50 protein-coding genes, 1 pseudogene and 1 riboswitch (1 of these 52 cut by a window edge) are annotated in these 56,996 nt (G+C 61.0%); of the genes and pseudogenes, 14 read left to right on the top strand and 37 right to left on the bottom strand.

All coding sequences use genetic code 11. The features are described from left to right. Positions 1 to 962: the 3' portion of a hypothetical protein gene (locus KQ659_RS19515; RefSeq protein ID WP_216690565.1), read on the top strand. Its footprint begins 55 nt before the window's first position; the window shows 962 of its 1,017 coding nt (coding positions 56-1,017); the start codon falls outside the window, past its left edge; its stop codon occupies positions 960 to 962. Positions 963 to 1,069: 107 nt separating this feature from the next. Beyond that, positions 1,070 to 2,074, top strand: a complete 1,005-nt coding sequence (locus KQ659_RS19510) for a DUF3089 domain-containing protein (protein WP_216690566.1) — start codon at positions 1,070 to 1,072, stop codon at positions 2,072 to 2,074. 472 nt (positions 2,075 to 2,546) lie between these two features. On the opposite strand, the gene tsf is transcribed toward KQ659_RS19510, so the two are convergent. The 4 genes from tsf to rplM form a co-directional block, all read right to left on the bottom strand. After that, positions 2,547 to 3,383, bottom strand: coding sequence for a translation elongation factor Ts (gene tsf / locus KQ659_RS19505; protein WP_216679559.1), 837 nt, complete (start codon positions 3,381 to 3,383; stop codon positions 2,547 to 2,549). Positions 3,384 to 3,536: 153 nt separating this feature from the next. Continuing rightward, on the bottom strand, positions 3,537 to 4,304 hold the full coding sequence (gene rpsB, locus KQ659_RS19500) for a 30S ribosomal protein S2 (protein ID WP_216679560.1): 768 nt from the start codon (positions 4,302 to 4,304) through the stop codon (positions 3,537 to 3,539). 18 nt (positions 4,305 to 4,322) lie between these two features. Further along, positions 4,323 to 4,709: a 30S ribosomal protein S9 gene (rpsI, locus tag KQ659_RS19495; RefSeq protein ID WP_035563789.1), complete on the bottom strand. Its 387-nt coding sequence runs from the start codon at positions 4,707 to 4,709 to the stop codon at positions 4,323 to 4,325. A 108-nt stretch (positions 4,710 to 4,817) separates the two neighbouring features. Then, the gene (rplM, locus tag KQ659_RS19490; protein ID WP_168672487.1) at positions 4,818 to 5,270 is read right to left on the bottom strand and encodes a 50S ribosomal protein L13; all 453 of its coding nucleotides are present in this window, start codon (positions 5,268 to 5,270) and stop codon (positions 4,818 to 4,820) included. Positions 5,271 to 5,538: 268 nt separating this feature from the next. On the opposite strand from rplM, the gene KQ659_RS19485 reads away from it, so the two are divergent. Then, positions 5,539 to 7,005 (top strand): hypothetical protein, encoded by a 1,467-nt coding sequence (locus KQ659_RS19485; RefSeq protein ID WP_216690567.1) that lies wholly within the window; start codon positions 5,539 to 5,541, stop codon positions 7,003 to 7,005. Positions 7,006 to 7,162: 157 nt separating this feature from the next. Here the strand turns inward: KQ659_RS19485 and KQ659_RS19480 are convergent, their stop codons facing one another. The 5 genes from KQ659_RS19480 to recA all read right to left on the bottom strand — a co-directional run bounded on the left by KQ659_RS19480 (position 7,163) and on the right by recA (position 12,008). After that, positions 7,163 to 7,876, bottom strand: coding sequence for an RluA family pseudouridine synthase (locus tag KQ659_RS19480; protein WP_168672485.1), 714 nt, complete (start codon positions 7,874 to 7,876; stop codon positions 7,163 to 7,165). A 146-nt stretch (positions 7,877 to 8,022) separates the two neighbouring features. Next, positions 8,023 to 9,078 (bottom strand): sensor histidine kinase, encoded by a 1,056-nt coding sequence (locus KQ659_RS19475; RefSeq protein WP_216679562.1) that lies wholly within the window; start codon positions 9,076 to 9,078, stop codon positions 8,023 to 8,025. A gap of 108 nt (positions 9,079 to 9,186) precedes the next feature. Further along, on the bottom strand, positions 9,187 to 9,882 hold the full coding sequence (locus tag KQ659_RS19470; protein WP_216679563.1) for a response regulator transcription factor: 696 nt from the start codon (positions 9,880 to 9,882) through the stop codon (positions 9,187 to 9,189). A gap of 128 nt (positions 9,883 to 10,010) precedes the next feature. Continuing rightward, positions 10,011 to 10,829 (bottom strand): DUF3108 domain-containing protein, encoded by an 819-nt coding sequence (locus KQ659_RS19465; RefSeq protein ID WP_216679564.1) that lies wholly within the window; start codon positions 10,827 to 10,829, stop codon positions 10,011 to 10,013. Positions 10,830 to 10,976: 147 nt separating this feature from the next. After that, positions 10,977 to 12,008, bottom strand: coding sequence for a recombinase RecA (gene recA, locus KQ659_RS19460; protein ID WP_216690813.1), 1,032 nt, complete (start codon positions 12,006 to 12,008; stop codon positions 10,977 to 10,979). A 391-nt stretch (positions 12,009 to 12,399) separates the two neighbouring features. Here recA and KQ659_RS19455 point away from each other — a divergent pair, with 391 nt between their 5' ends. Beyond that, entirely contained in the window at positions 12,400 to 13,470 is a 1,071-nt protein-coding gene (locus KQ659_RS19455) for a hypothetical protein (RefSeq protein WP_216679565.1), read from the top strand. A 57-nt stretch (positions 13,471 to 13,527) separates the two neighbouring features. Here the strand turns inward: KQ659_RS19455 and KQ659_RS19450 are convergent, their stop codons facing one another. The 10 genes from KQ659_RS19450 to KQ659_RS19405 form a co-directional block, all read right to left on the bottom strand. Continuing rightward, complete coding sequence (locus KQ659_RS19450) at positions 13,528 to 14,079, bottom strand: GNAT family N-acetyltransferase (RefSeq protein WP_216679566.1); 552 nt, start codon at positions 14,077 to 14,079, stop codon at positions 13,528 to 13,530. A 68-nt stretch (positions 14,080 to 14,147) separates the two neighbouring features. After that, positions 14,148 to 14,573 carry a hypothetical protein gene (locus KQ659_RS19445; protein ID WP_216685787.1) on the bottom strand — a complete coding sequence of 142 codons (426 nt, stop codon included), beginning with the start codon at positions 14,571 to 14,573 and terminating at the stop codon, positions 14,148 to 14,150. Positions 14,574 to 14,668: 95 nt separating this feature from the next. Next, entirely contained in the window at positions 14,669 to 15,634 is a 966-nt protein-coding gene (locus tag KQ659_RS19440) for an AAA family ATPase (RefSeq protein WP_216679568.1), read from the bottom strand. 169 nt (positions 15,635 to 15,803) lie between these two features. Continuing rightward, complete coding sequence (locus KQ659_RS19435; protein ID WP_216679569.1) at positions 15,804 to 17,195, bottom strand: peptidylprolyl isomerase; 1,392 nt, start codon at positions 17,193 to 17,195, stop codon at positions 15,804 to 15,806. 253 nt (positions 17,196 to 17,448) lie between these two features. Beyond that, positions 17,449 to 19,764, bottom strand: a complete 2,316-nt coding sequence (locus KQ659_RS19430; protein ID WP_216685788.1) for a peptidylprolyl isomerase — start codon at positions 19,762 to 19,764, stop codon at positions 17,449 to 17,451. 184 nt (positions 19,765 to 19,948) lie between these two features. Beyond that, entirely contained in the window at positions 19,949 to 20,362 is a 414-nt protein-coding gene (locus KQ659_RS19425; RefSeq protein ID WP_216679571.1) for an ATP-binding protein, read from the bottom strand. Positions 20,363 to 20,453: 91 nt separating this feature from the next. Beyond that, a complete protein-coding gene (locus KQ659_RS19420; RefSeq protein ID WP_168672474.1) occupies positions 20,454 to 20,783 on the bottom strand; it encodes an STAS domain-containing protein in 330 nt (109 codons plus the stop codon). Positions 20,784 to 20,798: 15 nt separating this feature from the next. After that, the gene (locus tag KQ659_RS21950; protein WP_216690568.1) at positions 20,799 to 22,295 is read right to left on the bottom strand and encodes a PP2C family protein-serine/threonine phosphatase; all 1,497 of its coding nucleotides are present in this window, start codon (positions 22,293 to 22,295) and stop codon (positions 20,799 to 20,801) included. Positions 22,296 to 22,494: 199 nt separating this feature from the next. Further along, positions 22,495 to 23,973, bottom strand: coding sequence for an IMP dehydrogenase (guaB, locus tag KQ659_RS19410; protein WP_216679573.1), 1,479 nt, complete (start codon positions 23,971 to 23,973; stop codon positions 22,495 to 22,497). An 89-nt stretch (positions 23,974 to 24,062) separates the two neighbouring features. After that, on the bottom strand, positions 24,063 to 25,469 hold the full coding sequence (locus tag KQ659_RS19405) for an alpha/beta hydrolase-fold protein (protein WP_216690569.1): 1,407 nt from the start codon (positions 25,467 to 25,469) through the stop codon (positions 24,063 to 24,065). Between the two features lie 140 nt (positions 25,470 to 25,609). Between KQ659_RS19405 and KQ659_RS19400 the strand changes: the two genes are divergently transcribed. Beyond that, complete coding sequence (locus KQ659_RS19400) at positions 25,610 to 26,461, top strand: oxidoreductase (RefSeq protein WP_216679575.1); 852 nt, start codon at positions 25,610 to 25,612, stop codon at positions 26,459 to 26,461. A gap of 162 nt (positions 26,462 to 26,623) precedes the next feature. Further along, complete coding sequence (locus tag KQ659_RS19395) at positions 26,624 to 27,463, top strand: FRG domain-containing protein (protein ID WP_216690570.1); 840 nt, start codon at positions 26,624 to 26,626, stop codon at positions 27,461 to 27,463. A 9-nt stretch (positions 27,464 to 27,472) separates the two neighbouring features. Here the strand turns inward: KQ659_RS19395 and KQ659_RS19390 are convergent. The 3 genes and pseudogenes from KQ659_RS19390 to KQ659_RS19380 all read right to left on the bottom strand — a co-directional run. Beyond that, a pseudogene (locus tag KQ659_RS19390) lies at positions 27,473 to 27,841 on the bottom strand (fatty acid desaturase); the annotation flags it as partial. 15 nt (positions 27,842 to 27,856) lie between these two features. After that, positions 27,857 to 28,300, bottom strand: coding sequence for a hypothetical protein (locus KQ659_RS19385; protein ID WP_216690572.1), 444 nt, complete (start codon positions 28,298 to 28,300; stop codon positions 27,857 to 27,859). Between the two features lie 181 nt (positions 28,301 to 28,481). Beyond that, positions 28,482 to 29,210 (bottom strand): DUF2490 domain-containing protein, encoded by a 729-nt coding sequence (locus KQ659_RS19380; RefSeq protein WP_216690573.1) that lies wholly within the window; start codon positions 29,208 to 29,210, stop codon positions 28,482 to 28,484. 522 nt (positions 29,211 to 29,732) lie between these two features. Here KQ659_RS19380 and KQ659_RS19375 point away from each other — a divergent pair. Further along, positions 29,733 to 31,364 (top strand): GMC family oxidoreductase, encoded by a 1,632-nt coding sequence (locus KQ659_RS19375; protein ID WP_216679578.1) that lies wholly within the window; start codon positions 29,733 to 29,735, stop codon positions 31,362 to 31,364. Positions 31,365 to 31,461: 97 nt separating this feature from the next. Here KQ659_RS19375 and hrpB read toward each other — a convergent pair whose 3' ends face one another. The 3 genes from hrpB to KQ659_RS19360 form a co-directional block, all read right to left on the bottom strand. Further along, on the bottom strand, positions 31,462 to 34,152 hold the full coding sequence (gene hrpB / locus KQ659_RS19370) for an ATP-dependent helicase HrpB (protein ID WP_226930062.1): 2,691 nt from the start codon (positions 34,150 to 34,152) through the stop codon (positions 31,462 to 31,464). 9 nt (positions 34,153 to 34,161) lie between these two features. Next, positions 34,162 to 34,950, bottom strand: coding sequence for a YqjF family protein (locus tag KQ659_RS19365; RefSeq protein WP_216690574.1), 789 nt, complete (start codon positions 34,948 to 34,950; stop codon positions 34,162 to 34,164). A gap of 62 nt (positions 34,951 to 35,012) precedes the next feature. Further along, positions 35,013 to 35,345, bottom strand: a complete 333-nt coding sequence (locus KQ659_RS19360) for a rhodanese-like domain-containing protein (protein ID WP_216679580.1) — start codon at positions 35,343 to 35,345, stop codon at positions 35,013 to 35,015. A gap of 73 nt (positions 35,346 to 35,418) precedes the next feature. Between KQ659_RS19360 and pnuC the strand changes: the two genes are divergently transcribed. Both pnuC and KQ659_RS19350 read left to right on the top strand, forming a co-directional pair. Beyond that, on the top strand, positions 35,419 to 36,066 hold the full coding sequence (gene pnuC, locus KQ659_RS19355; protein ID WP_216679581.1) for a nicotinamide riboside transporter PnuC: 648 nt from the start codon (positions 35,419 to 35,421) through the stop codon (positions 36,064 to 36,066). 133 nt (positions 36,067 to 36,199) lie between these two features. Then, the gene (locus KQ659_RS19350; protein ID WP_216690575.1) at positions 36,200 to 37,645 is read left to right on the top strand and encodes an aldose epimerase family protein; all 1,446 of its coding nucleotides are present in this window, start codon (positions 36,200 to 36,202) and stop codon (positions 37,643 to 37,645) included. Between the two features lie 67 nt (positions 37,646 to 37,712). Here KQ659_RS19350 and KQ659_RS19345 read toward each other — a convergent pair whose 3' ends face one another. From KQ659_RS19345 to KQ659_RS19335, 3 genes are all read right to left on the bottom strand, one after another. Continuing rightward, positions 37,713 to 38,726, bottom strand: coding sequence for a Brp/Blh family beta-carotene 15,15'-dioxygenase (locus KQ659_RS19345; RefSeq protein ID WP_216679583.1), 1,014 nt, complete (start codon positions 38,724 to 38,726; stop codon positions 37,713 to 37,715). Between the two features lie 146 nt (positions 38,727 to 38,872). Further along, positions 38,873 to 39,646 (bottom strand): bacteriorhodopsin, encoded by a 774-nt coding sequence (locus tag KQ659_RS19340; protein WP_216679584.1) that lies wholly within the window; start codon positions 39,644 to 39,646, stop codon positions 38,873 to 38,875. Positions 39,647 to 39,913: 267 nt separating this feature from the next. Further along, the gene (locus tag KQ659_RS19335; protein WP_216690831.1) at positions 39,914 to 40,138 is read right to left on the bottom strand and encodes a hypothetical protein; all 225 of its coding nucleotides are present in this window, start codon (positions 40,136 to 40,138) and stop codon (positions 39,914 to 39,916) included. 162 nt (positions 40,139 to 40,300) lie between these two features. Beyond that, positions 40,301 to 40,404: riboswitch (TPP riboswitch) on the top strand. Positions 40,405 to 40,464: 60 nt separating this feature from the next. Between KQ659_RS19335 and KQ659_RS19330 the strand changes: the two genes are divergently transcribed. Beyond that, positions 40,465 to 42,978: a TonB-dependent receptor gene (locus KQ659_RS19330; protein ID WP_216690576.1), complete on the top strand. Its 2,514-nt coding sequence runs from the start codon at positions 40,465 to 40,467 to the stop codon at positions 42,976 to 42,978. 97 nt (positions 42,979 to 43,075) lie between these two features. On the opposite strand, the gene KQ659_RS19325 is transcribed toward KQ659_RS19330, so the two are convergent. Next, positions 43,076 to 44,140 (bottom strand): NAD(P)-dependent alcohol dehydrogenase, encoded by a 1,065-nt coding sequence (locus tag KQ659_RS19325; protein ID WP_226930061.1) that lies wholly within the window; start codon positions 44,138 to 44,140, stop codon positions 43,076 to 43,078. A 384-nt stretch (positions 44,141 to 44,524) separates the two neighbouring features. Then, a complete protein-coding gene (locus KQ659_RS19320; RefSeq protein ID WP_216679587.1) occupies positions 44,525 to 46,288 on the bottom strand; it encodes an APC family permease in 1,764 nt (587 codons plus the stop codon). Between the two features lie 209 nt (positions 46,289 to 46,497). On the opposite strand from KQ659_RS19320, the gene KQ659_RS19315 reads away from it, so the two are divergent. From KQ659_RS19315 to queG, 4 genes are all read left to right on the top strand, one after another. After that, positions 46,498 to 47,733 carry an acyl-CoA dehydrogenase family protein gene (locus KQ659_RS19315; RefSeq protein WP_226915716.1) on the top strand — a complete coding sequence of 412 codons (1,236 nt, stop codon included), beginning with the start codon at positions 46,498 to 46,500 and terminating at the stop codon, positions 47,731 to 47,733. A 379-nt stretch (positions 47,734 to 48,112) separates the two neighbouring features. After that, positions 48,113 to 48,460 (top strand): HIRAN domain-containing protein, encoded by a 348-nt coding sequence (locus KQ659_RS19310; RefSeq protein WP_216679588.1) that lies wholly within the window; start codon positions 48,113 to 48,115, stop codon positions 48,458 to 48,460. 222 nt (positions 48,461 to 48,682) lie between these two features. After that, on the top strand, positions 48,683 to 49,735 hold the full coding sequence (ruvB, locus tag KQ659_RS19305; RefSeq protein ID WP_216679589.1) for a Holliday junction branch migration DNA helicase RuvB: 1,053 nt from the start codon (positions 48,683 to 48,685) through the stop codon (positions 49,733 to 49,735). A gap of 144 nt (positions 49,736 to 49,879) precedes the next feature. Then, positions 49,880 to 50,815, top strand: coding sequence for a tRNA epoxyqueuosine(34) reductase QueG (gene queG / locus KQ659_RS19300; protein WP_216679590.1), 936 nt, complete (start codon positions 49,880 to 49,882; stop codon positions 50,813 to 50,815). A 66-nt stretch (positions 50,816 to 50,881) separates the two neighbouring features. Here queG and KQ659_RS19295 read toward each other — a convergent pair whose 3' ends face one another. From KQ659_RS19295 to KQ659_RS19265, 7 genes are all read right to left on the bottom strand, one after another. Continuing rightward, positions 50,882 to 51,079 (bottom strand): hypothetical protein, encoded by a 198-nt coding sequence (locus KQ659_RS19295; protein ID WP_216679591.1) that lies wholly within the window; start codon positions 51,077 to 51,079, stop codon positions 50,882 to 50,884. A gap of 211 nt (positions 51,080 to 51,290) precedes the next feature. Continuing rightward, a complete protein-coding gene (locus tag KQ659_RS19290; protein ID WP_216679592.1) occupies positions 51,291 to 52,142 on the bottom strand; it encodes a ferritin-like domain-containing protein in 852 nt (283 codons plus the stop codon). Continuing rightward, the gene (locus KQ659_RS19285) at positions 52,139 to 52,861 is read right to left on the bottom strand and encodes a ferritin-like domain-containing protein (protein ID WP_216679593.1); all 723 of its coding nucleotides are present in this window, start codon (positions 52,859 to 52,861) and stop codon (positions 52,139 to 52,141) included. The genes KQ659_RS19290 and KQ659_RS19285 overlap by 4 nt, the downstream gene beginning before the upstream one ends. Before the next feature lie 257 nt (positions 52,862 to 53,118). Beyond that, positions 53,119 to 54,033 (bottom strand): ferritin-like domain-containing protein, encoded by a 915-nt coding sequence (locus KQ659_RS19280; RefSeq protein ID WP_216679594.1) that lies wholly within the window; start codon positions 54,031 to 54,033, stop codon positions 53,119 to 53,121. Positions 54,034 to 54,060: 27 nt separating this feature from the next. Then, positions 54,061 to 54,813 (bottom strand): ferritin-like domain-containing protein, encoded by a 753-nt coding sequence (locus tag KQ659_RS19275; RefSeq protein ID WP_216679595.1) that lies wholly within the window; start codon positions 54,811 to 54,813, stop codon positions 54,061 to 54,063. 266 nt (positions 54,814 to 55,079) lie between these two features. Beyond that, a complete protein-coding gene (locus tag KQ659_RS19270) occupies positions 55,080 to 55,961 on the bottom strand; it encodes a ferritin-like domain-containing protein (protein ID WP_216679596.1) in 882 nt (293 codons plus the stop codon). 34 nt (positions 55,962 to 55,995) lie between these two features. Then, positions 55,996 to 56,751: a ferritin-like domain-containing protein gene (locus tag KQ659_RS19265; RefSeq protein WP_216685800.1), complete on the bottom strand. Its 756-nt coding sequence runs from the start codon at positions 56,749 to 56,751 to the stop codon at positions 55,996 to 55,998. Positions 56,752 to 56,996 lie beyond the last annotated feature (245 nt).

The following is a 56,996-nucleotide window of genomic DNA, read 5'->3' as shown; positions in this document are numbered from 1 at the left end:
GCTTCGGCCCCGAAACCTGCTTCCTCAGCGGCCAGCCCGTGGGCCCCGACGATACCGTGCCCGTGTTCGCCGAATGGCTGCAAACCCGGTATAATCTGGCCGAGCGCCCCATTCAGCTCCTCGACCAGCGCACCGTCCTCATCAAGGATTTGCGCCTGCCCGCCGCCCCCGCCGCCCGCCAGCGCATCGAAGAGCTGGAGAGTAGGGTAGCGGCGGCCGCCGCGCAAGGCCCCGCCGCCCTCCGCGCCCTCGGCGATGACACGCTGTTCCTCTGGATGGGCAAAATGTTCTACGGCATCTTCATTACTGAGCTCCTGAACGAGTTCGAACCCCTGATAAAGCCCAAGTACCCGCTGGCCGAAAACGCCGCGCTGGTGCGCCGCTTCCAGGCCTTTTTTCAGCTGCTGCAGGGCCTGCGCGTGTCTACCGAATACGCCGATTTCGTGCCCGGCTCCGTTTTCGTCCTCGAAGCCGACCCCGCCGAGGACGTGACACCCTTCGAGTACGACGACGACCTGAATACCCTCGTTTTCAGCATTAAGCTCGATAAAACCGTACTGGTTGCCTGTCTGGTCGATATCGCCTTGGTAGGCCAGGCCATGCGCAAAGTCTACGCCGATGCCCAGCGCCCCCTGCACCCCGTGCAGATTGCCGAGTTCAAGGCCCGCGTGTACTATGCCGCCCACCTGCTGCACGTCGTGCCCGATATCTACCCGCGTCACCCGCGCCCCGGCGACACCCAAATCGTGTTCGACGCCCTCATCGACGACGTGACCGGCGCCATCTTCAACCCCTGGGAGAACAGCGCCTACACCCAAACCCTGGCCGAAATGTGGCAGCGCTGGAACATCTCCCTCGCCGACGTAGTAGCCAAACCCGCCGAGCCGCTGACGCTGCTTTACAACCAGGACGGTACCCCGCGAGAGCTGAAGCACTGGCCGCCAGTTTCAAGCGAAGCATGAGTTCCTTCAAAAACAATCATCAGGCTCTCCCTCTCCGCAGGAGAGGGGCCGTGCCCGGCAGGGGCCAGGGGGTGAGATTACTCGTCTGGGCAATCATATTATCAATATTGCCGCTCACCAGCTGCCTCCGCCTGCTCAAGCCGCCGCACGATTTTGCCTACTACCACCCCGGCCCCGTCCCCAACTATGCCGAGGACAGCAACTGGGCTGCCCTGCCTACCCGCTGCGACCCGGCCGATGCCGTGCCCCGCAAAACCACCCTGCGCGACCAGCAGGCAACGGCCGAAGCCGACGTGTTTTTCGTGCACCCCACTACTTACTTCTGGCGCGGCTCCTGGAACGCCAGCGTGGCTAATGCCCGCCTCAACTGCTATACCGACCGCAGTGCCATCCGCAAGCAGGCCACCGTGTTCAACGCCACCGCCCGTATCTACGCCCCGCGCTACCGGCAGGCCACGCTATATTCCTTCTTCGATTCTACCGCCGAAGGCAGCAGCCGCAAAGCCCTGGCCCTGGCTTACGCCGATGTGCGCACCGCTTTCCAATACTACCTCGCGCACTACAACCAGGGCCGCCCCATCATCATCGCAGGCCACAGCCAGGGCACCGACCACGCCACCCGCCTCCTCCACGAGTTCTTCGATAACGACCTCAAGCTGCGCCGTCAGCTCGTAGCCGCCTACCTCATTGGCTTCAGGGTGCAGCCGCATGAGTACCAGACCATTCTACCCTGCGCCGATTCGCTGTCCACGGGCTGCTTCGTGGCCTACAATTCCGTGGCCACCGGTAACGAATTCCCGCCCTTCAGCCACGTTGCCGTCACCAACCCCCTCACCTGGACCACCGATACCGCGCGGGCTCCTGCCAGCCTCAACCGGGGCGGCGTCAGCCAGTGCTTCAAGCGTATCGACCCGCACGTAACCGATGCTAAAATCCACGACGGCCTCCTTTGGGTCACGCCACCCAAACCCGGCGGCTACCCGCGCTTCCTGCTCCCCGGCGAGCTCATCCTCCGCCACTCCTTCCACATCGCCGACTACTCCCTCTTCTACATGAACCTGCGCGAGAATGCGCAGGCGCGGGTGCGGGCGTGGCAGCTAAGAAGCAAGTAAGTCACGCTCGAATTGAGTCCGCAAATTCGTGATTTGAGTGTCAGGATTATTATGGTTGAAGACATCCATTGACTTCCAAAAATTCGCTTCATCGAACCCCGCAAAATCATTCACGGAAGCAAGGGCCAAATTATGTAGCTGGTATGCCACCGGGCCGGCAAATCTACCAAGTTTCATTGCGCGGGTATCATCCGTCAACGGAGTAGGAACGGAGCGAATGTTTAATAGAAAGTTATATAGATAGGACTTACGCAGTTGAAGCACTAACCAACTGAAAAACAGCAATATAATAAATATATGTCTTTAATGCAAGTCATTGATTTTCAGGTTACATAGCTTTTTAAGTGCGTAAGTCCTAATAGAATGCCTCAGTAAGTGGCTTTGCGTAGGTTGTCCATCCTGCAAGTAAAGTATAAAAAAAGCCCCGCCGGCACAATGCCAGCGGGGCTTTCAATTTAGCAGTCAGCTGCAATTAAGCGCCGATAGCCACACGCTTGAAGTCCGAAACCGTCATGCCTTTCGACTTGCTGTCGAGCAGCTGGGCGATGGTCATCGAGCTGTCTTTTACGAACTCCTGGTTCAGCAGGGTGTTGTCCTTGTAGAACTTGTTGAGCTTGCCCTGGGCAATTTTCTCCAGCATCGCCTCGGGCTTGCCTTCGGTGCGGGCCTGCTCTTTGCCCACTTCAATCTCACGCTCAGCAATGGAAGCATCCACACCGTCTTTGTCAACGGCAATGGGCTTCATGGCCACAATTTGCATGGCTACGTCGCGGCCCACGGCAGCAGCGTCGGCGTCGCCCACGTTCTTCAGGCCCACGAGTACGGCCTTCTTGTTGTCGGAGTGCACGTACGAAGCCACTTTCTCAGCGGTCAGCGTAGCGTAAGTCACTTCCAGCTTCTCGCCGATTTTGCCCATCAGGTCCGTCACGTGCTCCTGAATGCTCTGGCCGTCCGCAGCTTTGGCAGCGAGGATGTCCTCTTTCGTGCTCGCGTCGATGCGCACGGCCGTGTCCAGAATTTGCTGAGCCAGCTCACGGAAGTTAGCCACTTTAGCTACCGACTCGGTTTCGCAAGCCAGTGCCACCAGTTTGCCTTGGGTGCCGTCTTCGCTCACGCTCACCAGCACGAGGCCTTCCGACGTCTCGTTCTCGGCGCGCTTGTCAGCGATTTTCTGGCCGTGCTTGCGCAGAATGTCGCGGGCGGCTTCGAAATCGCCGTCGGCTTCCACCAGTGCTTTTTTGCAATCCATCATGCCGGCACCGGTCATGGTGCGGAGCTTATTTACGTCTGCGGCGGTAATAGCGGCCATTGGAAGTAGCGCGGACTTTTAGTCCGCGAATTAAGTGAATGGTTATTTTTGAGAAGAGTCGCGGACTAAAAGTCCGCGCTACAAAATAAAAAAGGGAACCTTCGGAGCCTAGACTACGCGAAGGTTCCCTTTTTTCAAAGAGCTAAGAAGAGATTATTCCTCGTCAGCAGCCGTTTTTTCGGCGATGGCAGCCTCGTCGGCTTCCTTACGCTCAGCATCTTCTTTGTCAACTTTGCGCTCCGACAGGCCGTCTTCGATGGCCTTGCCAATCACGCTCACGATGAGCTGAATCGACTTCGAGGCGTCGTCGTTGGCAGGAATCGGGAACTGTACCAATTCGGGGTTCGAGTTCGTGTCGCAGATAGCGAAAACCGGGATGCCCAGCTTGTGCGCTTCTTTAACTGCGATGTGCTCGCGCTTCACGTCCACGATGAACAGGGCAGCGGGCAGACGGCCGAGGTCGGCGATACCACCGAGTACGCGGTCCAGCTTGGCACGCTCACGCGTCATCATCAGTTTCTCACGCTTGGCGAGAGCGGCGTAGGCCGTGTTCTCTTTCACCATTTTGTCGATGGTGGCCATCTTCTTCAGGCTCTTGCGAACCGTAGCGAAGTTGGTGAGCATGCCGCCCAACCACCGGTCGGTGACGAAAGGCATCTTCAAACGCTCGGCTTCGGTGGTTACGATTTCCTGCGCCTGCTTTTTGGTGGCTACGAACATGATTTTGCGGCCGCTCTTCGCAATGTTGCGAATAGCAGTGGCTGCGTAATCAAGCGAAACCAACGTTTTGTTGAGGTCGATGATGTGGATGCCGTTCTTCTCCATGAAGATGTACGGCGCCATTTTGGGATCCCACTTGCGGGTGAGGTGACCAAAGTGGGCACCTGCGTCGAGCAGGTCCTTATAAGTCGTCTGAGCCATGATAGTATCCTCCTGGTTTTAGCGTTTCGAGAACTGGAACGAGCGACGAGCCTTGCGCTTGCCGAATTTCTTGCGTTCCACCATGCGCGGGTCGCGGGTGAGGAAACCTTCCTTCTTTAAAGCAGGACGGGTTTCTTCGTTGTCGCTAACCAGAGCTTTGGTGATTGCAAGCCGGATAGCTTCGGCCTGAGCCGAAATGCCGCCGCCTTTCACGTTCACTTTGATGTCGTACTGGCCGACTTGCTCAAGAATTGCCAGGGGCTGGTTGACCACGTTCTCCAGCAACTCGTTGCTGAAATACGCCTTCATGTCCCGGTCATTGATAGTGATATTCCCTTGCCCGGCCTGCATGTAAATGCGGGCCACCGAGGTTTTTCTTCTACCAGAGGTGTTGGTAATTGCCATTAGGTTAAAAAAAAGTGAAAATGTGCTTGATGTGATAAATGTGGAAATGAAAACGAAGAGGAATTTCTCACATTTTCACATTGAACCACATTTCCCACATCTAAAGAATTACAGGTTTTTCAGTTCGATAGCAACGGGCTGCTGCGCCTCGTGCGGATGCTGGTCGCCGGCGTACACGTACATGTTGCGGTACTGGGCCGAGCCGAGCTTGTTGCCCTGCAGCATGCCTTTCACGGCGTGCTCGATTACACGACGCGAATCGCGGTTCATCTGCTCGCGCACGGTGCGACGCTTCTGGCCGCCGGGGTAACCCGAGTGCGTGATGTAGACCTTCTCGGTCATTTTTTTGCCCGTTACGCGCAGGTTGTCGGCGTTGATAACGATGACATTGTCGCCGCAATCAGCGTTGGGCGTAAACGAAGGCTTGTGCTTGCCACGCAGAATGTTGGCAATCTGCGAGCAAACGCGGCCCAGAGGGGCGACGCTGGCGTCTACGATAACCCAGCTCTTCTGGGCGTTGGCCTTACTGACGTGGGTCGTCTTGAAGCTCAGGTGGTCCATGAGTCGAAAAAAAGGTATGCTAAACTATTGAATAAGAGTACGGAGCCGTTGAGGCTCCGGGAAAAACGGACACAAAGGTACTGATTTATCGGGAAATAGACAAATGCAGACAAGTAGTTTTTCTGTAAAAGATTAGGAGCGTACACCAAGCGGTAGCCCGCGTAGGCTATTGAGGGCTGCTGGCCCAGCCACCGGCCGGCGAGCGAGAATTGGGGATTAAGTAGGGGCCTGATGCGTGTGCGTGTATTTTTACGGTTTGCTATTGCCTATGCCTTACGCTACCGTTGTGCCGGTTTCTGCTGTTTCTGCCCGCCGCGCCCGGCTGCTGCGGGCCGGGCTATTCGCATTGTCGCTCACGGTGGCATTTTTCACCAAAGGCACGTATGATTCGGGCGACAGCATCAAACATTACCTTTTTGCCCGGTATGCGTTTGCCCACCCGCTAAATTTTCTGGATTCGTGGGCGAAACCCCTGCTCACGCTGCTGGCGGCAGGGCCGGCACAGGCCGGTTTTATGGGCATGAAGGCATTTCAGTGCGTGGTGGTGGCGGCTTCGGCCTGGTGCGCTTTCCGAATTGCGCAGGCCTTGCGGCTGCCCGTGCCAGAGCTGGCCATCCTGTTCGCCTACGCGGCTCCGGACTACTTTCTGATACAGTTTTCCGGCCTCACCGAGCCGTTGTTTGGGCTGGTGCTGGTGGGGGCGGTGCGGCTGGCCGTGGCCAAACGGCCGGGGTGGTCGGCGGCGGTGGTTTCCCTGCTGCCATTTGTCCGTTCCGAGGGCTTTATTCTGATTGGCATCTGGGTGGTGTACCTGGCGTGGCAGCGGCAATGGCGCAGCTTGCCGCTGGTGCTGCTGGGCTACGTGGTGTACAGTGGGATAGGCGCGGTGGCTTTTGGTGAGCTCGGCTGGGTGTTCGGGCACAATCCGTACGACACCATTTCGGCATACGGGCACGGCGAGTGGAGCCACTTTCTGCTCAATATTCCCAACCTGCTGGGCTGGGTTCTCACCGGCTTGTTTGTGCTGGGGGGCGGGCGCATGGTGCGCGATTTGGGCCGGCCCACCCGGCGCCAGTCGCCGCTGTTTCTGGCCGAGCTGCTGTTGGTATACGGCAGTATTACGGTGTTTATAGCTGCTCATACTGTCTTCTGGGCCAAGGGATTATTTAATTCGGCGGGGCTGGCGCGGGTGCTGGCCGGCATTGCGCCCCTGGCCGCCGTGGTGGCCCACAATGGCCTGGCCCAGTTCACCGAATGGACCCGCACCGAAACGGTCCGCCGCCGGGTGCGCCTGGTGGCAACCGTGGCGGTAGTCGGCTGGCTCTTTACCGGGGCCCGCAATGCTATTCGGCCGGCGCGCGATTTCAGCCGCGCCCCCGACCAGGAACTGGCCCAACGCGCCGCCGGCTGGCTGCAGCAGGCGTACGCGGGGCAGCCGCTGCCGCCCATCGCTTTCACGGCTCCCTACGTGGCCCCCGCGCTGGGTATCGACCCGTTTGACGCCGCCCACTGCCCGCCCTTAACCCAAGACTTTCAACCCATTCTGGAAACGCTGCCAGTGAACTCCCTGGTCGTCTGGGACGACGTGTATGCGCAGACCGAAGCCCACATTCCGCTGGAAATGCTGCAGCAAAACCCGGCCTTCCGCCTGCGCTGGCAAGATGCCCTTGTGCGGGATGCGACTCACCCCGACCGGGGAACCTGCCAGCTGGCGGTGTTCGAGCGCATTAAGTAAGCGCTGCAGGCTATTGAATTTCAGCCTTGTAGGGGCGGCACGTTGGTAGTAGAACAGGATGTGGTAGAACGCTAAAGCCCCATTGGGCCGACACTCGCTAAATGAGCGTCGGCCCGATGGGGCTCCTGTTCAATAATTCTGTTGCCGGCTACCGGGCTTATGCCAGCTGCCGCAACGCTTCTACCAGCACCCGAAAATCTTTCGGGTACGGCGCTTCCACGCTGATTTCTTCGCCATTGAGGCCGGTGAACTGGAGCTTGAGGGCGTGCAGGGCAAAGCGCTTGATGAATGGCTGCTCTTCCTCGCCCTCCTTCATATTGAATTTTTTCTTCAGCGAAGACAGGAAAAAATCCTCTCCGCCGTAGTCTTTATCGCCGATAATGGGGGCCTGCAGGTACATCAGGTGCAGGCGAATTTGGTGCATGCGGCCGGTGACAGGCTCGCAAAGAATGAGCGAGTGGCGGGTGAAGTTTTCGAGGGTGGTGAAGTAGGTTTCGGCGGCTTTGCCCTTGTAGGCGAGGCGCGCTTTGCCGCGCGTGGTGGTTTCGATGCTGCGCTCCACCAGCTGGTGGTCGAACTGCGGGGTGCCCCACACGGCCGCGTGGTACTGCTTTTTTACCTCGCGGTTCTCAAACTGCATGGCCAGGTGGCGGTAGGCGGCCGGGTTTTTGGCGAAGGCCAGCGCGCCACTGGTTTCGCGGTCGAGGCGGTGGGCGGCCTGAATATCGTCGTGGTGCTGGCGGGCCAGGCGCAGCATGTTGGGCGCGCCGCCCACCCGCTCATCGAGCGTGGCCAGAAACGGCGGCTTATTGACGACGAGGTAATCGTCGTTTTCGAAAATAACGAGGTCGGAGAAATTCGGGAGCTTCATAAGAGGCTGCAAAGGTAGCCGGTAGGGACTTGGGGTCCCCGTCATGCAGAGCCCAGCGAAGCATCTTTACCGCGCAAGTAAATAATTGCTGCCTGCGGGCAAGATGCTTCGCTGCGCTCTGCATGACCTTATCAGGCCGCGCTTCCCTAAGTCCCCATTTTCGGCTTATTCAGCTTGAATTCCAAGGTGGTGCCCTCGCCCACGGTGCTTTTTACCTTGATGGCGGACTTGTGGGCCTCCACAATGTGCTTGCTGATGGCGAGGCCCAGGCCGGAGCCGCCCGACTCGCGGGAGCGGCTTTTATCGATGCGGTAGAACCGCTCGAAGATGCGGCCCTGGTGCTCGGGGGCGATGCCCGCGCCATCGTCGCGCACGGCAATGCGCACCGCGCGGCCGCTTTCGACCAGCGATACCACCACGCGGCCCTTATCGCGGCCGTACTTGATGGCGTTGTCAATCAGGTTGATGAGGACCTGGCGGATCCGGTTGCGGTCGGCCACTACCAGCAGGCCGGTTTCGGGCAGGCTGGGCGGGAATAGCTCCAGGTGCGTGCCGCGCCGGGCAGCCTGTTGCTCCAGCAGCTCAAATATCTCGCGCACCAGCACAATCAAATCGAAGCGCTGGCGGCGCATGCGCACCACGCCTTTTTCGAGTTGCGCGATGGTGACCAGGTCCTGCACCAGGGCATCGAGGGTGTCGAGGCTGGCGGCGGCTTTGCGCAAAAACTTGCGGCGGGTGGCGAGGTCAATCTCGTCGTCCTCATCATCGAGAATGGTGTGCACGAAGCCTTGGGCGGCAAACAGCGGCGTTTTGAGTTCGTGCGATACATCGGCCAGAAACTCGCGGCGCAAGGCCTGCAGGCGCACCAACTCGTCGAGTTCCTGCTGGCGGCGCTCGGCCATCTGCAGGATTTCGTCGCGCACGCGCTTCACCGGTTCGGGACGGAACAGGAACTTGTTGCTCAGCCGCTTAAATTCCTTGCGTTTGATGTGCTCCAGGCCCGCGTAAATACCGTTGATTTCCTTGAAAATCAAGGCTTCGAACGACAGGTATATCAGTAGAAAGCATGCCGCCACCGTGACGCCCGCCGCTAAAAAAGCTTCCCGAAACGGCAGCGTGGGGCCAATGCGAGCATAAGTAGTGAGCACGCCCGCCACCAGCAGCGCAATGAGAATGGCAATGGTGCGAGAGGAGAGGTTCATTTATTAATATGAGAAATGTACGGGATGGGAAAATGTGAAAATAAGCCGGTTTACTGGACGGTCAATTTCCACATTTCCCCATCCCGCACATTTCTCACATTTAAAGAATCAGTCCGCGTTGAACTTGTAGCCCACGCCCTTGATGGTCTGAATGTGGTGGTCGCCCACCTTCTCGCGCACTTTGCGCACGTGTACGTCCACGGTGCGGGCCAGCACAAACACGTCGTTGCCCCAGATATTCTGAAGCAGCTCTTCGCGGTTGAACACCTTGTGGGGCGAGGCGGCCAGGAAGGCCAGCAACTCAAACTCCTTCTTGGGGAGGGTTATTTTTTTACCCTCCTGGTACACGGCAAAGGCGGTGCGGTCGATGCGTAGGCCGTTGATGTCGATGGCATCGACGGCCGCGTGGGGGTCTTGGTCGCGGCGCTTCACGGCGGCCAGGCGGCCCAGCAGGGCACGGGGCTTGATGGGCTTGGCGATGAAATCGTCGGCTCCGGCCTCAAAGGCGGCCACTTCGGAGAACTCCTCAGCCCGGGCGGTGAGGAAGAGGATGTAGGTATCCTTAAACTTGGGGTTTTCGCGCAGTAGGCGGCAGGTGGCAATGCCGTCTAGGTTGGGCATCATCACGTCGAGCAGGATGATGTCAGGGTGAAACTCGGCGGCTACTTCCATGGCTTTGCGGCCATCGGAGGCGGAAGCGGTTTGGTAGCCTTCCTTCTTCAGGTTGAACTCCAGCAGCTCGACAATATCCGGGTCGTCATCAACCACGAGAATCTTATACACGGGCGTTTTGGCAGCAGTCACGGCGTTTGGGGCTTAGGTGAAGCGGGGCAATGTTTCCGCAAAAGTACCGCTCCCGGCGGCCGTCATCATGTTACGATTATGTGACCACCGATTAAGTGGATTTCAACGAATTGAACGGATTCTGTGGTCTAGTTGGCCAGGTTCAGCTTCCACTTCAGGCCCTGGTAGCGCACCATGTCCACCTTCACGGTGCCCACAAACATCTCGGCCTGAAACAGCACCGGAATCTTATTACGGTCGTCGGAGAGGTAGACCGAAATGGCGTTTTCGCCCCGGAACAGCTTGTTGTTCGGCATTCTGGGCACCAGCTTGAAGGCGCGCACATCGCCGGCCTTGGTTTCCACCACTTCGCGGCCCTTGTACACCACGTCGAGGATAAAGTTGTCGCCGTCGAAGTAGCCGGGCATCCGCACCACGTCGCCCACTTTCATGCGGTCGAAGTTGATGGTGCGCAGGTAATAGAAGCCGCTCACCAGCTCCAGGGTGTTGTTGGCCACCTTCACGGTGGTGTGCTTGGGATTCTCTTTGTCGTGGTCCTGCACTTCGGCAATGTCGTGCAGGTGGTCGAACTCAACGGTTTCCTTCTTGCGGTAGTTCTTCTCTGCAATGTCGCGCTGGGCGCGCAGGGGCAGAATGCTGGCCGTGTCGATGTAGGCGCGCCACTGGTCGCGGATGCGCAGGAAAAAATCGAACGAGCCGGTGGTTTTGCCGCTCACGGTGGCCTTGTAGCAGGGCCGGTCGTTCACGCGCTCCAGGCTGCCGCCGGTTTCTACGGTGGCCTCGCCGCCGTTAATCAGGCCGTAGTGAACGGTGTATTTAATGGTTTCGCCCCGCCCGAAGCTGGACTGTGGAACGTTGCGCACGGCATCGCCAGGGCCCAAAGCCGGTTGCGCGGCAACCAATAGCAGCAGGACAGCAGGAGTAAAGAGTAACCAGCGGCGCGTCATAGCAATAACTATAATAAAAAGAAGGAGCAGCCTGACCCTACACAAACCTGATGCCAGCCCCAAAGCTAAGGTAAAGGTACGAACGTAAAAAAAAGCCCGCTGCGGTGGCAGCGGGCTTTGGATTATTTACGGAAGGCGCAGCTGTAATTACAGCGTGTCCTCGCCATCCTCCGGAATGCTCATGTCCACGGGAATCACGGCATCGTCGCCCTTGGCCATGTCGCGGATTTTCTTCTCGATTTCGGCCGCCAGCTCGGGGTTGTCGAGCAGCAGGGTTTTCACGGCTTCGCGGCCCTGGCCAATCTTGGTTTCGCCGTAGTTGAACCACGAGCCCGACTTACCGATGATGCCCATATCAACGCCCAGGTCCACAATCTCGCCGACTTTGGAAATACCCTGGCCGTAGATGATGTCGAACTCGACCACCTTGAAGGGCGGCGCTACTTTGTTCTTCACCACTTTCACCTTGGTGCGGTTGCCGGTCACGTTGTCCTTGTCCTCCTTAATCTGGCCGATGCGGCGGATGTCGAGGCGTACCGAAGCGTAGAATTTCAGGGCGTTACCACCGGTCGTGGTTTCGGGGGTGCCGAACATCACGCCGATTTTTTCGCGGAGCTGGTTGATGAAAATGCAGCAGCAGCCGGTTTTGTTGATGGTGCCGGTGAGCTTGCGCAGGGCCTGGCTCATGAGGCGGGCGTGCAGGCCCACTTTTGAGTCGCCCATGTCGCCTTCCAACTCAGCTTTGGGCACGAGGGCGGCCACGGAGTCAATCACGATGATGTCGATGGCACCGCTGGAAATTAGCTGGTCGGCGATTTCGAGGGCTTGCTCGCCGTTATCGGGCTGGGCGATAAGTAGGTTGGTGGTGTCGATGCCGAGCTTCTCGGCGTAGGATTTGTCGAAGGCGTGCTCGGCGTCGATGAACGCGGCCATGCCGCCTTTCTTCTGCGCCTCGGCAATCATGTGCATCGTGAGCGTGGTCTTACCCGACGATTCCGGGCCGTAAATTTCAATGACCCGGCCCCGGGGCACGCCGCCAATGCCGAGAGCAATATCGAGCGAGAGCGAGCCGGTGCTGATGCTCGGAATGTCGGCCACTTTATTGTCGCTGAGCTTCATTACGGTGCCTTTACCGTAGGCCTTGTCCAGCTTATCCAGGGTGAGCTGGAGGGCTTTCATTTTTTCGGCGGCGGTGTTCACTTCGCCTTTTTCAGCCTTTTCAACTTTATCGGCCTTGGGAGCCGCTTTGGTAGCTAGTGCCATGTGGGGGTATTTAAGAAAAACGGGTTAGGTTTGGTAAAGTTAACGGTTTTGGCCGGGTCGCAATCGAATAAATCTATTCCTCGGTAAAGGCACTGAATGGGCTGTTTTGCGGCGGCTTTTTCTAACATAAGGGTTAGTAGTTTGGTGCCGTTGAGAGGCGAAATATATGAGGAATTATCTAAAAATATTAGTTGGTCTTGTGGCTGTGCTAATTAGAGTAGAAACAGCGCAGGCGCAACTGGATAATCGGGCGTTTACTTCGCCTGCACCCGGCCGCGATTGGGCTAGAATGGCGGCTATTGATTCTGTGAAAACGGGAGTTGGTGGCGTTCCTGTTGGTGGCGACTTACGGCTCTCACTCAACTCCTTCACCTTCTTCAAAGACAATGAATACTTCAACAAGATTGTCGACGGTTATACGCTCTTCGGTACCCAGCTAAACCCCCAACTCGTCTATTATCCAAGTAAAGACCTGCGCCTCGAAGCGGGTGTGTTGCTCTGGAAAGACTTCGGCAACCCGCAGTTGAAGCAAGTGCGCCCGACGTACCGCGCCACCTGGACCACGGGGCACCACCAGTTCATTCTGGGGAATATCCGGGCCAATCTCAACCACAACTACATCGAGCCGCTGTTCAACTTCGAGCGAGTGATGCAGAATCCGCTGGAGGAAGGCCTACAATACCGCTACCTGGGCAACCGGCTGTTTATGGATTTCTGGGTGGACTGGCAGCGGCAACAGTACCGCTACAGCAATTATCAGGAGGAAATTGCGGGCGGGCTCAGCAGTAGCTACCAGCTCAGTAGCGACGGAAGCAACTGGCAAGTTTCAGTGCCGTTCCAGTTCACGGCCATCCACCACGGTGGGCAGATTGACACACTCGACAAACCGCTGCAAACCTTGCTTAATGAAGCTGTCGGCATCACCGTTCAGCGCCAAATAGGCAGTTCACTCATTCGCGGTCTGCGCTTCAACGGCTACGTGCTCGGTTTTCAGGACAACTCGCCCACGCAGGGCCAGAATCCCTTCAAATACGGCCGGGGCCTGTACCTGAACACCACCCTCGAGACCCGCTACGCCGACGTGATGCTGAGCTACTGGCAGGGCTCGCGCTTCATGGCGCCGCTGGGGGGCGACTTGTACCAGAGCGCCTCGCGCACAGTGTCGAACCCGGAGTATCTGGACCGCCAGCGTAAGATTCTGCTGGTGCGGCTGCTGCGCGACTTTCGCATTTCCGATGCGGCGGCGCTCACCGTGCGCGTCGAGCCGCTGTATGATTTCAATGCCCAGCTGCTGGATTTCTCATTTGGCGTGTACCTCAATTTCCGGCAGGAGTGGCTGCTGGGCAACGTAGGCAAGCGCGTACGGGTGGGGCAGTAAGGCAGTGGCATAAGCTTTAGCTTGTGCGTGTTAACGTTAGCACGCACAAGCTAAAGCTTATGCCGCATCCCGTGTCAGCCAGAATCGTTGAATCTGGTTCAGCGCATCAGAATTGAGGAACCAGAGCGGCCGTTTGGGCGGCGGCTCCAGCTGAAAGCCCACGGCGCGGGCTACGGCCTGTCCGCGCACGTTGTTGGCATAGCAGCGCACCAGCAGACGCTGGCTGCCCATCGCAGTGAACCCAAAGTCGATGATGGCCCCCAGCGCCTCGCGGGCGTAGCCGTAGCCCTCGGCGGCAGCAGCCAGGTAGTAGCCAATCTCGGCCTGGCCCTTCTGTTGGGGCATAAGGCAGATGTCGCCCACGTATTCGGCTGTAGCGCGGTGCCAGATGCCGAACACGTAGAAGCGGCCGGTACGCCAGTCCTCGGCGAAGGTGAGCAGGGAGGTCACGGCATCGGCGGGCACGCGCACAGCCTGAAGGCGGTCGGGGAAGGAGGGCTGGAAGCGGGCACGGTCGGCGTGCAGCAGCGCGAAGAAAGCGTCGGCGTCGGCTGGCTCGTAGGGGCGCAGGCAGAGGCGTTCGGTATAGAGCGGGGCGCGGGGCAGCATAGCAGCGTACTACGAAAAAAGGGCCGCCTCCGTGCTCAGAAGCGGCCCTTTCACAAGAAATAAACGGGCTATTTGTTCTCGCCCACGTACTGGCTGGGGCTGCCCAGCGACTGCTGGGTCCGCATCACGTTCACCTGCCGGGCGGCTTCGTTAAAAAATTCGAGGCGGCGGATAAGCATTTCCTTCGCCAGTACGCGGCCTTCGGGGGTGCGCATGGTGGCACGCTTGTCGGTTAGTACGCGCTGTATGGCGGCCAGCGTCTGGCCCTCATGCTTCATGAACTGCTGCTGGAACTCGGCCAGCCGGGCCACGCCGCTGGCGGTGAGGGTGAAGTCTTCGCCGGCTCCCTGGTTCAGCACCTCGCACAGCACGTACACTTCAATGGGCAGGCTGGTTTCGAGGGCCGTGGTGCGCAGGTCGAGGCCGGCGGCCAGGGCGTCGAGGATGATGCGCACGTTGCGCTCAAATTGCTGATAGTAGGCTTGGGCTTCCAACTTTGTTGAGTTAAGAGTTAGAAGTTAAGAGTTAAGAGTTGAAAAGGGAGTGGGCATCAGCACCAACTCTTAACTTCTAACTCTTAACTCTTAACTCAAAGAAGTTCTTTTACAATCTGCTCCACGCCGATGCCTTCGGCTTCGGCTTTGAAGTTGCGCACGAGGCGGTGGCGTAATATCGGCACGGCCACGGCGCGTACGTCCTCAATGTCGGGCGAATATTTGCCGTTGAGCAGGGCGTTGCACTTGGCACCCACAATGAGGTGCTGCGAGGCGCGGGGGCCGGCACCCCATTCCAGCAGCTGGTTGGTGCGCGGGGCGGCGCGCTCGGTGTTGGGGCGGGTTTTGTGCACGAGGCCCACGGCGTATTCCACCACGTTGTCGGCCACCGGCACGCGGCGCACCAGCTCCTGAAAGGCCTGAATGTCGGCCGCGTGGAGGACTTTGTTGACCGTCTGTTTGATGTTGGACGTCGTTTGCTTCACGATGTTCAGCTCCTCGGCGTAGGTCGGGTAGCCCAGCTCGATGTTGAACATGAAGCGGTCGAGCTGCGCCTCGGGCAGGGGATAGGTGCCTTCCTGCTCGATGGGGTTCTGCGTGGCCAGCACGAAGAACGGGCGTTGCAAGGGGTAGCGCTGCCCGGCCACCGTCACGGCGTATTCCTGCATACTTTCGAGCAGGGCGGCCTGGGTTTTAGGCGGTGTCCGGTTGATTTCGTCGGCCAGGATGATGTTGGCGAAGATGGGTCCTTTCACGAAGTGAAAATCCCGCTGTTGGTTCATCGTTTCCGAACCCACGATGTCGCTGGGCATCAAATCGGGGGTGAACTGGATGCGGTTGAACGACAAGTCCAGCGAATCGGCAATGGTCTGAATCAGCAGGGTTTTGGCCAGGCCGGGTACGCCCACCAGCAGGCTGTGGCCCTGCGAAAATACCGCCGTGAGTACCAGCCGCACTACCTCGTCTTGCCCCACGATAACCTTGCCGATTTCCTGGCGTAGCTTCTGGAAGGAGGCGGCCAGGGCATCGGCGGCTTCTTTATCGTTTTGGAATTGAGCCATTCGGATGGTTGGGGAGGGGAAAGCACGTCATGCCGAGCGCAGCCGAGGCATCTCGCGTGGGGTAGTAAATCAATCGTTGGCTATGCCGACCTTCGGTTGAAAAAGGATTAGTGCTAGCATGCGAGATGCCTCGGCTGCGTTCGGCATGACGTGCTTTTTTAACACGGGCTTATTTCTCCGCCACGTCCAGCACCTTGCACTGGGCGTACTCCGGCTCCACTTCGAGGTACACCGTGCCGCGGTTCTTGGCAAACCACTCGTCCAGCGCCTTGGTCTTTTTCTCGTTGAGGGCGGCGGCGGCAATTTTCTGGTAGTCGTCCTGCAGGTTGGCCTGGTGGGGCGGGGTGTTCGATTTCAGCCACAGGATGCGCATGGCGTCCTTGCCATCGTCGGTGCGGTAGGCCATGGGGGGAGTGATGTGGCCCACCTTCATGGTGTCGATGGTGAAGAAGATGGCCGGGTCAAGCTTGTCGAGAGGCAGGCGTGAGCCGCCGTCGGCGCGGTTGGCCAGCAGGCCGCCGTTGGTGCTGCTGGGCTTGTCGGTCGAGTTATCCTTGGCCGCTTTGGCGAAGGTGATGCTGTCGGACAAAATCTGGCGGCGCAATTTGGTCAGCAGGCGGGCCGAGGCACTCACGTCGGCCGAGCCCGTTTCGGGCTTCAGCAGGATATGGCGCGTCGAATACGTATTGCCCTTGCGCTCAATAAACTGAATGAGGTGAAAGCCGAACTGCGACTGCACCACCGGCGACATCTGGCCCGGCTCCAGCTTCATCGACGCTGCTTCGTACTCCGGTACCAGCTCGCCGCGCTTGAAAAAACCCAGGTAGCCGCCTTCCTTGGCCGAGCCGGGGTCTTCCGAATTGGCTTTGGCAAAAGTGGCAAAATCGCCTCCTGCCAACACCTGCGCCCGAATATCGTTGAGCTTGGCAATGGCGGCCTGCTTGGCCTTGTCGTTTACCTGCGCCGGAATCACAATCTGGCCCACTTCCACCTCGGTGCTGAAGTAGGGCAGGCTGTCTTTCGGAATGCGGGTGAAATACTGCGCCACTTCGCGTGGCGTCACCGCCACCTTGCCGGTGATGGTTTCCTGCATTTTCTGCTGCGTGAGCTGGTCCTTAATCTGGGGCCGTAGGTCATCCTTCAGCGCCTTGATGGACTTGCCGTACTGCTCTTCGAGGCGTTTCTCGGAGCCAATCTGCTGCGCGAAGTAGGCCATGCGGCGGTCTACTTCCCCGTTCACCTGCTTGTCTTCCACCGTCACGGAGTCGACGTCGGCACGGGCCAGCATCAGCTTGTTGAGCACCAGGCTTTGCAGGATTTTGCATTTCAAATCGGGCGGCAGCGGCTTGCCGTTGGCCCGGGTCACCTCCTGCGCGTAGATGAGCTCCACTTCGGAGCGCAGCACAATCTGGTTGTCCACCTTCACGATGATGCCGTCGAGCAGCTGCTGGCCCTTGGGTCGGCTGATGCCCAATTGGGCCTGGGAAGCGGGCGCGAAGCCCAATAATAGCAATAGCGTAAGCAGGGCCGACGCCACGGCGCGATTCACATTAACAAGCATAAAGTCGTATTGAAAAGCCAATGGACAGGTTCCAAGGCTTGGTCCGTGCGGGGCTAACACCCAAACGGCCCCACAAATTTCACCATAAATCCGTTGGCAGACAAAAACAAGGAGCCGAACGGTCCCCGGAAGGTTGCAGTGGGGCTCTAAAGGCGAGTTGGTGAAATGGTGAGGTGGTGATTTTGATGTTGTTGGTAGCGCATTTGGCGCAAACGGAACATCAAAATCACCACCTCACCATTTCACCAACTCACTATTTCGTGACCAGCTTGCTCACCTCGGCCTCGTTCACTTTCACGGGACGGGCGGCGCGCATCTGGGTAATCCATTCCTTTTCCAGGTAGGTCTGGTAATCCGACGTGGCCTGGCCACGGGCGTCGGCTAGGGTTTTGGGGCCGGCGGGCAGCGTACGGTCGATGGTGACGGCGTAGTAGCGGCCGTCTTTCTGCACGTTGTAGGTGCCGGGGCCTTTGGTCATCAGGTCGTCCATCACCTTGTTGTCACCTTTCTGAAACACCTTCTGGCTGATTTGCACCGACAGTGGGTTCTTCTCATTCAGCTCCGACTCGATGGCGGCGGGGCTGCTGCTGAACAGCGCCACCTGCGCCGAATTATCGGTGCCCGGCTTGGCCTGCACTATTTTGCGGATGCGGCTGGCGGCCACCCCACGGCGGCGCAGCTGGCGCACCAGCGAATCGGCGCGGGCGGCGGCTAGGCTGGCCTTTTCGCCCTTCTTCACGCGGCCGGTGATGGTTACCAGCATGCTGGTGTCCTGGGCCATGCGCTTGCCAATTTCATCCAGCGCCATAGTGCCCGTTTTCGGCATTGAGGTGCCGTTGGTGAAGGCCACGCGCTGGGGCACGCTCCGGGTGAGCGGGAAGCGGCCGGCTTTCATGCCTTGCTGCACGCGGGCCAGCAGGGCGGGCGAGGCCGCGCTCACTACTGAGCCTTGCACGCGCTGGTCCCACTGGTACTTGGCCTGGTTGTCGGCGAAGTATTTCTTCAGGCCCACGGTGTCCTCAATGGCCTTGCTCCACACTTTCTCGTCCATCAGCTGGAAGAGCAGGATGCCATCGCGGTACTCCTTCACCAGCATGCGGTAGTCCTCATACTTGGTGTCAAGGCTGTTCTTCTCGAATTCGGTCAGGTTTTGCTCCACGTACTGGTCGTAGAGCTGCTGCATGGCGAAAGCCGGCTGCGCGCCCGTGCGGACCCGCTGGTTTTGCTGCGCGTAAGCCAGGAAGTCCTTCACCAGATAAGGCTTGCCCTTGATGCTGAACAGCGTCGAATTACCATTGGCAGTGCCTTTTGGGGCCTTAACCACCGCATCAGGGGCCGTGTACTTGAATCGGCCGGCCACCAAAGCAGTATCGGCTTTGGCGAACACATACGCTTTGGCGGCTGCTACTTCCATGAACTGGTCTTCCTGGCGCACGCGCTTCAGGAAGGCGGCTTTGTTGAGCTCCGAGCGGGAATCCTTGGCCACTTTGCTCTTCAGGCTGGGCTCCATGTCGGCGAACTTGGCCAGGGGCTGGCGCTCAATCAGCTTGATGATGTGCCAGCCGTAGGGCGTTTGCACGGGCGGGGCCAGGTCGCCGGGCTTTTGCAGCTTGAAAGCCGCGTCCTCGAACGACGGAATCATGCGGCCGGTGCCGAAGGGTGGCAGCTCGCCACCGTTGGCGGCCGAGCCGGCATCTTCCGAGAACTGGGCCACGAGCTTGTCCCAGTTCTCACCCTTTTTCAGGCGGCTGTAGAGCTCGTCAATTTTCTTTTTGGCGGTAAGCGAGTCGGCCTTGGCGGCGTTGGCGTTCATGCGCACCATCAGGTGCGCTACCTTGATTTCGCCCTGGGCCGCGCGCTTGTCATTTACCTTGATGATATGGTAGCCGAAGCGTGTGCGGATGGGCTGCGACACCTTCCCCACGGGCGTTTTGTAGGCCGCCGACTCAAACGGGTACACCATCTGCATGGCCGTGAAGTAGCCCAGCTTGCCGCTGTTTTCCCGGGCCGAAGGGTCTTCGCTGTTGGCCCGGGCCAGCTGGCCGAAATCGGCACCGGCCAGGGCCTCCTGGCGGAGCTTCTCAACCTTCTGGTAGGCAATCAGGGTGTCCTGGGGCGTGGCATCGGGCGCTACGCGGATGAGAATGTGCGAGGCGCTCACCTCTTGGCTCATGCGGTCGTAGGCCTCGCGCACTAGCTGGTCGGTCACGCTCTTCTCCGTGAGGTAGGGCTGGGCCAGCTGCTGGCGGTAGCCATCCAGCTCGCGCTTGAAAGCCTGCGTGGTATCGAGACCCTTCTGCTCGGCTTCCAGCACCTTCAGGCGGAAATTGGTGTACAGGTCCAGGTAGTCGTTCACACTCTGGCGGGTGCCGTAGTCGGGGGCCGAGCTGTTGTTTTTCCGATAGACGTAGGCAAACTCGTTGGCCGGTACCGGGTACGTGCCCAGCGTTTCAACGGCCGGGCCGGTAGCGCCAGCGCCAGTAGTGGTCGAAGCGGCCGGTTTGGAGGTTTGGCAGCCAGCCAGCAGCGTAGCAACGGCCGCGCCGGCGTACAGAATGCGTTTATGCATAGGAAAAGTTAGAAGACAAAAACGCTAAGCCAGTAGTAAGTAGCGGCGCGGGCATAAAATTACCGGTGCGAAATTAAGTAATTTCCAGGGGGAATGACGCAAGTTGCCGGTAGGATGCGCCGGATAAAAAAAAGACCGTCGTGCGGGGCACAACGGTCTCAAAAATAAGGCCTGGGCGCGAAGCTCAGGTCAGGTGCTTGCTGAGGTGGCACACGGTATGGTTGCCGCGCGTGAAAAACTCCACCCGGTCCATCAGCCGGTTCACCAGTGCCATACCCATGCCGCCCTTGCGGCCCTGCTGGATGTACGCGTGGAAATCGGGGTTGGGCGTGGGGCCGGGCAGGAAAATGGTGTCGCCGTTATCGGCAATCTCCACGTTCAGGTCGTGCTGGTCGAAGGCCAGGGTGAGGTCCAGAAACTGGGTTTCGTCCTCGCCATTGGCGTGAATGATGAAATTGGCCACTACCTCATCTACGGCCAGTACCACCTGGTTCACCGTCACTTCGGAAAGCTGCCGGCTGTTGAGATAAGTCCGCACAAAGTCGCGCACCTGTTGCAGGTGGGCACGCGAACAGGCAATGCGGAGGGCAGACTTCATCAGTAAATGAGTGAATGAGTAAGTGAGTAAAGGAATGAATGCTGGAAGAGTCGTTTTATAGTCGTCACTTTGCTCATTTACTCATTGAGGATTACGCGGCTTCGGCTTCGGTAACGCTGGGTACGATGGTCATGAGCGCATCAAGGCCCAGGATTTCGAACACGTTGAATACTTTTTCCTGCATGTTGAAGAAAATCAGCTTTACGTTGGCATCCTGAAAGCGCTGGAGGTGCGAAATGAAAACGCCCAGGCCAGCCGAGGAAATATAGCTGAGCTTGGCGCAGTCAATCAGGACTTTGCGATAATTGAGAATATCGGGCTTAGCCAGCTCAGTGTCAAGGACAATGGCGGAGCTAGCGTCCAGCTCGCCATCGAGCAGGAGGGTAAGGGTATCGGCGGAGGGTTGAGCGGTAACTTTCATAATGAGGGCGATACGTTAGCCCAGTGGCAGGGGTTGGGCCGACTTGAATTTAATCACGAGCAGCGTCTGGTCGTCGTGGATGGGATGGCCGTGGGTAAAGCCATTGAGGTCGGCGAGGATGAAGTTTTTAATGTCCTCAGCCTCCTGAAAATAACTTTCCTCCAGGCGCAGTTTGAGGCGGTCCTCGCCGTACTCGTCGGTGCCGGAGCCGCCGCGCGCCTCCACAATGCCGTCGGTGTAAATCACCATCACATCGCCGGGGCTGTAGTCGTAAAACTGGTTTTTGATGTGCTTCTCGTAGCTCTCGTTCCGAATGATGCCGAGGCCCAGGCCCGTGGAATCGAAGTAAAAAACCTCTTCGCGCAGGGCGTGGTAGTAGAGCGTGTGGCAGTGTCCGGCGCGGGCAAATACGAATCCGCCCTGCTCGTAATCAATAATATAGAGCGAAGAAGTGATGAACGATGACTTCTCCAGGCAGTGCACGAGGGCCGTATTGGCCTGCGCCATGAACTTGCTGGGCACCGGGAACTTGTCGCGCTCATTCTTGGCCAGGGGATTTTCCTGCATCAGCGAGTGGAAAATTCCTTTCATCTGGGCCATGTGGAAGGCGGCGGTCACGCCCTTTCCACTCACATCGCCGATGATAACGGCCAGCCGCCGGCCCGGCAGGTGCAGAAAGTCGTAGAAATCGCCGCCCACTTCCTTCGCCGCCAGCGAGTGCGAGCTGATTTCGAACCAGTTATCAGTAGGGAGGTTTTTTGGGATGAGACTGTCCTGAACCTGGGAGGCAATTTTAAGCTCCTCCTGGGTGCGCTGGTTGGCCAGCGAGGTCTGCATCAGCTCCAGGTTTTCGATGCTGAGCACGGCCTGACCGGTGAAGGTCTGGAGAATGCTGAGGTCTTCGCGGTTGAAAGTGCCGGGCTCTACTTTCAGCAGGTACAAGGTACCGTAGCTGAAATGCAGGCCCCGCAACGGCAGTTGGATGAGCGAGCGAAATGCCTGCGAAGCACTGGTAAAGCTGGAGTGATGGTTTAGGTCGTTGGTCACGTACTCGCCCTCCACGGGGGGGTGCGCCCGCAGGCCCGTACGCAGGGCCTCGGCCTGCACGGGCGTGATGTTGTAGTACTGGGTGGCGTTGGTGTCGTCGGTGCCCGTATGGTTGGGGTTGAGGTCAATCCAGGCGCCATCGGCCCGTACGGTTGCCACGGCCGAGTTTAGCAGCACATGGTACACCTCGGTGGAGGTCTGGCCCCGCTGCACAATCTGGGCCAGGCGCTGCAGGCTCAGCATTTCGCTCTCGCGGAGGGCGGCCGGAGTGGCGCTGGCGGGTGCGGCCGATGGCCGCAAAAACAGTTTTAACAGCACCGCCAGGGTGCCGAGGTCGGCCAGCAGCAATAGCCAGATGGCCCACGGCGTGGTCCCGCCGCCGCCATCAGTCAATAGATTACCGACGGCCAGCGCTCCGCTCAGCAGCGCCAATAGAAAACCAATGTATAGCAACGGATGACGCACAGACAGAAACTAGGAATAACACAATCACACCAGCCCGCCGCGCCGTAGCGGGTGCTCAACCGGCTTGCAAGATACAATCGGCTACCCGAAACGGCTCTATCCGGGGCGGGGCACAAAAAAGGGGCAATGCTGGTCGTAGCCAGCATTGCCCCTTGTATTTCAAAGCGCTATTCGGGCTTTGGAGATGTAGTGGCCCGACCTACCGGCTCGAATAATTCGGGGCTTCCTTGGTAATCTGCACGTCGTGCGGGTGGCTTTCGCGCAGGCCGGCCCCGGTGATGCGCACAAACTGAGCCGCCTGCAGGGCCTCAATATTGGCCGCACCCACGTAGCCCATGCCGGCGCGCAGCCCGCCCGCCAGCTGGTAAATCACCTCCGAAACATTGCCCTTGAAGGGCACGCGGCCCACGATGCCTTCGGGAACCAGCTTCTTCACGTCGTCTTCGGCATCCTGAAAGTACCGGTCCTTGCTGCCTTCCTCCATGGCCTCCACCGAGCCCATGCCACGGTAGGACTTGTACTTGCGGCCTTCGTACATGATGAGGTCGCCGGGGGCTTCCTCGGTGCCGGCCAGCAGCGAGCCCACCATCACGGCGGCTGCGCCGCCAGCGAGGGCTTTCACCACATCGCCCGAAAACTTGATGCCGCCATCGGCTACCAGCGAAACGCCGGTGCCTTCGAGGCCCCGGGCCGCTTCGAGCACGGCCGAAAGCTGCGGCACCCCAATGCCGGCGATGATGCGCGTGGTGCAGATGGAGCCCGGCCCCACGCCCACTTTCACGCAGTCGGCCCCGGCGTCGGCCAGGGCGCGGGCCCCGGCGGCGGTGGCCACGTTGCCGGCCATCACATCGAGGGTCGGGTGGGCGGCTTTGATGGCACGCACGGCATCCATCACGCCCTTGGAGTGGCCGTGGGCGGTGTCGAGGCTCACAATGTCCACGCCGGCTTCCACCAGGGCAGCCACGCGCTGGAGCAGGTCGGGCGTCACGCCCACGGCGGCCCCTACGCGCAGGCGACCGAGGCTGTCCTTGCTGGAGTTGGGGGCGCGGCGGCGCTTGCGGATATCCTTGTAGGTCATAAGGCCGGCGAGGCGGCCGTCGGCATCCACCAGCGGCAGCTTATCCACTTTGCTGTCGGTGAGCAGCAGCTCGGCCGCAGCCTGGGTGATGCCGGCGGGGGCCGTCACGAGGCGGGCCAGGGGCACCATCACGGTGGTCACGGGCTGGCTCATGTCCTTTTCGAAACGCAGGTCGCGGCTGGTGAGGATGCCTTCGAGCACCTGGTTGCCGTTCACCACCGGAATACCGCCGATGTTGTGCTTGCGCATCAGCTGGCGGGCGTCGGCCAGGGTGGCGGTGGGCGGCAGGGTGAAGGGGTCCTGAATCAGGGCCGACTCGCTGCGCTTCACGCGGCGCACCTGGTCGGCCTGGGCCTTGATGGACATGTTCTTATGGATGATGCCGAGGCCGCCTTCCTGCGCCAGGGCAATGGCCATGTCGGCTTCGGTCACGGTGTCCATGGCCGCCGAAATGAGCGGGGTATGCAGCCGGATGTTGGGGGTGAGGCGGGTGCCGGTGTCGCAGTCGCGGGGCAAAACCTCGGAGTACGCTGGCAGCAGCAGTACGTCGTCGTAGGTGAGAGCCTCGAAGGCAAATTTTGGGGTTGCGGAATCCGCCATGGCAAAAGGGGTTGGGGGTTGGTGCCTTTTGCCAGTCAAAGGTACGGCGGGAAGTTGGGTTGGACGCCTAACTTTCCGCCGCCTTGTGATTATTCTTTGGTGAATTTGCTGGTGCCCACTGCGCTGCCGGCCGTGAGGCGCGAGAGATACAGCCCCACGGCCAGCCGGCTCACGTCCACGGCCTGGCCGTTGCGCACGCGGGTGCGCAGCACGGCCCGGCCCCGCGCATCACTGATTTCGAGCAGGGCCTCGCCGGCCAGATTCGCGGGCAGGGCCACGCGCAGTTCCCGGGCCGCCGGGTTGGGGTAGAGGCTCACGGCGAGGGTTTGGGCTGGGCGGGCGGCCGTGGCCGTAGCGGCGGCATACAGCCAGGAGTAGCCGGCTGGGAACTCGCGTTTCCAGAACCATTCGGCATGCTGGCCGTCGGCACGGGTATTGACGTTGAGGTTGGTGGCCGGCACGCCGCCGCGCTGCAGCGAGTCGCGTATCGCCTGCATATTGGGGGCCATGGTGGCGCTTTCGGTGGTACCGCTCACGAAGTAGAAGCGGGTATTGGGGTTGGCCGGGTGCTGGTGGGCGTAGGCGGCCAGCTGTGGGTAGGCAAACCAGTAGGCGGGCGAAAACGAAGCCACTTTGCCGAATACGGTGGGCTCGCGCAGAGCCGCGTAGGTGGCAATGAGCGCGCCCATGCTGGAGCCGCCGATGCCGGTGTTGGCGCGGTCGGGCAGGGTGCGGTAGTTGGTATCGATGTAGGGTTTGAGGGTTTGCACCAGGAAATCAACGTATAAATCGCCCTGGCCGCCGCCGTAGGCCGGGTTGTTCCAGGGCGAGTATTCGTCGAGGCGGTTGGGGCCGTTGTCCACGGCCACCACGATGCAGCCGGTGGGGTCCTGGCCGCTGGTGGCCAGCTGGTTTAGGGCTTCGTCTACGCCCCATTCGCCGGCAAAGGAGGTGGCGGCGTCGAATACGTTCTGGCCATCCTGCAGATATAATACGGGGTAGCGGCGGCCGCTGGTGGCGTAGCCGGGCGGCAGATAGAGCCATACGCGGCGGGTGCGGCCCAGCTGCGGCATGGCGAAGGTGGTCGAAATCACGCTCACGTTGGCTGCCGCCGTGGAGGTGGGGCCGCCGCCGCCAGCCAGGTCTTCCCAGTTCAGTGCCTGGCACAACACGGTGGCCGGGGCGCTGCCGAAGGTGTAGCTGCGGTTGGGCACCGAGCCGTTCGCGGCGTTGGTTTCTACGGATGCCCAGGCGCCGCGCGTAAACTTGTATTCCATGGTGCCGGTGGCCGCGGGCAGCGTGATTTGGTAGCTGCCGTCGGCGTTGTGGGTGAGGGCGTGGGCCGTGCTACCGGGGTTCCAGCTATTGAATGTGCCCGCGATGTAGAGGGTGGCATTGGCCGGCGTGTTGGCTGGTACGGCCGTGATTTTAAAGGTAATCTGGGCCTGGGCTGCGAAGCCGATAAGCGCCAGTAGCAGGGAGAAAAGCTTTCTCATAGCGAGTGGGTGGGAATGGATGAGGCGATAGAAAAAACAGGGCCGCGAAGGTACAGCTGGGGAGTCCCTTGCTGCCGCCGGCAAACAATTCGTCGCCCGATGCCGTCTTAGCAGCTACCATTTCTTAAGAATGCTTTATTATGTCTGATTCAACTGCCAAAACCTGGTTTATTACCGGGGCCTCGTCCGGCTTCGGCGAAGCCCTGGCCGACTATGTTCTCGAAAAAGGCGACCGCGTGGCCGCCTCCTTCCGCAAGCCTGAGCAGGCGGACGAATTCACCAAAAAAATCGACGGCCGCACCTTCGGTGTAGTGGCCGACGTGACCAACGAAGCCCAGGTGAAAACCGCCGTGGCCGATGCCATCGCCCATTTTGGCCAGCTCGATGTTATTGTCAACAACGCGGGCTACGGCTCGATGGGCAGCATCGAAGAAGTACCCGCCGAAGAAGTGCACCGCCAGTTTGACGTGAATGTATTCGGCGCGCTGCACGTGCTGCGGGCCGTGCTGCCGCAGCTGCGCAAGCAGCGCTCGGGCCACGTGCTCAATATCACCAGCATCGGTGGCCTCAAAACCTTCCCCGGCGTGGGCATCTACAACGCCTCGAAGTTTGCCCTGGAGGCTATTGGTGAGAGCCTGAGCCAGCAGGTGGGCCCGCTCGGCATCAAAGTAACCAACATCGAGCCCAGCGGCTTCCGCACCAAGTGGGCGGGCGAGTCGGCGACTATTGCCACCACCGAAATTGATGACTACCAGGCCACCGTGGGCGAAAACCTGCGCGGTATTCAGGGCTACAGCGGCCGCCAGCCCGGCGACCCCGTGCGTGCCGCCAAAGCCATGTACGAGGTAGTGCAAATGGAGAACCCGCCCCTGCACCTGCCCCTGGGCAAAGCCGCTGTGAAGGGTGCCCGCGAGAAATTCGCTGCCATCGCCAAGGAAGTGGAGCAATATGCCGATATGGGCGACGCCGCCGATTTCCCGGCCGGCGAGTAGTCTCGGTTGCTGACCCAAAACGGTCATGCTGAGCGCAGCCGAAGCATCTCTACTGCAATAGTAAAATCAATTACTGCTGCGGGAGAGATGCTTCGGCTGCGCTCAGCATGACCGTTCTCTATTTATAAGCAACCTGCTATTCGCTCCGCGTATCTTCGCCCCATGCCCTTATCTGCCAACGATTACGAAGCCACTTCCTGGGAAGACCTGCAACGGCTGCTGTTTCAGGACACCTGGGATGCGCGCATTGGGCGGTTCCGGTCGCCGTTTGTGTACCGGGGCGGCCGCTCGCGTCATTTTCAGCTCGAAACCAGCTTGCAGCGCCTTGGCGGCGAGTACCATAACCTGGAGCACCACCTGCTGCGTAATTTCCGCAAGTATGCTCGCGAAACCGATATGCCTGCTGCCAACACCAGCACCTGGGACTGGCTGGCCCTGGCCCAGCACCATGGCCTGCCTACGCGCCTGCTCGACTGGACGTACTCGCCCTACGTGGCCCTGCACTTCGCCACCGACGACCTCGACGCCTATCACGAAGACGGCATCATCTGGGCCCTGAACTACGTGAAGGCGGCCGAGCACCTGCCCCAGCGCCTGCGCCATGCCCTGCGCCAGGAAGGTTCCAACGTGTTCACCTCCGAGCTGCTGCTGCCCGTGAGCAGCAGCCTGCGCGAGCTGGAAGAGCTGCAGGCCGAGCCCTACGTGCTGTTTCTGGAGCCGCCCAGCCTCGATGCCCGCATCGTACACCAGTACGCCCTGTTTTCGCTGATGAGCACGGGCAAAAGCGTGCTGCACGACTGGCTGGCCGACCGGCCGGAACTGTATTTTCGCATCATTATTCCGGCCCGCCTGAAGTGGGAAGTGCGCGATAAGCTCGACCAGGCCAACATCACTGAGCGGGTGCTGCTGCCGGGCCTCGGGGGCCTCAGCCGCTGGCTGCACCGCCACTACTCGCCCCGCACCGAAGGCAAGAACTTTCTGGACGACAACGAGATGCGGTAGCTTTCGGGGTTAGGCCTGCCACGGCCAGTGCCAGCGGTAGGCATGCTTTTGGGCCCGCGCCCGCTGGGTGGGGGTGTGGCCCACCACCTGCACGTCCCAGATGAGGCCCGTGGCGCGCAGGCCGGCCACCAGGTACCGGCCCAGGTCCAGCTCATACCATTCGGCACTCATTTTAGCCGAGCTGGGGTGGGCGTGGTGGTTATTGTGGAAGCCCTCGCCGAACGACAGCGCGTCCAGCACCCAGCTGTTGTAGCCGTGCTCCGTGGCATCGTCGATGGCGTAGCGGGCGTAACCGTATTTGTGGGTCATAAATCCCACAAACCAGTGCCCCAGCATGCTCACGCTCACCCGCACGGGCACGCAGATTATCATGGCTTCAAACCCGAAAAAGGCTCAGATGAGACCGGCCATGCCGATAACGTACAGGTACCAGGTTTTTTCGAGGAAGACGAACCAGGGGTCGTGCAGGTCTTCGGCCGGAATCTGGTAGCGGTTGATATCGCCGGGCACCAGGTCGAAGTGCAGGTTCCAGTAGTAGTCGCGGGCCAGGGAGTGGTCGTAGCGGAAGTAGGGTGGGCAGTCGAGCCGGTTCTGCCAGTAGTCGCGGAAATAATGCACCCGCAGCCAGGAAATTGGCCCGCCCAGTCCCGACAGTACCGCCAGGTAGGCCAGCACGCCCCGCGTAATCCGCCCGCACCGGTAGGCGTGGTGGATGATGCCCCGGTGCAGGCCAATGGAGTGCCCCAGCCCCACCGTGAGCACCACCAGTCCCGCCGAAGCCAGCCCGCGCGGCCCCGACCAGCTCGACCAGCCCCAGCCCAGGGCGGCCGCCAGCATCAGGTATATTCAGCTATTGTGGAGCCAGCCCGGCCGAAGCTGGTCGCCGGCTAGCACGGGCGAATTGGGGGTAAAATCCGGCATCGGAGCAGGTGTTTTTTTGTTGCTACTACGAATGTAGCGCCCTAAATTCCAACCCGCAACGGCCTGGCAAAGCAGGAGAAACCGGCATTTGAAGGCCCTATAGGCGCACCAGCGAGCGGTGGCTGGGAGCGGCCACGGCCACACTGAGCTGCACCGCGTTGCGGGCCAGGGCGAAGCCCAGGTTGCCCGCCGACTGGGTTTGGTGCAGGTAGGCCATCTCGATGGTCGCCAGTGGGCTGAAGCGGTAGCCCAGGCCGGCGCTGGCGCGGTTTTCTTCCAGAAAGCTGCGGCCTTTCTGCTTGCCCAGGCTGGCAAAAAGCTCATCGGCTCCTACCACGTAGGCACTTCCCACGGGCAGCAGGCCACCCGAATGCAGCGGCACCACCAGCCGGAGCTGGTAGCGCAGGCGCGGCGCAAACCGAAAGGCGGCTTCCGGCAGCGGGCGCAGCCACCGTTCTTCGGCCCGCAGGCGATGGCTGGCGCGCACCGGCCCTTTCATATCGGCGAGGGTTACTTCCTGGTAAAAGCGGTGCTCGGGCACTCTGGGACCATCGGCCGGGCCAAATTCGTTGGCCGCCAGTACGTAGCCGGTGCTCAGGCTGAAACTGGGTGCTATGTGCAGGCGCAGCCCTAGCCGCCCCAGCTGCTGGGTACCCAGCTGGGCACTGCTTTGGCGGCTCTCTACTTCCGAGTACAGGGTCCAGCGCCCCCGCAGCGGCAGGTCGGCGCTGAGCTTCAGCCAGCCCATGGGAGCCCCGCCACCCTGCGCCAGCGCAGGGGTGCCAGACAGCAAGGCCAGCGGCAAGATGCGGAAGAGGTGTTTCACCCCCTCAGGTTACGTAATTGTTGCGTCATATTGCCTCTTGCTGTACGCCATCCATAAATACTGGTTAGCGGGTGCCGCTGCTGGCTGGAATTAAGGTTCGGATTTTATCGTGTGGTTAGGCCGGACGCGCTGGCTACCAGTTCAGGTTGAACGCATATAAATGGAGTCATGGGCCTCCATTGTCTCACAGGGCATTTTAGGCTTTAAAAAAGCGTCAGGTCCAAAATAAAAAAGTACCCTGGTAGGGGGTGTAATTCAAAACTACGCGCTGCCCTTTTCATGAGTCATTGGCCCTTGCCTCTGGGCTCCACTAAGGGCATCAGACACCAGTCCGAACTTCTGCTTGGCGGTGGCAGCGCGTAGTTTTGAATTACACCCCCCCCTTTGTAGGCTGGATTCAGTCCTCAAAATTTATATGCGTTCAACCTGCTACCAGTTGGAATAGTGTGCTATTTTCCATAGCTTTAGGCATCTTACGGGCCTGCTCCAACTGGCCTTCACCAACCCAACCAATTCCCACCCATGACTCCAACAGAATACGATTACATTGTGATTGGCGCCGGCTCGGCCGGCTGCGCGGTAGCGGCCCGGCTCAGTGAGCGGCCCGAGCTGCAGGTGCTGGTGCTCGAAGCCGGCGGCCCCGATGCCCAACAGGAGATTCACGTGCCGGCCGCCTTCCCGCACCTCTTCAAAACGGCCCTTGACTGGGACTACATGACCGTGCCGCAGGCCGGCCTCAACGGGCGGCGCGAGTTCAACCCACGGGGCAAGATGCTGGGCGGTTCGAGCTCCATCAACGCCATGATTTTCATGCGCGGCAATCCGAATGACTACAACCGCTGGGCCGAAATGGGCAACCGGGGCTGGGCCTACCAGGACCTGCTGCCCTACTTCCGCAAAACCCAGCATCAGGAGCGCGGCGAGAGCGTCCACCACGGCGTGAACGGCCCCATCAACATCGCCAACCTGCGCGACCCCAACCCCCTGAGCCTGGCCTTCGTGGAAGCCGCCACCCAGGCCGACTACGCTCCCAACGACGACTTCAACGACGGCGAGCAAACCGGCTTTGGCCTTTACCAGGTGACCCAGAAAAACGGAATGCGCTGCAGCGCCGCCGGCGGCTACCTGCACCCCGCCCTGACCCGCGAAAACCTCACGGCCATCACCCACGCCCACGTCACGGAGCTGCTCATTGAGGACGGCCGCTGCGTGGGCGTGGCCTACATGCACGACGGCCAGCCGCAGCAGGTGCGGGCCCGGCGCGAAGTCATCCTCAGCGGCGGCACCATCAACTCTCCCCAAGTGCTGCTGCTCTCCGGCATCGGGCCGGCCGAGCACCTGCGCCAGCACGGCATTCCGGTGAAGCTCGACCTGCCCGGCGTGGGTCAGAACCTGCAGGACCACATTTTCCTGCCCGTGGCCTACCACTGCACCCAGCCGGTTTCGCTGGCTGATGCCACCTCGCCCGAGCAGGGGGCCCGCTTCCAGAACGAGCAGATGGGCATGCTCACCTCCAACATCGGTGAGGCCGGGGGCTTCATTGATTTGGGTATCGACGGCTCGCCCGAAATTCAGTTTCACTTCAGCCCCAGCTGGTTCATCCACCACGGCGCGGGCAACCCCGCCGGGCATGGCTACACCCTGCTGCCGGGCGTGGTGCGCCCCCACAGCACGGGCAGCGTCACCCTCAACTCGGCCGACCCCTTCGACAAAGCCCTGGTGGACCCCAACTACTACGGCGACCCGCACGACATGGAGCTGATGAAGCAGAGCGTGGCCGCCGCCTTCGCCATCGCCGAGCAGCCCGCCTTCGCCCCCTACCGCGGCGAACGCCACCTGCCCGGCCCCGACGTGACCACGCCCGAAGCCCTCGAAAACTTCATCCGCGATTACACGATGACTATCTACCACCCCGTGGGCACCTGCAAAATGGGCCACGACGCGCTGGCCGTCGTCGATGACACCCTGAAGGTGCACGGCATTGCCGGGCTGCGCGTGGCCGATGCCTCCATCATGCCCATCATCATCAACGGCAACAGCAACATCCCGACGATGGTCATCGGGGAGAAGTGCGCCGACCTGCTATTGCAGGACCTGGACGCCGCCGCAACAGCCCAGGACCTGGCCATGGTTGGTGCCTCAGCCGCGGAATAACGTAGTCCGGTCCGCCTCGTTTTTATGCCCGGATTTTAGTGGTGCGCTTGCCGGGCCGGATTGCGACAAAACGCAACCCGGCCCGGCAAGCGCTTTATTATCCCAGCCGCTTCTTCGTTAGCCGGGTCGGAATATGTTCCATCGGCTTATCGGGCCAGGGGTGGCGCGGGTAGCGCCCCTTCAAATCCTTGCGCACCTCAAAATAGCCCTTCTCCCAGAAGCTGCGCAAGTCGCGCGTTACCTGCGCCGGCCGGCCGCCGGGCGAGAGCAGATGCAGCAGCAGCGGCACGCGCCCAGCGGCCACGGTGGGCGTTTCGGTGAGGCCGAATAACTCCTGGAGCTTCACGGCCAGCACCGGGGCGGCGGCATCGCTGTAATCCAGGGTGATGTGCGAGCCACTGGGCACTTCCAGCGCGGCCGGGGCTAGGCGGTCCAGCTCCTGGCGCTGGTTCCAGCCGCCGGGCAGGCGGGCCAGCAGCGGCTCGTAGAGGTCGAGGCGCTGCACCTGGTCGAGGGTTTTGAGGCCGGCGAGGTGCGAGCCGAGCCAGTCGGCCAGCTCCAGCGCTAGTGTGGCATCATCAAAAGTCGGCCAGGCAGTAGTTGTTTGTTGTTCGTTATCAGTTGTCAGGCCGGGGGCGGGAGCAGGGAAGTGCTGCTGCAGAAACGCCAGCCGCTGCTGCAGCTGGCGGGCGGCTGGCGTCCAGTTCAGCTTGCTTACACCGGCTTCCTGCAAATAGGCCAGCAGGGCGCGGGCCACCAAAGCCGGTTCGGGCTGGCCGATGACTTTTTCATCGAGTAGCAACGCGCCCAGGCGGCGCACCCGGCGGCCGGTTACGCGCTGGGTGGTGGTGTCGTAGCGCACTTCATCGGTGGTTGTAATCTGGTCGGCGAAGGCCAGCTCCAATTCCTCCTGGTCCAGCGGGGCGGCCAGCGTGGCCCGTGGCGCCGAGGCCGTGCCCGCCAGATGCGCCACCGCGAAAAAGGTGGCTTGCGGGTCTACGTCGGTGGTGTTCAGGCTGACGCGCTGGCCGGTTACCAGGCGCAGGCGGTCAGGGGTTTCGCGCTGGGCCAGCCGGTCGGGATAGGCCAGCGCGGTGAGGAGGCCCACGGGTGGGTGGGTGGATTGGTGGGTGGGTGGGTGGGCCGGCTTGCCCAGGCGGCTGGTGAGGTTGTGGGCCACGTCGCGCACCCGCTGTAGCGTGGCGTGGTGCAGGGCCAGGCCGGGCAGGGGCGGGCGGCCACTTTGCAGCGCTTCAAGGCGCAGGCGCAGGTCGGGCGGGGCGGGGCGGGTGTCGGTGGGGGCGGCCCAGCGCAGCAGGTCGCGCTCGGCCAGCAAGGCAGCCAGGGAGGCGGCGGCTGCGCCGTGGCCCAGCTCCTGGCCGCGCACTACGAGGTGGCCCAGGCGGGGCGGCAGGCCCAGGGCGGCGAGTTTTCGGCCGTGGGGGGTTGGCTTCGCCGAGTTAAAAGTTAGGAGTGAAGAGTGAAGAGTTGGCGAGTTGGCATCAACCCTTAACTCTTCACTCCTAACTTTTAACTCTGATAAAGCTCCCAGCCTAACCAACAATTCCTGCGCCTGACTAAACGCTGCCGCCGGCGGCACGTCCAGCCAGCGCAGGTTGGTGGGCTCCGTAGCGCCCCAAAGGGCCAGCTCCAGGGCGAGGCTGCTGAGGTCGGCGGTGTGGATTTCGGGCGGGCGGTGGGCGGGCAGGTGGTGGTGCTCGGCTTCGGTCCAGAGGCGGTAGCAGGTGCCGGGGCCGAGGCGGCCGGCGCGGCCCCGGCGCTGGTCGGCGGCGGCGCGGGCCACGGGCACGGTTTCGAGGGTAGTGAAGCCGGTGCGGGGCACAAAGCGCGGCACCCGCGCAAAGCCCCCATCAATCACCACCCGCACCCCCTCAATGGTGAGGCTGGTTTCGGCAATGCTGGTGGCGAGGATAACCTTGCGTCGGCCGGCTTTCGCAGGCCGCAGGGCAGCGTCCTGGGTTTCGAGGGGCAACTCGCCGTGCAGCAGGTGCAGGTCGATGTTATCGGCTAATGATTCGAGCTTGCGGACGCTGCGCTGCAGGTCGCCCACGCCGGGCAGGAAAACCAGAATGTCGCCTTCGTGGGTTGCCAGCGCCTCCCGCACTTGCTTGGGCACCAGCTCGGCCAGCCGCTCGTTGGGCTTGTTGGGCAGGGCTGAGGCGCGGCGCGGGTCGAGGTAATGCGTATCAATCGGAAACAGAAAACCGGCCGACGATACCACCGGCGCGGGCAGCCACTGCCCCAGCCGCTGGGCTTCCAGCGTGGCGCTCATTATCAGAATCCGCAGCTCGGGCCGCAGCACGGCCTGCGCATCCAGCGCCAGGGCCAGGCCGAGGTCGGCGTTCAGACTCCGCTCATGGAATTCATCAAATACCACGGCGGCCACGCCCTCCAGCGCCGGGTCGTCCTGAATCATGCGCGTGAGAATGCCTTCGGTGATGACCTCCACGCGGGTGTCCTTGCTCACCTTACTGTCCAGCCGCACGCGGTAGCCGATGGTGCGGCCCACGGGCTCGCCCAGCAGCTGGGCCAGGCGGGCGGCGGCCCCGCGCACGGCCAGCTGGCGCGGTTCCAGCACCAGAATTTTGTCCCCGGGATGGCGCCATTCGGCGGCCAGCAGCTCCAGCGGCACCACGGTAGTTTTGCCCGCGCCGGGCGGCGCTTCCAGCACCACGCGGCTGTTGGTCGCCAGGGCGGCCCGCAGCGCGGGCAGCGCCGCGATGATGGGCAAATCGGGGAGGGGCGGCAGGACGAACGGCTTATTCACTGCCCAAAATTACACCCGCTGCATGGGCCACAGTTCCACCTGCACGGGGCCGCCGGCGTGCACCACCGGCGGCCCCGTGCAGGTGGGCAGGCCGTGGCCTTCAATCAGGGTCGACTCCAAGTGCAGGACCTGGGCCGTGTTGAGCGGCCACTGCGTGTGCGCTATCCGGCCCCGGTACAGCTTGGTTTGGGCCTTGTTGCTGGTGTAGAGCGCATACCGCTCGGTGAGGAAAAAGGCCAGCGAGCCGGGCTCGGCGGGTGGCAGCGGGGCCCCTATTTTCCAGGTGGCGCGGAAGCTGGCGGGCGGGGCCCCGCCGTGGGTGCGCAGGGCCGTGAACTGCCGCAACCCGGCGCTGGGGCTTTCCATGTGCATGGTGGCGCGCAGGTAGGGCAGGTTGAAAAACGCGCGTGCCACCCACACGGCCAGTGCATTGGTGGCATCGAGCGAGAAAAACCACACGCCCGGCACCCCGTCCAGATGCACGTAGGTGCGCACGTTCAGCTCCAGAAACTGTTGCGTGCCGGGCACCGGCGGGGTGAAGCGGGTGCGCACTTTGCTCATCTCAAACGGCACGATGGCCAGCCAGGCCATGCCATCGTGGGTGTCAATTTTGAGGCGGGGCGGCAGGTGCGGCTGCAGCAGCTCGGCCGGCACGGGCCAGTGCAGAAACAGCAGGTCGCTCCACTGCTGGCGCAGCAGGGGCTGGCCCATGGGCCGCTCGCGCAGGGCCAGGCGGTCCGAGAGGGTGGGGGCGTGGGGAGAAGGCGCGTGGCTGGTGGGCAGCGGAAAATCAGGCATGAGGAGCGGCGGCGGTTGGCAGGATAACAATAAACCCCGGCAAGTGGCGGCCGCGGCTCAGCCTAATACGTGGGAAACGCCGGATCGACTTGCAAGGCCCAGGCATCGACGCCGCCGCGTAGGTTGCTGACGTTGGTGCGGCCCAGGCGCTGGCGCAGGTAGCCTAGGGCGTGGGCCGAGCGCACCCCATGGTGGCAAATGACCACCACCGGCCCTTCGGTGCGGATTTCGGCAGCGCGGCGCGGTAGCTCGTCCAGGGGCAGCAACAGGCTGCCGGGCAGGTGGCAGTACTCGAACTCCATTTCCTCGCGCACGTCGATGAGCTGGATGTCGTCGCCGGCTTGCAGGCGGCGGTGCAGGTCTTCGGGGCTGATTTCGAGGGGGCTGTTTTGCATAATGCGGGGAGTTGAACGACAAAAATAGGCCCGCCGCGCCCTACCTTGCAGCTTCCTATCAGCACCTGCCCGCGTGTTTGCTCTTTTGTTGCTCGATATTCCGACCTCGTTTGTGCAGTACTGGCACGCCACCACCCCGCTGGAGCTGGTGGCCGTGCTTACGGGGTTTGCCTGCGTATGGCTGGCCGCGCGCGAGTCCATCTGGAACTTCCCGGTGGCCATCATCAGCTGCCTGCTCTACGTATTCGTCTATTACCGGGCGCGGCTCTATTCCGACTGCTACCTCCAGGTCCTGTTCATCGTCCTGAGCCTCTACGGCTGGTACGAGTGGCTGTATGGCGGGCGTAATGCCACCGAGCTGGGCGTGACGCATGCTACCCGCCGCGAGTGGCTGCTGGGCGCGGTATTCGTCGTGGCCTTCACGTTGGGCTTTGGTTACTACCTTCATTACAATACCGATGCCTCGCTGCCCCACCTCGACAGCTTCACTACGGCCGGCAGCATCGTGGCCCAGTACCTGCTCACCCGCAAGCGCCTCGAAAACTGGCTGATTTGGATACTGGTCGACCTGATTTACGTGCCCGTGCTCTGGTGCAAAGACCTGTATCCCACTAGCATACTCTACGCCCTCTACCTGGGGCTGGCTGCTTACGGCTACCGGCAGTGGCGGCGCGAGCTGGCCCGGCCCGTAGCCGCATTGCCTGCATCCGTTGCCGGCTGAAAAACGGCAGACTATTGTTGAGTTGATTTGTTATGCCGGGAGGCACCCCCATTATCCACCCAGGTAATGGCTTCCGGCGCATGGTTACCATTGCCTCTCTCTTTACTGCATCTGTTCTCCCCCCCCCTGTAAATTGCTGCGCGTTTCCCTCACCGGCCCGGAATCCACGGGCAAATCGACCCTGGCTACCCAGTTGGCGGCGCACTACGGTACCTCTTTTGCCCCTGAGTTTGCCCGCGAATACCTGGCCCAGTCCGGCTCGCACTATACTCCCGAAGACCTGGAGGAAATAGCCCGGGGCCAGCTCGCGGCCGAAGCCGAAGCCGCCACCCGCGCCCACAACAACCTGGTGTTCTGCGATAGCGACCTGCTGGTGATAAAGATATGGGCCGAACATTCCTTCGGCTCCTGCCCCGAATGGATTCTGCGCACCATCGACGAGCAGCAGTACGACCTGGCCCTGCTCATGGGCGTGGACCTGCCCTGGGAGCCCGACCCCCTGCGCGAGCATCCGCACCTGCGCCAGCATTTTTACGACCTGTACCGGCGCGAGCTAAGCGAGCGCATGGCCAACTTTGCCGAAATTGCCGGCTCCGGCGAGCGCCGCTTTGCCCAGGCTCGCTTCTTGGTTGATGAGCTGCTGCGCACGGCTGCTCAGGCCTCGGCTCAAGTTTTAGAAGAACCCCGCATGTCGTACCACCCTACCTACTACACCCTCAACACGCCCGCCTGCCAGGCCACGTTTGTCGCCCGCGGGGCCGAGCTCACCAGCCTGCGCACCACCGCCGACGACCTCGAATACATCTGGCCCGCCGACCCTGCCGTGTGGGCCCGGCACGCGCCCGTGCTGTTTCCGCTGGTGGGCCGCCTGCCCAACGATGCTTACTCCTACGAGGGCCGCGACTACAAGCTGCCACAGCACGGTTTCGCCCGCGACCAGGAGTTTGCCGTGCTGCGGCACACGGCCACCGAGCTGGTGTTCCGCCTCCAGCACGACGAAACCACCCGCGCCATATTCCCCTTCGCCTTCGAGCTCGTTATCACCTACACCCTGCGCGATGCCGAGCTCACTGTGCGCTGGGACGTGCGCAACCCCGCCACCGATGCGCCATTGCTTTTCAGCATCGGGGCGCACCCGGCCGTACGGTGCCCCCTAAGCCCGGACGAAAAATTCGAGGATTACTACTTCGAGTTCGACCACCCCGTGACCCTGGAGCGCTACCTGCTGGCCGGCGGCCTGCTCACGGGCCAAACGGCCCCCGTGCTCATCCAGGCGCGCCAGCTACCGCTCACCTACAGCCTGTTTGCCGATGATGCGCTGGTTTTCAAGCACTACGATTTCTCCGGCCTCACGCTGCGTTCGCGCAAGTCGGCCCACTTCGTGCGCTTTCAGTTCGACGGCTTTCCCTACCTCGGCCTCTGGACCAAAGGCCCGGGGGCCAGTTTCGTGTGTGTCGAGCCCTGGCACGGCATCGCCAGCGCCGCCGGCAAGCCCGGCGAGCTCAGCGAGAAAGAAGGCATCCTGACCCTGGAGCCCGGCCAGGTTTTCACGGCCGCCTACACCATTGAGGTGGGCTAATACTTGGTAATGAGGGAAATGGTGAGCAGACTCATTGCCGTAGGGCAGCGGGTTAGCTTGCTTTTCCTCACCGCGCAGCCGGCCGCCACTGCGGGGCATCCATTACCACCGTCACGAGCAAGGCGTGGGGCAGTGTCACGATGGAGGCCACCACCAGGGCCAGGCTGAACCAGGCGGTTTCGTCGGGCAGGTGGGCGGCCAGCAGGCGGCCCAATACCAGCAGCGCCACGCAGCTGATGAGCAGCAGCGGAGCCGCCCGCCGCAGAAAAAAAGCCAGCCGCGCCAGCAAATTGCCCCGGCTGGTTCCCGGCAGCTGGCCCGGCCCGGCATAGCCAAGCCAGCCCGTGAGGCGCAGCACGTGCTGCAGGCTGTGCCAGAACACGAAATACACGCCCACCGACAGCTTGGGCGGCAAGGCTACAAACAGCACCGCCAGGATGAGGACTTCGCCCAGCTCGGCCACCAGCAGCGGCCACTGCTGCCGGGCGGCATACCGTGCCCATAGTACTACGTGCCCCACCGCTACTACCACCGCCAGGCCAGTAGCCCCGGCCGCAAACGTGCCGGGTCCCATTGTGCCCGTGCCCACAAACCGGAGCAGCCCGTTCACGATGCCGGCCGTTTCGGCGGGCCATTGCCAGGCGGGCACCGCAAATAGCAGCAGGCCCCGCAGCAGACTATGCGCCAGCCACCAGCCGGCCGATACCAATGGCCCGGCCGGTGCATCGGCCGAGCCCCAGTGCCACACCGTGAGCAACAAGAAGCCGGCCACCGTGGCCGCCGGCCAATGCCACCACAGCAGGCCCACCGCCGCCGCCAGGCCCAGGTAGCCGGCCAAAAACCGCAGCCAGTAGCGCCAGCCGTCGGCCGTGCTTCCCGGGTGGCTGGCCGGTACCACAAACTGGTCGCAGGCTCCGTGCGCCACGCCCAGCACCACCATGCCCACGGCCAGCGGCAAACCCAGCAGCAGCCCGGCCCGGCCCGGAAAGGCCGCGCCCAGCCCCACCAGCACCAGCACAGCCGCGTAGGAATAGCGCCGCTGAGACCAGTCAGAAGCCAATGTGCCAAGCGAGTTAGTCATAAGTGAAAGAGGAAAAAAGCACTACAGGCTGAACCGCACGGCCGAGGCAGTGAAATTCAGCCTGTAGGCCGGGGGGTGAATGGCGGGCAAGTCTGCCCGCCACTGAGCCGGAAAAGGATGCCGCCGCTGGGCGGCCCCCCTCAAAGCTAGGCGACCGAAACCGCCTTAGCAGGAGCCTCTTTCACGGCCGACTCGCTGCGGGCGATGCCGTACACGACCAGACCAAAGCCGATTTTGTTGACGGCATCGGCAAGGTTATACAGCAGGTCGAGGTCCTGGGGACGGAGCAAGCCGGCTCCATCGGGCCCGAGCCAGCCACCGGGCATAGCCATGTAGCCAATTGGGTAAATGGCCCAGCCTGCCAGCACGAACCACGCCAGGGCGCGCACGCCCTTCTGCACGGCTACCGAGTTGGAAGCTGCTGCCAGTTTTGCCACTTCGCCCATCCAGGCCGAGTACAGAATATAGAGGTAGCCCAGCGTCGAGAGCGAGCCCCACAGCACCGAGTGACCCATGGAGCCGTCGGTGAAAGCTTCGCCGATGTAGCCGCATACGAGCATGACGACGGCCGCTATAATCAGCTTGTAGAGCAGCGATATTTTGGCCCCGGCGGCTCGCACCAGCAGGTAAAATTCTACTACCATCAACGGCACGGTTAGCGTCCAGTCGATGTAGCGTAGGGCTATGGGAGTCTCATGGGTACTCACATAGTAATCGCGCATGTAGTAGTAGTGCACCGCCGCGATGCCGGTAATCATTCCCGAAATCAGCAAAGACGTTTTCCACTTATCGGCTACAGTACTGCGCTCGAAGAGGAAAAATACGGCCGCCGCAGCCATTGCCATATATCCCGTAAAAAACGTGAATGCCACCGGGTCGTCCACGGGAATGCGCATGATGTCTAGAAACAGGTTTTGCATGGGAAAAATTGTAAGGGTAAGGATTGTGCGATATGCACGGCTCCAATGTAAGATATTTGCAATATAATTGTTTAATATGCTTGGGTATTTAATCGAACCAAATGATAAAATGCCCGCCAGTAGCTCGCCTGGGCACTTTCTATTTTTTGAAATTATGGTTCGCAATTCCAGGTAAACCAGAAGCCTACAGGCCGCCAGCACCCCACTGGGGTGCGGCGGCCGGCGGGGGCTCGCGGTGAATGACGGATAGGGGGGGGATTTCAGCGACTATACTTCCACCCGGCGGCGGTTATAGTCCGGCTCCCAGTCGTTGATGGGGCGCGAAATGCCGGGCGGCAGGTCCAGGTCGGGCAGGCTGGGGTCATGGGGTTCGCCGCCGTCGTCGTCGCCGTCGTGGGGCGGCGGGGGCGGCACTACGCGGCGGCGGCGCGGCAGCACCAGCACAAACAGGAAGAAGGCGCAAAAAGCAACGGCGTAGATTAAGCTGAACATAACGAAAGCGGCTAAAGCGGTGCGGAGTTTATAACGTCGGCCCCCGGCCCGACGTTCCGCCGGCCGACGTCCCTAAATTAACTGACAGTCAGCAAACCGCCACTCTCTTAACCAACGAATAATAAAAAAAGATATGGCCTGGTCTGACGGGCCGTATCTTTACGGCATGTTTAGGGGTGCTGATGTTGTATACAACATTGGCTGAGATGATACCCATCGAACCTGAACCGGGTAATGCCGGCGAAGGGAATAAACTATCCACGGACGATTCTGCGGCCGCTCCGACCCCTGGGGCGACGGCACGTTCTACTTTTCATCTCATTTTTTTGAAAACTGTACTCCTTGCGGGGGCGGCACTGTGCGTGCTGGCCGCCGCGCCGGCGTGGGCGCAAGGCCCCGTGTCCGGCACCGTTTTGGCCGATGTGCTCCATATCAGCGAAGCTAATCCGGTTGCTAATGCGACTATTCTGCTTGATGGCAATGTCGTTGGCACCACGGGTGCCACCGGAGGGTTTGCAATCGTCGTAGTGCCTCCGGGTACTCACGAGTTGCGGGTGATACGAGATGATTTTGCGTCGAGCTCCGTGACTATAAAGGGCTCGGCTGAACCTCAGCAGCTGGGCAACATTGTTTTAGCTGCTTTTGCGGTGGTCACGCCCGAAGCCCTCGTGATGGCTTCCCGCGCCAACGACCGCACGGCCACGGCCTACACCAACCTGAGCAAGCAGGAGCTGGCCAGGCAGAATTTCGGGCAGGACCTACCCTACCTGCTCAACCAGACGCCTTCGGTGGTGGTGAATTCTGACGCCGGGGCCGGCGTCGGCTACACCGATATCCGCATCCGCGGCACGAGCAATACGGGCATCAACACCACCATCAACGGGGTGCCGCTGAACGACCCGGAATCGCACGGCGCGTTCCTGATTAACCTGCCGGATTTGGCCTCGTCCATCAATTCGCTGCAAATCCAGCGCGGGGTGGGCACCAGCCAGAACGGCGGCGCGGCCTTCGGAGCCAGCATCAACATCAGCACGCTCGACAACCGCCGCGAGGCTTACGCCGAAACCCAGAACACCTACGGCTCTTACCAGACCTGGAAAAATAACGTGTCGTTTGGCACGGGGTTGATTAACGGCCATTTTACCGTTGATGGGCGGCTCTCGCGCATTGCCTCCGATGGCTACATGAACCGGGCGGCTTCCGATTTGAAGTCGTACTACTTCGCCGCCGGCTACCAGGCCAAGAACACGCTGCTGAAATTCATCACCTTCTCGGGCCGCGAAAAAACCTACCAGGCCTGGAACGGCGTGCCCGAGCCAGCCCTCTCCGGCGACCGCGCCCGGCTCCAGACGTTCATCAATAACGGCGAGCTCACGGAGGCCGATGCCGCCCGCGTGCTCCAGGAGGGCCGGCGTTACAGCTCCTACACCTACGGCAACCAGACCGACAACTACCAGCAGAACCACTACCAGCTGCACCTTTCGCAGGGTCTGGGCCAGCGCTGGAACCTGGCGGGCGCGCTGCACCTCACGCGCGGCTTCGGCTACTACGAAAGTTACCGGGCCAATAAAAAGCTGGCTGATTACGGCCTGGACAACGTGGTGCTGGGCACCACCACCATCAAGCGTACCAACCTGGTGGACCGCAAGTGGCTCGACAACAACTTCTACGGCGGCACGATGGCCCTCAACTACCAGCCCGCCGACGGCAAGCTACAAGCCACCTTCGGCGGTGCCTGGAACCGCTACGACGGCGACCATTACGGCGAAATCATCTGGGCGCAGTATGCCTCGAACAGCCAGCTCGGCCAGCGCTACTACTTCAACAATGCCGTCAAGACCGATTACAACGCCTATGCCCGCGCCACCTGGCAGGTGCTGGACCGGCTCGGCATTTATGGCGATATGCAGGTGCGCCACATTGATTACACCATCGACGGCCTGGAACCCAAAAAGCAGGACGTGACCACCCGCGCCAAGTACACCTTCTTCAACCCCAAGGCCGGCGCTACCCTCAGCCTGGGCACCGGCCAGCAGCTGTACGGCAGCTTCGCGGTGGGCCAGCGCGAGCCTGTGCGCTCCGATTTCACCGACCGGCCCGTGGGCGACCAGTCGGCCCAGGCCGAGCGCCTCGAAGACTTTGAAGGCGGCTACCGTTTCAACCGCGCCGACCTAGCTTTTCTGGGTCCGAACGGGGCACTGCGCTTCGAAGCCAACGGCTTTTATATGAACTACCGCAACCAGCTGGTGGCCACCGGCCAGCTCAACGATGTGGGCACGGCCCTGCGCACCAATGTGGCCCGCAGCTACCGGCGCGGCGTGGAATTGTCGGCTTTCCTGTCGCTCAACGACAAAATCAGCCTCAGCAGTACCCTCACCCTGAGCCAGAACCGCATCCTGAACTACCGGGACGTTTCCTATAGCTACGACACGGTAACCTACGTTGTCACCACCAATGCCGCCGAAGCGCGCACGTCCACCATCTCGTATTCGCCGGGCGTGGTATCGGCCCATACGCTGGAAGGCCAGCCGCTGAAAGGCCTGCGCGTGGCCCTGCTCCTCAAAACCGTGAGCCGCCAGTACCTCGACAACTCGCAGAACGACTACCGCAGCATCAACCCCTACCAGACGCTCGATTTCCGCCTGCGCTATGCCCTGCACCCCCGTTTCATGAAGGAGATTGAGCTGGGCCTGCTCGTCAACAACCTGCTCAACCGCGAGTACGTGGCCAACGGCTATACCTACACCTACCAAGGCGCCAGCGGCAACCAGGAAACCTTTAACTGGTTTTACCCCCAGGCCACGCGCAACTACCTGGCCTCGATTGGATTGAAGTTTTGAGCGCGTACAAATAGGTGGGTAGAATGGCCCGACCCCGCTAAAAAAGAACGTCATGCTTCGACTACGCTCAGCATGACGTTCTTTTATTTATTGCGTTCTACTCCTTTAGCGAAGCCATGTCGATGACGTAGCGGAAGCGCACTTCCTCGTCCATCATCTTACCGAAGGCTTTATTGATGTCCTGCATCGGAATCATCTCCACTTCGGGCGCGATGTTGTGCTTGGCGCAGAATTCCAGCACTTCCTGCGTTTCGGCAATGCTGCCGATGACCGAGCCGGCCACCGAGCGGCGGTGCATGGCCACTTCCATGTTGTTGAGCGGCGCTTTGTAGGGCCCGAGCAGGCCTACGGTTGTAATCACGCCGTTGCGCTTGGCCAGCGTCACGTAGTCGTTGATGTCGAAGGCATCGGGGATGGTGAGGCGGATGAAGTCGAACTTCAGCTCGTGGGCCTTCATGGCCGCCGAGTCCGTCGAAATCAGCACTTCGTGCGCGCCCAGCTGCTCGGCAGCGGCCTGCTTCTCTTTGTCGCGGGTGACGGCCGTGACGGTCGCACCCAGCGCCCGGGCCAACTGCACGGCCATGTGGCCCAGCCCGCCAATGCCCACCACAGCCACGCTTTGGCCGGGGCCCACGTTCCAGTGTTTCATCGGCGCGTAGGTCGTTATGTCGGCGCACAGAATGGGCGCGGCCGCTTTAATATCCAGCGCATCGGGGATGCTGAGTACGAAGGATTTCTTCACCGTGATGTTGGTCGAATAGCCGCCGAAGGTGTTGAAATCCTTGTTCTGGGGTTTCATGTAGCCGTTGTAGGTGGCCGTCCAACTCACGGGGCCTTCGCAGTAATTTTCTTCCTTTTCCTGGCACGAGGGGCACACGCCACAGGAATCAATCATGCAGCCCACGCCCACCACGTCGCCCACCCGGAACTTGGTTACGGCGCTGCCCACCTCGTTCACGCGGCCCACAATTTCGTGGCCCGGCACGCAGGGGTAAATCGTGTTGTGCCAATCGTTTTTTACCTGGTGCAGGTCGGAGTGGCACACGCCGCAGTACAGAATGTCGATGTGCACCTCGTCGGCCTTGGGGGCCTGGCGCTCGATTTCCATCTCGGAAAGGCCGTTGAAAATGGAATTGCTGGCACCGTAAGCTTTGGTTTTCATTGCGTCCATGCGTGGGGGAGGATAAGAAGGTGAAGATTGAACATTGAGGCTGCAACTAAATGAAAATGTTGCCATTGGCCCAGCCCGTGAACTTTTTCTAAGGACGTTCAGCCAATGGAGTTAGCTGATTCTGAATTGAAAAGCCCGCCCCGCCCCCTTAACCTCCCCCGTGGCCGCTTGCTAGTAACTGACTAATAGAAAGTCACTCACCTGGAAAAAATAGTGCGTGTCTGTTGTTAAAGAAAGTCGGCTTGGTCAGTTAGCCGCAGTTCCCCGGATTCCATGGGCGAATCTGTTAGCCCGGCATCAATCAAAGAAGGCCTGCCAATTGGCAGGCCTTCTTGCTGTTCAGAATGTCGTCCACAAAATCCGAAAAATCCGTGGTCAGATGATGAGGCGCACGCCGCCCAGCTCCGAAATCTGGTAGGGGAACTTGTCGCCGGGCGAGCCGATGAACATGAAGTTTTTTGGGATGCTCCATTCTTGCGACAGCTCGTCAATCAGCTCCGGGCCGAAGGTGCCGATGCGCGTCACAAACTCCATGTGAATGTTGGGGTAGGCGCGGTCCAGCACGTTCAGGTCGGTGAGCAGGCCCTCGGGCACGGCTTGGTCGAGTTTCAGCAGCATCACGATTTTGAGGCGGTTGGTGAATTCATTTTCCTCCACGTAGGTCATCACCTTGTTGAGGTTGGCCACGTTATCGCCCTTCGTGAAATACACAAACTCTTGTTTGTTAAGGTCATGTACCAGGCGTCGGATGGTGACCTGGCTGCTGATGGCCGCCCGCCGGAACCCCTCGTAGAACGACGTAGCCCCGGCCAGCACCAGGTTGAGAATGGCAATGCGCTCCAGCATGGCATACACGATGAGGGCCGACGGAATGAAGTACTGCAGGAATACCACCAGGTAGGCCGGATTCTTCTGAATGTTGCCATACAGGCCGGCCAGCACGCCCACCAGGGCCAGAAATACGCTGAACACGCCCGCGTACACCGGCCGCGGCAGTTTGCCGCGCTTCACCTTCAGCAGGAAGTTGCCGACGGCGAAAAAGGCCATTACCGCCAAAAAGGAGATAGTGTACACGCCCGCCAGCGTTTCGAGCTCGCCCTGCGTAATGGCCAGAATGGACACGCACAGCGCGAAAAAAATGGTCAGGATGATGTAGTTGGCTCCCCGGCGGTTTTCCTTGAGGAAAAACTGCGGCCAGATGCGGTCCAGCGCCATGCGCTTTATCAGGCCGCTCACGCCCACGAAGCTCGTGAGCACGGCCCCGGAAAGCACCGTCACGGCATCGATGGATATAACCGTGGCCAGCCAGGGGCCGCCGGTTTGCTGGCCCAGGTAAGAAAGCAGGGTTTCCTGGTGCTCGCCCACCGTGGCCAGCGGCACCACGGCCACCGCCAGCAGGGCAATCACCGGGTTGAAGAAGCTCACCACCAGCCACATGTTGCGCAGCGTTTTGAGGAACACGCCGGGAGCCTGCTCCTCCACGAAGTTGGCCGAGCTTTCGAAGCCCGAAATGCCCAGCATGGCCGCGCTAAACCCCAGGAATAGCGCCACCAGGATGCTGCCGCCCACCACCGGCTGCGCATAGTTGAGGTGCAGCGTGGTGAGGCCGTGCTGCCACACAAACCACCCGCCCGCCAGCACCAGCAGCGTGAGCGATATGAGGTGGGCAATAAAAATGACCACCGCCACGATGGCCGATTCCGACATGCCCGCCGACGTGAGCAGCAGGAAAAACACCAGCAGCCCGGCCGTGGCCCACAGCACCGGCAGGTGCGGAATGGGGGCAATCAGGTACAGGTAGTTCATGCCCTCGCCCGCGCTCAGCACCGCCGTGGCCATGTAGGAGAGGATGGTGAGGCAGGCCGCAATGGCGGCATTGCTCTTGCTGGTGGTGTTTAGCAGCACGTTGTAGGCGCCGCCGTTGAGGGGCAGGGCGCCCACTACCTCGCCGTAAATCTTGCGGAACAGGTACAGCAGGCCCGCCACAATGAGTAGCGCAATCCAGGCGTATTGCCCGGCAAAGCCGATGGAAAGCGCCGACACGTAGAGGCACGACGACGAAATGTCGTTGCCGCAAATGGCCGTGGCTTCCAGCTGATTCAGCTTTTTATGATGAACGGCAGGTAGGGGAGTGGGCATAAGTAGCGTGTTGGAGTCATAATATGGTTGGGAATAAGCGGCGGCTCACCCGGGTGGGTGGGATTCAGGTAAAGAAACGGGAAATTGCCGGCCGTGGCCGAACCGACGGCCGATTATTCGGCTTTAGTACTTACTCCCAGGCGCTACCGCCCAGCGGCCGGCCTGTTATCTTTGCTAAAATTCCCACCTCCAACTCCCAATCTCCGCCCATGTCCTCCGAAGCCGACGTTCTCTCCCCCGAAGCCAAAGCCCACACCGCCCAGAAAGGCAGTACCAACGCCAACGGCTTCACCGATTATTTCGACCTCGACGGTCTGCTGACCGAGGAGCACCTGCTCATCCGCCAGTCCATCCGCGACTTCGTGAAGAAGGAAATCAGCCCCAACATCGAGAAATGGGCGCAGGACGCGCATTTTCCGAGCGAAATCGTGCGCAAGTTTGGCGACGTGGGTGCCTTCGGTCCCACCATCCCGCAGGAATACGGCGGCGGCGGCATGGACTACATCAGCTACGGCCTCATCATGCAGGAAATCGAGCGCGGCGATTCTGGCATGCGCTCCACGGCCTCGGTGCAGGGCTCGCTGGTGATGTTCCCCATCTACGCCTACGGCTCGGAAGAACAGCGCCACAAGTACCTGCCCAAGCTCGCCAGCGGCGAGTGGCTGGGCTGCTTCGGCCTCACCGAGCCCGACCACGGCTCAAACCCCGGCGGCATGACCACCAACATCAAGGACATGGGCGACCATTACCTGCTGAACGGCGCCAAGATGTGGATTTCGAACTCGCCCGAGTGCCAGGTGGCCGTTGTCTGGGCCAAAAATGAGCAGGGCCGCATCAAAGGCGTCATCGTGGAGCGCGGCATGGAAGGCTTCAGCACGCCCGAAATCCACAACAAGTGGAGCCTGCGCGCCAGCACCACCGGCGAGCTGGTGTTTGAGGACGTGAAAATCCCTAAAGAGAATATTCTGCCCAACATCGACGGCCTGAAAGGCCCGCTCTCCTGCCTCGATTCGGCCCGCTTCGGCATTGCCTGGGGTGCCATCGGCGCGGCCATCGACTGCTACGAGTCGGCCCTGAAATACTCGCTCCAGCGCGAGCAGTTCGGCCAGCCCATCGGCGGCTTCCAGCTCCAGCAGAAGAAACTGGCCGAAATGATTACCGAAATTACCAAAGCCCAGCTTATGGCCTGGCGCTTGGGCGTGCTCAAAAACGAAGGCAAAGCCACCAGCTCCCAAATCAGCATGGCCAAACGCAACAGCGTCGAAATGGCCCTGCACGTGGCCCGCGAAGCCCGCCAGATTCACGGCGGCATGGGCATCACCGGCGAGTACCCCATCATGCGCCACATGATGAACCTGGAATCGGTGGTGACCTACGAAGGCACCCACGACATTCACCTGCTGATTACGGGCGCGGACATTACGGGTATTCAGGCGTTTAAGTAAGCCTGTCTCGTAGCGCATGCTTTCGCTTGTGCCCAGCAAAACGCAAAATGGCCGCCCCAGCAATGAGGCGGCCGTTTTTTCTGGCATCAACATTAGTTACTGGTCAAGTAGTACGTCGTTTCCAGTATTCTTTCTAAACAGCTTCTTAATAAAGCCGCCCATGCTGGCGCGAGTTTAGCGTAGCGTAACTCGTGCCGACCATTCGGGGGAGGCTGTGCCTCCCATGGAACGGCCCGGTAGAACGGCGCGGCCGGTTCGGCCCCGGATTGCCGCTGGCGCGGCAGGGAAGGCGCAGCCTCCCAACATTATCGGCGCGAGTTTCGCGCAGCGTAACTCGCGCCAGTGCCCAATACCGCTGCCCATGCCGTAATTTGGCCCTATGATGAAAATCGTACCCGCTACCGAACCCCTCGTGCTGCTCGAATGCCTCGTGGCCGGCACCTCGCACCGCCCCAATCTGGAGAAATACGAGCCCGAGCTAGAGGTCGGTCAGGCCCTGCTGCTCACCCGCGAGGCCGATAGCCACTACGACGACTGGGCCGTGCAGGTGCACACTGCCCCCGCCACCGACCCGGCCAACGTGTGGCTCGGCTACCTGCCCGAGGGCCGCAACGAAACCGTGGCGCGCTTGCTCGATGCCGGCAAGCACCTTTCGGCCCGCCTCAATCACAAATCTTGGGAAACCGACTGGCTGCACCTTGATATTGAAGTGCTGCTGCACGAGTAGCTTAAGGCATTTCGTGTAACCAAAAAAGACCGTCATGCCGAGCGCAGTCGAGGCATCTCGCGTGCTCAAGTAAACCAATCGCTTGAGTTACTGCCCCACGCGATATGCCTCGGCTGCGCTCGGCATGACGTTATTTATTCTTTGCCAAAGGAGCTTTTTTACACTCAAATAAGTTACTCATTAGCTTAGCAACAAGCGACCAATCATTTTAGTAATATCACTATGCGCGAAGCCTATCTCACCGGCGACAACGAGCACTTCGATGCCACCGATAAGGACATTGACAAGGCCCTGCGGCCGCTCAGTTTCGATGATTTCACGGGTCAGGAGAAGATTCTGGAGAATCTGAAAGTCTTCGTGGCCGCCGCCAAGCTGCGCGGCGATGCCCTCGACCACGTCCTGCTGCACGGCCCCCCTGGCCTGGGCAAAACCACCCTCTCCCACATCATTGCCAATGAGTTGGGCTCGGGCATCAAGATGACCAGCGGCCCGGTGCTGGATAAGCCCTCCGACCTGGCCGGCCTGCTCACCAATCTGGAGCCGCACGATGTGCTGTTCATCGACGAGATTCACCGCCTGAACCCTGTGGTGGAAGAGTACCTATACTCGGCGATGGAGGACTACCGCATCGACATCATGCTCGATTCGGGCCCCAACGCCCGCTCGGTGCAGATTTCGCTCTCGCCCTTCACCCTGGTGGGCGCTACCACGCGCTCGGGCATGCTCACGGCTCCGCTGCGTGCCCGCTTCGGCATCTCGGCCCGCCTGGAGTATTATGATTCCAAGCTGCTGACCACCATCGTGCTGCGTTCGGCCGAGATTCTTGGTACGCCCATTCACGACGACGCCGCGTTTGAAATTGCCCGGCGCTCGCGCGGCACACCCCGCATTGCCAACAACCTGCTGCGCCGCACCCGCGACTTTGCCCAAATCAAGGGCGATGGCACCATCACGGTCGAAATCGCGCAGTTCGCCCTCAATGCCCTCGATGTGGACGCCCGCGGCCTCGACGACATGGACAAGCGCATCCTGACCACCATCATCGATAAGTTCAAGGGTGGCCCGGTGGGCATCAGCACCATCGCCACCGCGTGCGGCGAGGAGGGCGAAACCATTGAGGAAGTGTACGAGCCCTTCCTGATTCAGGAAGGCTACATCAAGCGCACTTCGCGGGGCCGGGAGGCCACGGAGGCCGCATACCAGCACCTGGGCCGCCTGCTGCCCCAGCAGATGCGCGGTAACTCAGGCAGCTTGTTTGACGAGATAACGTCGTAGGGCTTGTACCGTGGACTCTGCGAGTCCGCGCATGAGAGCGTTCAGCCGCGCGGACTCGCAGAGTCCACGGTACACTATCAGGGAACGCGCCGCCTTCAGCGGCGCGTTCCCTGTTTCTTTGCAACCCCTTTAGCTCCGTTGCCTATGCTTCCCCAATCCCAATGGGCACCCTTCATCAAGCGCCGCGCGGCAGAGCTCGGCTTCATGGCCTGCGGCATATCAAAGGCGGAATTCCTGGAAGAGGAAGCCCCGCGCCTCGAAACCTGGCTCACGCGCCGCATGAACGGCAAGATGGGCTACATGGAAAACCACTTCGACAAGCGCCTCGACCCGCGCCTGCTGGTGGATGGGGCCAAATCGGTGATTTCGCTGCTGCTCAACTACTACCCCGCGCCCGAAACCCAGCAGCCCGACGACACCCTTAAAATCAGTAAATACGCCTATGGCCGCGATTATCACTTCGTCATTAAAGACAAGATGAAAACGCTGCTGGCCGATATGGAAGCCGAGATTGGGGCCATTGGTGGGCGCTGCTTCGTCGATTCCGCGCCGGTATTGGATAAGGCATGGGCCAAGAAATCGGGCCTCGGCTGGGTAGGTAAAAACGCGAACCTAATAACGCCTGGCCACGGCTCGTTCTACTTCATTGCCGAGTTGATTGTGGACGTGGAACTACCCGCCGACGGCCCCATCCGGGACTACTGCGGCACCTGCACCAAGTGCGTAGACGCCTGCCCTACCCAGGCCATCACCGAGCCCTACGTGGTGGACGGCAGCAAGTGCATCAGCTACTTCACCATCGAGCTCAAGGACCAGATTCCGACCGAAGTAGCCGGGCAATTCGGCAACTGGGTGTTCGGTTGCGACATCTGCCAGGACGTGTGCCCGTGGAACCGCTTCTCGAAGCCGCACAATGAGCCCCAGTTCAACCCCGCGCCGGGCCTGAAAGACCTGACGCCCGGCGACTGGCGCGAAATCACCCACGAATTATTCACGGAGCTGTTCCGGCAGTCGGCCGTGAAACGCACGGGCTACGAAGGCCTGAAACGGAACATCAGGTTTGTAACAGATGTGCGGTAAGCTTTCGCTTGCCGAATCAACGAACAACTAACTAACTAACCGCAAGTTAAAGCTTACCGCACAGTGTTACACGCCCAAGCTAAGCTCGCCAAACACCCGCTTCAGCACCCGCCGGTAGAGGCGGGCAAATTGCTGGTAGCACCAGGTACGGAAATCAGGCACCTCAATGGTGGGAATTACATTGAGCGCCTTGCGCAACTCTTTCTCAAACAGGGCCTTGTTGAAGCTGACTTTCATCAGAATCATTTTCATGTAGTCTAGCATAGCGGAAGGAAAAAGGACGATGGAATACTAAGCAGATACACTTCCGGTTATATTAGTGAGCCGGGCTATCTGATATTAAAGTTACTATATATAACTGGTATTTTCATAATACCTGAAGTGCCTGAACAGGTATATCAGCTGCCCCGATACGCAAAAAGAGCAGCCAGGGCCACTCTTTTCGAATAAAAAGCCAAAATCTTACAACTCCGGCTCAGACGAACAGATTAAGTGCGGTCTGGGCTACTGTGCTGCTTACGGGCTCATCAAAAGCCTCAGCCAGAGCGGGGTCGTGAATAGCCGTATTGGCCCTGATGAGTAGGAACGAAGCGAACGGCACTGGCACCCCCGGCGTCACGTACTGGACGCCGGTTTCCTCGCCGCCGGTGGCGGCAGTGGTCAGGCCCTGCGCGGCAGTGGGCCGCACAATGGTGGCATCTTCCTCGCTGGGCCAGTACTGCACTACCGCGCCCCGGCCCTTGCGCAGCCCCCGAATGTGGGCCGAATGCTCGGCCTCAACGGCGTGAATGCGCAGGGCGGCTCGGAGTAGCTGCGGGTCGGCGATGGTGAATATGTAGGTTTTGTAGATGCGCACACCCAGGTCTTCCAGCTGCTGGGCCAGGGCCAGGAAGGCATCGTAGCTGGTGAGCACGGCCGGGAACAACTCCGGGTTGGTGGCTACATTATGCCGGCCGCTGAAATCGAACCGGGGCAGGGCCGGCACAATTGCTCCGGCATCCTGGAGGGCTTTCAGCAGCAGGGCGGCGTGCTGGGTCTGGTGGGCCAGCAGGCGCTGGAAATCGGCAGTTTGGGCCGTAGGAATTAGGCCGGTAGCGGCCAGGCCCTGGGTATAAAGCGCCACCTGAGTACGCTCGAGCAAGAGCAGCTGCGTTACGGCATCGTACGACGTATCCGTAGGCGCGGCGGCGGCGGGCAGGGCTGCGGCACTCAGCGGCAGTGCCGCCACGGCGGCGCGGCCCAGCTGGGCCAGCAGGGCGCGGCGGGGGGCCGGCGCGGCAGTGGCTGGTGCGGCCGCCAGTTGGTCGAGAAGGGAAATCAGCTTCATACAGGAACAGCCAGGCCGGCCACGGAAATAACGTAAGGAGCGAAGTAGGGGGCCAGGGCCGCCGTCACTTCGGTAGGGGTTTTGGTGAGCAGCTGGCCGGCGCTGTCCACCACGTCGCTGTTGGCAAACGAGCCGGGCGTGAGCAGGTCGCGCACGGCCGCCGCGTGGCGGGCCTGCACCGATGACATTTTGAGGAGCAGCGTGCGCTTCGGAATGCTGCTGCTGGTGAACAAAGGCAGCAGCACGGGGTAGGCCGCGGCGGCCAGGTCGGCCAGCTGCTGGGCGGCAGCCAGTACGCCGGCGCGGGTGGTCAGCGTGAACTTGCTGAGGCTGAATGTAAAATCGGTGGGCAGCAGTTGATTGATGCCCGTGGGGTCGATGAGGTAGCGGATGGTTTGCTGGTGCACCACTTTATGGTCGCGCAGGTCGACAAAAACGGCGCGCTCGGCGGCGGTCAGGTCGGTGGGCGGGGCATCCATCACCTTCTGGTAGAGGGTGGTCTGGGCCAGGGCCATCAGGTAGGCGTAGTACAACAGGCCCGGGTCGCCGGTTGGCAGCGCCAGCTGGTAGGGGTCGGCGGGGGTGGGAGTAACGATGGTGGTGGAGCAACCCGCCGCAATCAGGGCCACTGAGGCTGCCGAAGCCGCCGAAACCCGTAGAAACACGCGTCGCCCCAGCGACTGCTCCCGCCAGGCGGGCAAAAAAGTGTGGTCAGACATTGGTAAAGTATTCAAGCCAGCCCGCTAACCCGAGAAGCCGGGTTCCAGCCATTACAAAGGTACTCGCTACCCATCCATTGGTTGCAAAGCCCTAAAAAACAAAGCCCGCCCTGCGGAGGGGCACAGCCGGCCGGCGGCTGAAAAAGTGCTGCTCCGCCGTTGTCATTCCGACGCAGGAGGAATCTGGATAAAGCCAGCAAAAGCTTGCCTCAGATTCCTTCTGCGTCGGAATGACAACGGCTAAGCGGCAACGGTACCTACGCCAGCAGGCCCCCGGCACGGGAGCTATCCAGCACCTCGGCGGCCTGCAGGGGCTCGTCGAAGGCGGCGGCGGCGTCATCCGCCAGGTAGGTGGTGCTGCCGATGCCCGTGGTAATGAGCACGGCAAGCTTGGTGCCGGCGGCTCCCTGCTGCTGGTTGCTCTCGGCTGGGCTGGGCCGGGCCGGGTTGTAGGCCGGAATGCCGTAGGTAGTGCCGCCCAGGGCGATGGCCGTCTTCGTGCTGCTGGCCACGCCGCTGGTGTAAGCAGCTTGGAACCGGGCATCGGTGGCCAGGTCGTCGCCGAGGCTCACCCAGGGCTGCTGGCCGCGCATGGTGCGAATGTGCGCCGCGTGCCGGGCTTCGATGGAGTGAATTTGCAGCACCGGCGTGAGGAAATCGGTGCCAATCAGCTCGGCGGCGCGGCCTTTGTAGGCGCGCACGCCGGTGTCTTCCAGCACCTGGGCGTATTTCAGCTGGTCGGCGTAGGTGGCGGGCAGCAGGCTGGGGTTGAAGCGGATGCCCGTGGTGGCCGAGCCCGCTACCGGCGTGCCCCCGGCCGCGATGATGGCGGTACGCAGGTAGGCAACGTGCACGTCCTCGTGGGTTTTGATGACGGTGATGGCATCGAAGGCGGCACCGGCCGGAATCTGGCCGGCGGCGAGAAACTGGCGGTAAAAGTCGGCTTCGAGGAGCTCCAGCGTCAGGGCGTAGTTCAGGATGTCGGTGGGCAGGGAGGCCGTGCCGGCGTAGGCCTTCTGAAACAGCGCGCCCAGGAAAAGCGGCGATGTGGCCAGGGCCGTACGCTGGGCCACGGTGCCCAGTGAGTTGAATACGGCGCGGCGCGAGCTGAAACGGTCCAGTACGTCGGGGTCAGCTTCCGCCAGTAGGTCGATGATGTTGAAGAAATTCATGGCAAAGGAGAAGTCGGAAGAAGAAGATTACTGGCCGATGGTGCTGCCGTTGAGCGTTTGCTCCACGTAGGTCTGCGCAACGGCGAGCACGGCGGTGGGCGTCATCTGGCGGTCGAATCCGAGCGTATCACCCGCTTCGTTGGTGGCGAAGGAGCCGGGCAGAATCAGGTCGCGGACATAAGCCGCGTGCCGCGCCTCAACCGACACAATCTGGCCCGCAATGCCCAGGTACACTGCGCTTTTGAACAGCTTGGCCGCGCCGTTGTAGGCAGCCACGCCCAGGTCCTCGAAGGCCTTGGCGGCATCGAGAATGCCCAGCTTGGTATCGGCAGCCGCTTTCACGCGCTTGGTGAAATCAATGCTGTCGAATTTTGGGGTGAGGTCGGGGATGATAGTGCCGTTGAAGTCACGGTTGATGGCCGTGCGCAGAAAGTCGCGGTGAATGGCCTCGTGGGTGGCTAATTTGGCGAAATACGGCACCTCGGCCGCCAGCAGGGGCGAGGCCGTGAGGGCGGCCACCTTGGCGTAGAAGGCGGCTTCGAGCTGCTCCAGGGCATAGGCGTAGTTGAGCACGCTGGCATCGCCGGTGCCGAAGCTGACGTTGCCCGTGGTGGTGCTGGTGGGCGTGGTATTGTCCTTCGAGCAGCCAGCCAAAACCAGCGCCGTGGCCCCGGCCGTAGCGCCGGCGTACATGAAGAAGGACCGGCGCTTGATGCGCGCCAGCAGGGGCTGCCCCGGCTGCGGGCTTTGAGGGTCAGTTGGCCGAAGCGTATCGGACATAAAAAAATAGCGTTTGATGAGCAAAAGAAAGGGCAGCTACGAAAGCCGGCGGTCCGGTGCGAACCAGTATGAAAGCCGCCACCAGCCCACTACCTCCGAATACCGAAAAGGATTCTGTAAGGGGATGCCGATACAAAGCTAACTCGTTGTACAGCCCGGAAACGAAACCCCGACTCCGGCGGGCTGTATAAATCGCAAAGCCGGCCCCGCGTGAGCGGAGCCGGCTTTGTTGGAATTCGTTGCTTCAATAAAGAAGCCTTCGTTGGTTAGGCACCAATCAGGCCACCAGCGCGCGAGTTATCGAGCACTTCGGCAACCTGCAGGTACTCGTCGAAGGCCGCTGCAGCATCGCTGGCAGTGTACGTAGCCCCCAGACCAGCTTTGATGTCGACACCCGATTGGGTCGTATTGTTCTCAACTGGGCTGGCCGCCGTGTACGCTGGCACTACAAGGCCAAAGGCTGCCGGGGTCGAGCCGGCCGTCACGCCGCTGGTGTACACGGGGTGGGCGGCCAGGTCGTCGGCGGGGTTCACCCAGGCGCGCTGGCCACGCATGTCGCGGATTTTGGCGGCATGGCGGGCTTCCACCGAGTGGATTTGCAGCGCCACGGTGAGCAGGTCGGTGCCGAGCAGTTCACCGGCGCGGCCTTTGTAGGCACGCACGCCAGTGTCTTCCAGCAGCTGGGCAATGCCGAGCTGAGTGGTAGCAGCCGCACCGCTCTTGAAGGTGGTGAGACCCGCGAATACCGCCGCCTTAAACGTAACGCCCGTGACCGGAGTAGCACCGAGGCCGCTGATAGCGCCGCGCAGCAGGGTAACGTGCGAGTCTTCGTGCTTTTTGATTTGGTCGATGGCAGCCTTATCAGCGGCCGAAGCGTTGGCGTAAGGCGACGAAGCCTTCACCTTAGCGTAGAAGTCCTGCTCGAACAATTCCAGGGCCAGGGCATATTGCAGCACCTCAACGCCGGTGGCAGCAGTGCCAGCGTAAGCCTTCTGGAACAAGGCACCCAGGAACAGCGGCGTAGCGGCCAGAGCCGAACGCTTGGCAGCAGTGCCCAGCGAACCGAATACAGCGCGGCGCGAGTTAAAGCGGCCCAGTACGTCAGCATCCACTTCCGAAAGCTGGTCAATTATTTTGAAGAAATCCATAACAAAAATTGATTACAAGTGAAGGGAAGGGGGATTATTTGCCAACCGTGCTAGCGTCCAGCTTCTCCGTGATGAAGTTTTGGGCGATGACGATGACATCCGTGGGCGACTTCTGGTCGTCGAGGCCGGAAGTAGCATTTACGATGTCGTCGGCAGCAAATGAGCCCGGCGTAACCAACTCGCGGATATAAGCCGCGTGGCGGGCTTCTACCGATACAATTTGTCCGGCAATAACCAGGTAAGCGGGGGTTTTGATGAGCTTGCCGGCGCCGTTATAAGCAGCTACGCCAAGGTCTTCGAATGCTTTGGCCGTAGCTAGGATATTGGTGCGGTCCGTGAATGTAGCAGCCGGGTACTTCGGCGTGAGGCCACGCAGAACCTGGCCGCTGGCGTCACGGGTCAGCGCCGCCTTAAAGAAATCGCGGTGAATGGCTTCGTGCTTAGCTACTTCTTGGAAGTAGGCATACTCGCTGCCCGTGAGGATGCCCTGGGGCAAAGCGGCCACTTTGCTGTAAAAGTCGGCTTCGAGCTGCTCCAGGGCATAAGCGAAGTTCAGTACGCCCACATCGCCCGAACCCAGGCTGATGGCACCGCTGGAAGTAACGCTGTTGCCGGCGGGCAACGAAGGAGTGGCATTGTTGCTGTCTTTCGAGCAGCCGGCCAGCACCAAGGCCGAAGCCCCGGCCGTAGCACCGGCATACATGAAGAACGAACGCCGCTTGATGGGAGTGTATAGCGGCTGAGCGAACGAAGTGTCGTCGGAGCCGCGGGGCTGGAGGTTGTCAGACATGAGCGTGGATTAATTGGGTGAAAATTGAAACCAGCGGAGAGGGCAATACAATCCCGGACGGTGCCAAAAGCCCGTCTGCGAGAAGAAAACCGCTACCGTGAGGTGATTTGTGACCAGATACGGCAATTGCCGGGGTAAAGGATTGATTTGGCCCGCATTTTTTGCAGTGAGGCCGGGATTAGCTTACAAATGCCGAGTATGATTTTGGTCGGAATGGCTGAATTCGGCGCTTTCCGCTACTTTTA

This window comes from Hymenobacter siberiensis, from assembly GCF_018967865.2.
Lineage (GTDB): Bacteria > Bacteroidota > Bacteroidia > Cytophagales > Hymenobacteraceae > Hymenobacter > Hymenobacter siberiensis.
Note: the sequence above shows the minus strand (reverse complement) of the source record. Positions and strands in the feature narration are given on the sequence as shown.

What these genes read in the sequence shown, in the direction of transcription:
- tsf (WP_216679559.1), bottom strand. Translation starts at nt 3,383, where the DNA reads ATGGCCGCTATTACCGCCGCAGACGTAAATAAGCTCCGCACCATGACC.
- rpsB (WP_216679560.1), bottom strand. Translation starts at nt 4,304, where the DNA reads ATGGCTCAGACGACTTATAAGGACCTGCTCGACGCAGGTGCCCACTTT.
- rpsI (WP_035563789.1), bottom strand. Translation starts at nt 4,709, where the DNA reads ATGGCAATTACCAACACCTCTGGTAGAAGAAAAACCTCGGTGGCCCGC.
- rplM (WP_168672487.1), bottom strand. Translation starts at nt 5,270, where the DNA reads ATGGACCACCTGAGCTTCAAGACGACCCACGTCAGTAAGGCCAACGCC.
- KQ659_RS19485 (WP_216690567.1), top strand. Translation starts at nt 5,539, where the DNA reads ATGCCTTACGCTACCGTTGTGCCGGTTTCTGCTGTTTCTGCCCGCCGC.
- KQ659_RS19480 (WP_168672485.1), bottom strand. Translation starts at nt 7,876, where the DNA reads ATGAAGCTCCCGAATTTCTCCGACCTCGTTATTTTCGAAAACGACGAT.
- KQ659_RS19475 (WP_216679562.1), bottom strand. Translation starts at nt 9,078, where the DNA reads ATGAACCTCTCCTCTCGCACCATTGCCATTCTCATTGCGCTGCTGGTG.
- KQ659_RS19465 (WP_216679564.1), bottom strand. Translation starts at nt 10,829, where the DNA reads ATGACGCGCCGCTGGTTACTCTTTACTCCTGCTGTCCTGCTGCTATTG.
- recA (WP_216690813.1), bottom strand. Translation starts at nt 12,008, where the DNA reads ATGAAAGCCCTCCAGCTCACCCTGGATAAGCTGGACAAGGCCTACGGT.
- KQ659_RS19450 (WP_216679566.1), bottom strand. Translation starts at nt 14,079, where the DNA reads ATGCTGCCCCGCGCCCCGCTCTATACCGAACGCCTCTGCCTGCGCCCC.
- KQ659_RS19440 (WP_216679568.1), bottom strand. Translation starts at nt 15,634, where the DNA reads ATGGCTCAATTCCAAAACGATAAAGAAGCCGCCGATGCCCTGGCCGCC.
- KQ659_RS19435 (WP_216679569.1), bottom strand. Translation starts at nt 17,195, where the DNA reads ATGCTTGTTAATGTGAATCGCGCCGTGGCGTCGGCCCTGCTTACGCTA.
- KQ659_RS19430 (WP_216685788.1), bottom strand. Translation starts at nt 19,764, where the DNA reads ATGCATAAACGCATTCTGTACGCCGGCGCGGCCGTTGCTACGCTGCTG.
- KQ659_RS19425 (WP_216679571.1), bottom strand. Translation starts at nt 20,362, where the DNA reads ATGAAGTCTGCCCTCCGCATTGCCTGTTCGCGTGCCCACCTGCAACAG.
- KQ659_RS19420 (WP_168672474.1), bottom strand. Translation starts at nt 20,783, where the DNA reads ATGAAAGTTACCGCTCAACCCTCCGCCGATACCCTTACCCTCCTGCTC.
- guaB (WP_216679573.1), bottom strand. Translation starts at nt 23,973, where the DNA reads ATGGCGGATTCCGCAACCCCAAAATTTGCCTTCGAGGCTCTCACCTAC.
- KQ659_RS19405 (WP_216690569.1), bottom strand. Translation starts at nt 25,469, where the DNA reads ATGAGAAAGCTTTTCTCCCTGCTACTGGCGCTTATCGGCTTCGCAGCC.
- KQ659_RS19400 (WP_216679575.1), top strand. Translation starts at nt 25,610, where the DNA reads ATGTCTGATTCAACTGCCAAAACCTGGTTTATTACCGGGGCCTCGTCC.
- KQ659_RS19395 (WP_216690570.1), top strand. Translation starts at nt 26,624, where the DNA reads ATGCCCTTATCTGCCAACGATTACGAAGCCACTTCCTGGGAAGACCTG.
- KQ659_RS19385 (WP_216690572.1), bottom strand. Translation starts at nt 28,300, where the DNA reads ATGCTGGCGGCCGCCCTGGGCTGGGGCTGGTCGAGCTGGTCGGGGCCG.
- KQ659_RS19375 (WP_216679578.1), top strand. Translation starts at nt 29,733, where the DNA reads ATGACTCCAACAGAATACGATTACATTGTGATTGGCGCCGGCTCGGCC.
- KQ659_RS19365 (WP_216690574.1), bottom strand. Translation starts at nt 34,950, where the DNA reads ATGCCTGATTTTCCGCTGCCCACCAGCCACGCGCCTTCTCCCCACGCC.
- KQ659_RS19360 (WP_216679580.1), bottom strand. Translation starts at nt 35,345, where the DNA reads ATGCAAAACAGCCCCCTCGAAATCAGCCCCGAAGACCTGCACCGCCGC.
- KQ659_RS19345 (WP_216679583.1), bottom strand. Translation starts at nt 38,726, where the DNA reads ATGACTAACTCGCTTGGCACATTGGCTTCTGACTGGTCTCAGCGGCGC.
- KQ659_RS19340 (WP_216679584.1), bottom strand. Translation starts at nt 39,646, where the DNA reads ATGCAAAACCTGTTTCTAGACATCATGCGCATTCCCGTGGACGACCCG.
- KQ659_RS19335 (WP_216690831.1), bottom strand. Translation starts at nt 40,138, where the DNA reads ATGTTCAGCTTAATCTACGCCGTTGCTTTTTGCGCCTTCTTCCTGTTT.
- KQ659_RS19325 (WP_226930061.1), bottom strand. Translation starts at nt 44,140, where the DNA reads ATGAAAACCAAAGCTTACGGTGCCAGCAATTCCATTTTCAACGGCCTT.
- KQ659_RS19320 (WP_216679587.1), bottom strand. Translation starts at nt 46,288, where the DNA reads ATGCCCACTCCCCTACCTGCCGTTCATCATAAAAAGCTGAATCAGCTG.
- KQ659_RS19315 (WP_226915716.1), top strand. Translation starts at nt 46,498, where the DNA reads ATGTCCTCCGAAGCCGACGTTCTCTCCCCCGAAGCCAAAGCCCACACC.
- KQ659_RS19310 (WP_216679588.1), top strand. Translation starts at nt 48,113, where the DNA reads ATGATGAAAATCGTACCCGCTACCGAACCCCTCGTGCTGCTCGAATGC.
- ruvB (WP_216679589.1), top strand. Translation starts at nt 48,683, where the DNA reads ATGCGCGAAGCCTATCTCACCGGCGACAACGAGCACTTCGATGCCACC.
- queG (WP_216679590.1), top strand. Translation starts at nt 49,880, where the DNA reads ATGCTTCCCCAATCCCAATGGGCACCCTTCATCAAGCGCCGCGCGGCA.
- KQ659_RS19295 (WP_216679591.1), bottom strand. Translation starts at nt 51,079, where the DNA reads ATGCTAGACTACATGAAAATGATTCTGATGAAAGTCAGCTTCAACAAG.
- KQ659_RS19290 (WP_216679592.1), bottom strand. Translation starts at nt 52,142, where the DNA reads ATGAAGCTGATTTCCCTTCTCGACCAACTGGCGGCCGCACCAGCCACT.
- KQ659_RS19285 (WP_216679593.1), bottom strand. Translation starts at nt 52,861, where the DNA reads ATGTCTGACCACACTTTTTTGCCCGCCTGGCGGGAGCAGTCGCTGGGG.
- KQ659_RS19280 (WP_216679594.1), bottom strand. Translation starts at nt 54,033, where the DNA reads ATGAATTTCTTCAACATCATCGACCTACTGGCGGAAGCTGACCCCGAC.
- KQ659_RS19275 (WP_216679595.1), bottom strand. Translation starts at nt 54,813, where the DNA reads ATGTCCGATACGCTTCGGCCAACTGACCCTCAAAGCCCGCAGCCGGGG.
- KQ659_RS19270 (WP_216679596.1), bottom strand. Translation starts at nt 55,961, where the DNA reads ATGGATTTCTTCAAAATAATTGACCAGCTTTCGGAAGTGGATGCTGAC.
- KQ659_RS19265 (WP_216685800.1), bottom strand. Translation starts at nt 56,751, where the DNA reads ATGTCTGACAACCTCCAGCCCCGCGGCTCCGACGACACTTCGTTCGCT.